General features: G+C 65.7%; 58 protein-coding genes. 33 read left to right on the forward strand and 25 right to left on the reverse strand.

The genetic code is table 11. The features are described from left to right. The 4 genes from FG95_RS10955 to mdh all read right to left on the reverse strand — a co-directional run. Window positions 1-440: biotin/lipoyl-containing protein (locus FG95_RS10955; protein WP_037555940.1), on the reverse strand; the 440-nt coding region annotated here is incomplete at its 3' end. A 33-nt stretch (window positions 441-473) separates the two neighbouring features. Continuing rightward, the gene (locus FG95_RS10960; protein WP_037555894.1) at window positions 474-3296 is read right to left on the reverse strand and encodes a 2-oxoglutarate dehydrogenase E1 component; all 2823 of its coding nucleotides are present in this window, start codon (window positions 3294-3296) and stop codon (window positions 474-476) included. An 85-nt stretch (window positions 3297-3381) separates the two neighbouring features. Then, a complete protein-coding gene (gene sucD, locus FG95_RS10965; RefSeq protein WP_037555896.1) occupies window positions 3382-4272 on the reverse strand; it encodes a succinate--CoA ligase subunit alpha in 891 nt (296 codons plus the stop codon). Window positions 4273-4336: 64 nt separating this feature from the next. Beyond that, complete coding sequence (gene mdh / locus FG95_RS10970) at window positions 4337-5299, reverse strand: malate dehydrogenase (RefSeq protein ID WP_037555897.1); 963 nt, start codon at window positions 5297-5299, stop codon at window positions 4337-4339. A gap of 334 nt (window positions 5300-5633) precedes the next feature. On the opposite strand from mdh, the gene FG95_RS10975 reads away from it, so the two are divergent. Further along, a complete protein-coding gene (locus FG95_RS10975; RefSeq protein WP_081933108.1) occupies window positions 5634-6680 on the forward strand; it encodes a polysaccharide deacetylase family protein in 1047 nt (348 codons plus the stop codon). Here the strand turns inward: FG95_RS10975 and zapE are convergent. Genes zapE through FG95_RS10995 form a run of 4 tightly spaced genes read right to left on the reverse strand, consistent with a single transcriptional unit; the run spans window position 6633 to window position 10016 of the window. Continuing rightward, window positions 6633-7772, reverse strand: a complete 1140-nt coding sequence (zapE, locus tag FG95_RS10980; protein WP_037555898.1) for a cell division protein ZapE — start codon at window positions 7770-7772, stop codon at window positions 6633-6635. The two genes, FG95_RS10975 and zapE, sit on opposite strands and share 48 nt — an antisense overlap. Further along, entirely contained in the window at window positions 7769-8260 is a 492-nt protein-coding gene (locus tag FG95_RS10985) for a PaaI family thioesterase (RefSeq protein ID WP_200880189.1), read from the reverse strand. The genes zapE and FG95_RS10985 overlap by 4 nt, the downstream gene beginning before the upstream one ends. Beyond that, on the reverse strand, window positions 8257-9234 hold the full coding sequence (locus FG95_RS10990; protein WP_037555900.1) for an MBL fold metallo-hydrolase: 978 nt from the start codon (window positions 9232-9234) through the stop codon (window positions 8257-8259). Before FG95_RS10990 ends, FG95_RS10985 begins: the two co-directional genes overlap by 4 nt. Beyond that, a complete protein-coding gene (locus FG95_RS10995) occupies window positions 9234-10016 on the reverse strand; it encodes a succinate dehydrogenase iron-sulfur subunit (RefSeq protein ID WP_037555901.1) in 783 nt (260 codons plus the stop codon). Before FG95_RS10995 ends, FG95_RS10990 begins: the two co-directional genes overlap by 1 nt. Before the next feature lie 114 nt (window positions 10017-10130). On the opposite strand from FG95_RS10995, the gene FG95_RS11000 reads away from it, so the two are divergent. From FG95_RS11000 to FG95_RS11020, 5 genes are read left to right on the forward strand one after another with little or no spacing between them, the layout of a single operon-like run. Beyond that, on the forward strand, window positions 10131-11678 hold the full coding sequence (locus FG95_RS11000) for a lipopolysaccharide biosynthesis protein (RefSeq protein WP_052182295.1): 1548 nt from the start codon (window positions 10131-10133) through the stop codon (window positions 11676-11678). Continuing rightward, on the forward strand, window positions 11675-12385 hold the full coding sequence (locus tag FG95_RS11005) for an HAD-IB family phosphatase (protein WP_037555902.1): 711 nt from the start codon (window positions 11675-11677) through the stop codon (window positions 12383-12385). The genes FG95_RS11000 and FG95_RS11005 overlap by 4 nt, the downstream gene beginning before the upstream one ends. Continuing rightward, the gene (locus FG95_RS11010) at window positions 12385-13524 is read left to right on the forward strand and encodes a hypothetical protein (protein WP_037555903.1); all 1140 of its coding nucleotides are present in this window, start codon (window positions 12385-12387) and stop codon (window positions 13522-13524) included. Before FG95_RS11005 ends, FG95_RS11010 begins: the two co-directional genes overlap by 1 nt. Then, the gene (locus FG95_RS11015) at window positions 13521-14618 is read left to right on the forward strand and encodes a CDP-alcohol phosphatidyltransferase family protein (protein ID WP_052182296.1); all 1098 of its coding nucleotides are present in this window, start codon (window positions 13521-13523) and stop codon (window positions 14616-14618) included. The genes FG95_RS11010 and FG95_RS11015 overlap by 4 nt, the downstream gene beginning before the upstream one ends. Continuing rightward, on the forward strand, window positions 14615-15043 hold the full coding sequence (locus FG95_RS11020; protein WP_037555904.1) for an HIT family protein: 429 nt from the start codon (window positions 14615-14617) through the stop codon (window positions 15041-15043). Before FG95_RS11015 ends, FG95_RS11020 begins: the two co-directional genes overlap by 4 nt. Here the strand turns inward: FG95_RS11020 and FG95_RS11025 are convergent. From FG95_RS11025 to FG95_RS11035, 3 genes are read right to left on the reverse strand one after another with little or no spacing between them, the layout of a single operon-like run. Further along, window positions 15031-15795 (reverse strand): phosphocholine cytidylyltransferase family protein, encoded by a 765-nt coding sequence (locus FG95_RS11025; protein WP_037555905.1) that lies wholly within the window; start codon window positions 15793-15795, stop codon window positions 15031-15033. The two genes, FG95_RS11020 and FG95_RS11025, sit on opposite strands and share 13 nt — an antisense overlap. Next, entirely contained in the window at window positions 15792-16586 is a 795-nt protein-coding gene (locus FG95_RS11030) for a nucleotidyltransferase family protein (protein ID WP_037555906.1), read from the reverse strand. The genes FG95_RS11025 and FG95_RS11030 overlap by 4 nt, the downstream gene beginning before the upstream one ends. Next, window positions 16583-17509, reverse strand: a complete 927-nt coding sequence (locus FG95_RS11035; protein ID WP_037555908.1) for an alpha/beta hydrolase — start codon at window positions 17507-17509, stop codon at window positions 16583-16585. The genes FG95_RS11030 and FG95_RS11035 overlap by 4 nt, the downstream gene beginning before the upstream one ends. Before the next feature lie 120 nt (window positions 17510-17629). On the opposite strand from FG95_RS11035, the gene FG95_RS11040 reads away from it, so the two are divergent. The 4 genes from FG95_RS11040 (at window position 17630) to FG95_RS11055 (ending at window position 21504) form a co-directional block, all read left to right on the forward strand. Then, a complete protein-coding gene (locus FG95_RS11040; RefSeq protein ID WP_037555910.1) occupies window positions 17630-18463 on the forward strand; it encodes a diacylglycerol/lipid kinase family protein in 834 nt (277 codons plus the stop codon). Then, window positions 18460-19308, forward strand: coding sequence for a metallophosphoesterase family protein (locus FG95_RS11045; protein WP_037555911.1), 849 nt, complete (start codon window positions 18460-18462; stop codon window positions 19306-19308). Before FG95_RS11040 ends, FG95_RS11045 begins: the two co-directional genes overlap by 4 nt. Before the next feature lie 64 nt (window positions 19309-19372). Further along, window positions 19373-20464 carry a hypothetical protein gene (locus FG95_RS11050; RefSeq protein WP_235211537.1) on the forward strand — a complete coding sequence of 364 codons (1092 nt, stop codon included), beginning with the start codon at window positions 19373-19375 and terminating at the stop codon, window positions 20462-20464. Continuing rightward, entirely contained in the window at window positions 20461-21504 is a 1044-nt protein-coding gene (locus FG95_RS11055; protein WP_037555912.1) for a phosphotransferase family protein, read from the forward strand. The genes FG95_RS11050 and FG95_RS11055 overlap by 4 nt, the downstream gene beginning before the upstream one ends. Before the next feature lie 61 nt (window positions 21505-21565). Here FG95_RS11055 and rpsI read toward each other — a convergent pair whose 3' ends face one another. The 4 genes from rpsI to FG95_RS11075 all read right to left on the reverse strand — a co-directional run bounded on the left by rpsI (window position 21566) and on the right by FG95_RS11075 (window position 24561). Further along, the gene (gene rpsI / locus FG95_RS11060) at window positions 21566-22063 is read right to left on the reverse strand and encodes a 30S ribosomal protein S9 (RefSeq protein ID WP_037555913.1); all 498 of its coding nucleotides are present in this window, start codon (window positions 22061-22063) and stop codon (window positions 21566-21568) included. Next, window positions 22063-22542 (reverse strand): 50S ribosomal protein L13, encoded by a 480-nt coding sequence (gene rplM, locus FG95_RS11065; protein WP_037555914.1) that lies wholly within the window; start codon window positions 22540-22542, stop codon window positions 22063-22065. The genes rpsI and rplM overlap by 1 nt, the downstream gene beginning before the upstream one ends. A 166-nt stretch (window positions 22543-22708) precedes the next feature. Continuing rightward, window positions 22709-23515 carry a hypothetical protein gene (locus FG95_RS11070; RefSeq protein ID WP_152567627.1) on the reverse strand — a complete coding sequence of 269 codons (807 nt, stop codon included), beginning with the start codon at window positions 23513-23515 and terminating at the stop codon, window positions 22709-22711. Continuing rightward, window positions 23512-24561, reverse strand: coding sequence for a COX15/CtaA family protein (locus FG95_RS11075; RefSeq protein ID WP_037555917.1), 1050 nt, complete (start codon window positions 24559-24561; stop codon window positions 23512-23514). Before FG95_RS11075 ends, FG95_RS11070 begins: the two co-directional genes overlap by 4 nt. Window positions 24562-24666: 105 nt before the next feature. Between FG95_RS11075 and FG95_RS11080 the strand changes: the two genes are divergently transcribed. The 6 genes from FG95_RS11080 (at window position 24667) to galU (ending at window position 29589) form a co-directional block, all read left to right on the forward strand. Next, on the forward strand, window positions 24667-25656 hold the full coding sequence (locus FG95_RS11080; protein WP_052182297.1) for a M48 family metallopeptidase: 990 nt from the start codon (window positions 24667-24669) through the stop codon (window positions 25654-25656). Between the two features lie 56 nt (window positions 25657-25712). Beyond that, window positions 25713-26249 carry a peptide-methionine (S)-S-oxide reductase MsrA gene (msrA, locus tag FG95_RS11085; protein ID WP_037555918.1) on the forward strand — a complete coding sequence of 179 codons (537 nt, stop codon included), beginning with the start codon at window positions 25713-25715 and terminating at the stop codon, window positions 26247-26249. A gap of 106 nt (window positions 26250-26355) precedes the next feature. Continuing rightward, on the forward strand, window positions 26356-26925 hold the full coding sequence (locus FG95_RS11090; RefSeq protein ID WP_235211538.1) for a YfiR family protein: 570 nt from the start codon (window positions 26356-26358) through the stop codon (window positions 26923-26925). Further along, complete coding sequence (locus tag FG95_RS11095; RefSeq protein ID WP_052182298.1) at window positions 26925-28151, forward strand: diguanylate cyclase; 1227 nt, start codon at window positions 26925-26927, stop codon at window positions 28149-28151. Before FG95_RS11090 ends, FG95_RS11095 begins: the two co-directional genes overlap by 1 nt. A 16-nt stretch (window positions 28152-28167) precedes the next feature. Beyond that, the gene (locus tag FG95_RS11100; protein ID WP_037555919.1) at window positions 28168-28668 is read left to right on the forward strand and encodes an OmpA family protein; all 501 of its coding nucleotides are present in this window, start codon (window positions 28168-28170) and stop codon (window positions 28666-28668) included. Window positions 28669-28725: 57 nt separating this feature from the next. Continuing rightward, entirely contained in the window at window positions 28726-29589 is an 864-nt protein-coding gene (galU, locus tag FG95_RS11105) for a UTP--glucose-1-phosphate uridylyltransferase GalU (protein WP_037555920.1), read from the forward strand. 36 nt (window positions 29590-29625) lie between these two features. Here galU and aqpZ read toward each other — a convergent pair whose 3' ends face one another. Then, window positions 29626-30351, reverse strand: a complete 726-nt coding sequence (aqpZ, locus tag FG95_RS11110; RefSeq protein WP_037555921.1) for an aquaporin Z — start codon at window positions 30349-30351, stop codon at window positions 29626-29628. A 99-nt stretch (window positions 30352-30450) separates the two neighbouring features. Continuing rightward, a complete protein-coding gene (locus FG95_RS21305; RefSeq protein WP_313911452.1) occupies window positions 30451-31737 on the reverse strand; it encodes a methyl-accepting chemotaxis protein in 1287 nt (428 codons plus the stop codon). 151 nt (window positions 31738-31888) lie between these two features. On the opposite strand from FG95_RS21305, the gene FG95_RS11120 reads away from it, so the two are divergent. Continuing rightward, the gene (locus tag FG95_RS11120) at window positions 31889-32224 is read left to right on the forward strand and encodes a hypothetical protein (protein ID WP_235211539.1); all 336 of its coding nucleotides are present in this window, start codon (window positions 31889-31891) and stop codon (window positions 32222-32224) included. A 3-nt stretch (window positions 32225-32227) separates the two neighbouring features. On the opposite strand, the gene FG95_RS11125 is transcribed toward FG95_RS11120, so the two are convergent. Then, window positions 32228-32896 carry a S24 family peptidase gene (locus FG95_RS11125; protein WP_037555922.1) on the reverse strand — a complete coding sequence of 223 codons (669 nt, stop codon included), beginning with the start codon at window positions 32894-32896 and terminating at the stop codon, window positions 32228-32230. Between the two features lie 122 nt (window positions 32897-33018). Between FG95_RS11125 and FG95_RS21105 the strand changes: the two genes are divergently transcribed. Both FG95_RS21105 and FG95_RS11135 read left to right on the forward strand, forming a co-directional pair. Beyond that, the gene (locus FG95_RS21105) at window positions 33019-33300 is read left to right on the forward strand and encodes a hypothetical protein (protein ID WP_037555923.1); all 282 of its coding nucleotides are present in this window, start codon (window positions 33019-33021) and stop codon (window positions 33298-33300) included. Next, the gene (locus FG95_RS11135; protein ID WP_235211540.1) at window positions 33297-33623 is read left to right on the forward strand and encodes a hypothetical protein; all 327 of its coding nucleotides are present in this window, start codon (window positions 33297-33299) and stop codon (window positions 33621-33623) included. Before FG95_RS21105 ends, FG95_RS11135 begins: the two co-directional genes overlap by 4 nt. 168 nt (window positions 33624-33791) lie before the next feature. Here FG95_RS11135 and FG95_RS11140 read toward each other — a convergent pair whose 3' ends face one another. Continuing rightward, window positions 33792-34628: a hypothetical protein gene (locus tag FG95_RS11140; RefSeq protein ID WP_037555924.1), complete on the reverse strand. Its 837-nt coding sequence runs from the start codon at window positions 34626-34628 to the stop codon at window positions 33792-33794. 58 nt (window positions 34629-34686) lie between these two features. After that, window positions 34687-35892: a TIGR04063 family PEP-CTERM/XrtA system glycosyltransferase gene (locus FG95_RS11145; protein WP_037555925.1), complete on the reverse strand. Its 1206-nt coding sequence runs from the start codon at window positions 35890-35892 to the stop codon at window positions 34687-34689. 65 nt (window positions 35893-35957) lie between these two features. Here FG95_RS11145 and FG95_RS20930 point away from each other — a divergent pair, with 65 nt between their 5' ends. The 8 genes from FG95_RS20930 (at window position 35958) to FG95_RS11180 (ending at window position 42488) form a co-directional block, all read left to right on the forward strand. After that, on the forward strand, window positions 35958-36122 hold the full coding sequence (locus FG95_RS20930) for a hypothetical protein (protein ID WP_200880190.1): 165 nt from the start codon (window positions 35958-35960) through the stop codon (window positions 36120-36122). Next, window positions 36115-37497, forward strand: coding sequence for a putative O-glycosylation ligase, exosortase A system-associated (locus FG95_RS11150; RefSeq protein ID WP_037555927.1), 1383 nt, complete (start codon window positions 36115-36117; stop codon window positions 37495-37497). The genes FG95_RS20930 and FG95_RS11150 overlap by 8 nt, the downstream gene beginning before the upstream one ends. Window positions 37498-37535: 38 nt before the next feature. Continuing rightward, window positions 37536-38546, forward strand: a complete 1011-nt coding sequence (locus tag FG95_RS11155; RefSeq protein ID WP_037555954.1) for a DNA topoisomerase IB — start codon at window positions 37536-37538, stop codon at window positions 38544-38546. Window positions 38547-38673: 127 nt separating this feature from the next. Beyond that, window positions 38674-39765 (forward strand): mechanosensitive ion channel family protein, encoded by a 1092-nt coding sequence (locus tag FG95_RS11160; RefSeq protein ID WP_409581479.1) that lies wholly within the window; start codon window positions 38674-38676, stop codon window positions 39763-39765. A gap of 95 nt (window positions 39766-39860) precedes the next feature. Continuing rightward, a complete protein-coding gene (locus tag FG95_RS11165; RefSeq protein WP_037555929.1) occupies window positions 39861-40319 on the forward strand; it encodes a MaoC family dehydratase in 459 nt (152 codons plus the stop codon). Between the two features lie 65 nt (window positions 40320-40384). Continuing rightward, the gene (locus FG95_RS11170; protein WP_037555930.1) at window positions 40385-41566 is read left to right on the forward strand and encodes an acetyl-CoA C-acyltransferase; all 1182 of its coding nucleotides are present in this window, start codon (window positions 40385-40387) and stop codon (window positions 41564-41566) included. A gap of 16 nt (window positions 41567-41582) precedes the next feature. Continuing rightward, window positions 41583-42179: a carboxymuconolactone decarboxylase family protein gene (locus FG95_RS11175; protein WP_037555931.1), complete on the forward strand. Its 597-nt coding sequence runs from the start codon at window positions 41583-41585 to the stop codon at window positions 42177-42179. Between the two features lie 18 nt (window positions 42180-42197). Continuing rightward, on the forward strand, window positions 42198-42488 hold the full coding sequence (locus tag FG95_RS11180) for a putative quinol monooxygenase (RefSeq protein ID WP_037555932.1): 291 nt from the start codon (window positions 42198-42200) through the stop codon (window positions 42486-42488). A 197-nt stretch (window positions 42489-42685) separates the two neighbouring features. Here FG95_RS11180 and soxR read toward each other — a convergent pair whose 3' ends face one another. After that, the gene (soxR, locus tag FG95_RS11185) at window positions 42686-43156 is read right to left on the reverse strand and encodes a redox-sensitive transcriptional activator SoxR (protein WP_037555933.1); all 471 of its coding nucleotides are present in this window, start codon (window positions 43154-43156) and stop codon (window positions 42686-42688) included. Between the two features lie 85 nt (window positions 43157-43241). On the opposite strand from soxR, the gene FG95_RS11190 reads away from it, so the two are divergent. Together FG95_RS11190 and FG95_RS11195 are read left to right on the forward strand one after the other, a co-directional pair. Beyond that, window positions 43242-43637 (forward strand): VOC family protein, encoded by a 396-nt coding sequence (locus FG95_RS11190; RefSeq protein ID WP_037555934.1) that lies wholly within the window; start codon window positions 43242-43244, stop codon window positions 43635-43637. Window positions 43638-43702: 65 nt separating this feature from the next. Further along, a complete protein-coding gene (locus tag FG95_RS11195) occupies window positions 43703-44167 on the forward strand; it encodes a pyridoxamine 5'-phosphate oxidase family protein (RefSeq protein WP_037555935.1) in 465 nt (154 codons plus the stop codon). Window positions 44168-44169: 2 nt separating this feature from the next. On the opposite strand, the gene FG95_RS11200 is transcribed toward FG95_RS11195, so the two are convergent. After that, a complete protein-coding gene (locus FG95_RS11200) occupies window positions 44170-45162 on the reverse strand; it encodes a dipeptide epimerase (protein ID WP_037555936.1) in 993 nt (330 codons plus the stop codon). Between the two features lie 24 nt (window positions 45163-45186). Here FG95_RS11200 and FG95_RS11205 point away from each other — a divergent pair, with 24 nt between their 5' ends. Continuing rightward, window positions 45187-45582 (forward strand): YkvA family protein, encoded by a 396-nt coding sequence (locus FG95_RS11205; RefSeq protein WP_081933109.1) that lies wholly within the window; start codon window positions 45187-45189, stop codon window positions 45580-45582. 68 nt (window positions 45583-45650) lie between these two features. Here FG95_RS11205 and FG95_RS11210 read toward each other — a convergent pair whose 3' ends face one another. After that, a complete protein-coding gene (locus FG95_RS11210) occupies window positions 45651-46871 on the reverse strand; it encodes a polyhydroxyalkanoate depolymerase (RefSeq protein ID WP_037555937.1) in 1221 nt (406 codons plus the stop codon). A 273-nt stretch (window positions 46872-47144) separates the two neighbouring features. Here FG95_RS11210 and FG95_RS11215 point away from each other — a divergent pair, with 273 nt between their 5' ends. The 3 genes from FG95_RS11215 (at window position 47145) to FG95_RS11225 (ending at window position 49881) form a co-directional block, all read left to right on the forward strand. Continuing rightward, window positions 47145-47402 carry a YjhX family toxin gene (locus FG95_RS11215; RefSeq protein ID WP_037555938.1) on the forward strand — a complete coding sequence of 86 codons (258 nt, stop codon included), beginning with the start codon at window positions 47145-47147 and terminating at the stop codon, window positions 47400-47402. Between the two features lie 123 nt (window positions 47403-47525). Further along, window positions 47526-49325 carry an ABC transporter transmembrane domain-containing protein gene (locus FG95_RS11220; RefSeq protein ID WP_052182299.1) on the forward strand — a complete coding sequence of 600 codons (1800 nt, stop codon included), beginning with the start codon at window positions 47526-47528 and terminating at the stop codon, window positions 49323-49325. Between the two features lie 19 nt (window positions 49326-49344). Further along, entirely contained in the window at window positions 49345-49881 is a 537-nt protein-coding gene (locus FG95_RS11225) for a DUF1993 domain-containing protein (RefSeq protein ID WP_037555939.1), read from the forward strand. A gap of 18 nt (window positions 49882-49899) precedes the next feature. Here FG95_RS11225 and FG95_RS11230 read toward each other — a convergent pair whose 3' ends face one another. Continuing rightward, a complete protein-coding gene (locus FG95_RS11230; RefSeq protein ID WP_052182300.1) occupies window positions 49900-50334 on the reverse strand; it encodes an ExbD/TolR family protein in 435 nt (144 codons plus the stop codon). Between the two features lie 238 nt (window positions 50335-50572). After that, window positions 50573-50935 (reverse strand): OmpA family protein (locus tag FG95_RS11235; protein WP_037555960.1); only part of this gene is annotated, 363 nt, incomplete at its 5' end.

Raw genomic sequence — 50935 nt, forward strand, 5'->3', positions numbered from 1 at the left:
CACCGACGAGCCCGTGCAGTGGCTCTGGGGCGGGCGGCCGCCGGGGCAACGCGGGGGGCGGGGGCGGGGGGGCGCGGGGGGGGTGCCGTGTCGACCGCTTCGCCGGCCGGAGCTGCGGTCGCGGGGGGCGCCGGGGGGGGGGCCGCGGCCCCCGCGGCGGGGGCGGGGGGGGCCGCGGGGGGCGCGGGGGCCGGGGCAGCCCCGCCCGCCTCAATCGTCGCAATCGCGGCGCCGACGTTCACCGTGTCGCCGACCGCGACGAGTTGCTGGCCCATCACGCCCGCGACCGGCGACGGCACTTCGACCGCGACCTTGTCGGTTTCGAGGCTCGCGATCGGCTCGTCGAGCGCGACCGCCTCGCCGGGCTTCTTCAGCCATTCGCCGATCGTCGCTTCGGTGACGCTTTCGCCCAGCGTGGGGACTTTGACTTCGGTGCTCATAGGTGCAGTTCCTTGGGGACTTGGGCTTTGGGCTCAGGCTTTTTTCTTGGTGCGGCGGATTTCGGCGCGAACCGAAAGGCCGAGCGCGTCGGCGACGAGCGCGGACTGTTCGGTCTGGTGACGGCTCATCAGGCCGGTCGCGGGCGAAGCCGCGGCGGCGCGGCCGGCGTAACGCGGGCGCATGCCCTTGTGGCCCGCCTCGATGAGCGATTCCTCGATCAGTTCGCCCACGAAGAACCACGCGCCGTTGTTGCGCGGCTCTTCCTGCGCCCAGACGACCTCTTCGAGCTTCGGCATCCGCTTCAGGCGAACCGCCAGCGCCTCGCCCGGGAAGGGATAGAGCTGCTCGATGCGAATCACCGTCGTATCGGTCAGGCCCGCGGCGTCGCGCGCTTCCATCAGGTCGTAACCGACCTTGCCCGAACACAGGACGACACGTTTGATGTCGGCATCGGCGGGCGGCGTGCGATCCGACATGATGCGGCGGAAATGCGCGTCGCCGATGAAGTCCGACCGCTGCGACACCGCCAGCTTGTGACGGAGCAGCGACTTGGGCGTCATGATGATCAGCGGCTTGCGGAACGAGCGCAGCATCTGGCGGCGCAGGACGTGGAAATAGTTCGACGGGGTCGAAATATTACACACCTGGATATTGTCGCCCGCGCAAAGCTGGAGGAAGCGTTCGAGGCGCGCCGAGCTATGCTCGGGGCCCTGCCCCTCATAACCGTGCGGCAACAGCATCACGAGGCCGTTGGCGCGCAGCCACTTGGCCTCGCCCGCGGCGATGAACTGATCGATCATGATCTGCGCGCCGTTGGCGAAATCGCCGAACTGCGCTTCCCAGAGCACGAGGCTCTTCGGATCGGCCATCGCATAGCCATATTCGAAGCCGAGCACGCCATATTCGGAGAGCGGGCTGTCGAGCACCTCGAACCGGCCGTGCGGCACGGTCGTCAGCGGGACATATTTCCGCTCGCTCCTCTGATCGACCCAGACCGCGTGACGCTGGCTGAAGGTGCCGCGACCCGAATCCTGACCCGACAGGCGGACCTGATAGCCTTCGCTCAGCAACGTGCCGAAGGCGAGGCTTTCGGCGGTCGCCCAGTCGAACACTTCGCCGTCCTTCTTGTCGGCGAACATCGCACCGCGCGCGTCGATCACGCGGCGCAGCGTCTTGTGAACCTCGACGTCGGCGGGGATCGTCGTCAGCGTGCGGCCGATCGAATCGAACAGCTTTTCCGACACCCCCGTCGCGATGTTGCGGCGCGCATGTTCGGAATCGGTCGGCGCATAGAGGCCCGACCAGCGGCCGGCGAACCAGTCGGCCTTGTTCGGTTTATAGGTCTTCGCCGCCTCGAAATCGCCTTCGAGCCGCGCAGTGAATTCGGCGCGGCGCGCGTCGGCCCAACCCGCGTCGATCACGCCTTCGTCCTGCAGCTTCGCCGCGCAAAGCTGCGACACCGGCGGATGCTTGCGGATGCGCTCGTACATCAGGGGCTGGGTGAACGACGGCTCGTCGCCCTCGTTATGGCCGAAGCGGCGATAGCACCACATGTCGATCACGACGTCGCGCTTGAACTGCTGGCGGAAATCGATCGCGAGCTTGCACGCGAAGGTCACGGCTTCGGGATCGTCGCCGTTGACGTGCAGGATCGGCGCCTGAACGCCCTTGGCGACGTCCGACGGATAGGGCGACGAGCGCGCGAACTGCGGGCTGGTCGTGAAACCGATCTGGTTGTTGACGATGAAATGGATGCAGCCGCCCGTATTGTAACCGCGGATGCCCGAGAAGCCGAGGCATTCCCAGACGATCCCCTGCCCCGCAAAGGCCGCGTCGCCGTGGATCAGCACCGGCAGCACCTGCGTATGTTCGGCGAGATCGTCGCGTACCACCTGCTGCGCGCGCACCTTGCCGAGAACGACCGGGTCGACCGCCTCGAGGTGCGAGGGGTTGGGGACGAGCGACATATGCACCGAAACCCCGTCGAACTCGCGGTCGGTCGAGGTGCCGAGGTGATATTTGACGTCGCCCGAACCGCCGATGTCGTCGGGGTTGGCGCTGCCGCCGGCGAATTCGTGGAAGATCACCTGATAGGGTTTGGCCATGACGTTCGCGAGCATGTTGAGCCGCCCGCGGTGCGCCATACCATAGACGATTTCCTTCACGCCATATTGGCCGCCATATTTGATGATCGATTCCATCGCGGGGATCATCGATTCGCCGCCGTCGAGGCCGAAGCGCTTGGTGCCGACATATTTGCGCGCGAGGAACTTTTCCCACTCCTCGGCTTCGATCACCTTGTTGAGAATCGCGCGCTTGCCTTCCTGGGTGAATTCGACGCTTTTGTCGGCACCCTCCATCCGGTCCTGCAGGAAGCGCCGCTCCTCGACGTCGGAGATGTGCATATATTCGAGGCCGACATGGCCGCAATAATTGGCGCGCAGGATTGCAACGATCTCGCGGATCGTCGCCTTTTCGAGCCCCAACGTTCCGCCGATATACACCGGCCGGTCCTGATCGGCGCCGACGAAGCCGTGATATTCGGGCGTCAGATCCGCCGGCAGCTCACGCTGGCTGAGCCCCAGCGGATCGAGCGTGGCGGCGAGGTGGCCGCGCACGCGATAGGTGCGGATCAGCATCATCGCGCGGATCGAATCGTCGGCGGCGCGCTCGACCTCAGCGGCGGGCAGCGAGGCGCCCGCTTTGGCAGCGGCGGCCTTCACCGCGACCTGCATCTGCTGCGGGTCGAGCGCGGCGGTCAGGTCGTCGCTGTCGATCCGGGGCCAGTTCTTCGGCGCCCAGCTCGGGCCGGCCTGCGGCTCGTCGATGTCGAAGCTTTGTCGTTCGAGGTTCATCTGCTTTTCCACGGGGAGGAAGGGGTGGGTATTCTCATATGGGGAGCGGAGGCCCGCCGGCAAAGGCGCCGGCGGGCCGCTAGGCTCAGACGCGTTCCTTGAGCACTTCGGCAAGCGTCGTGCCGAGTTCCGACGGGCTGGCCGACACCTTGATGCCGGCGGCTTCCATCGCCGCGATCTTGCTTTCGGCGTCGCCCTTGCCGCCCGACACGATCGCGCCGGCGTGGCCCATGCGGCGGCCCGGGGGCGCGGTGCGGCCCGCGATGAAGCCGGCCATCGGCTTCTTCCGGCCGCGCTTCGCTTCGTCGATCAGGAACTGCGCCGCCTGCTCCTCGGCGTCGCCGCCGATTTCGCCGATCATGATAATCGACTTGGTCGCCTCGTCGGCGAGGAAGAGTTCGAGCACGTCGATGAAGTTGGTGCCGTTGACCGGGTCGCCGCCGATGCCGACCGCGGTCGTCTGACCCAGGCCGACGTTCGTGGTCTGGAACACCGCTTCATAGGTCAAAGTGCCCGAGCGCGAGACGACGCCGACGCTGCCCTTTTTGAAGATGTTGCCGGGCATGATGCCAATCTTGCATTCGTCGGGGGTCAGGACGCCGGGGCAGTTCGGGCCGATCAGGCGCGACTTCGAACCCGAGAGCGCGCGCTTCACCTTGACCATGTCGAGCACCGGAATGCCTTCGGTGATCGCGACGATCAGCTCGATCTCGGCATCGATCGCCTCGAGGATCGAGTCGGCCGCGAACGGCGGCGGCACATAGATGACCGACGCAGTCGCGCCGGTCGCATGCTTCGCTTCTTCGACGGTGTTGAAAATCGGCAGGCCGATGTGCGTCGTGCCGCCCTTGCCCGGCGTCACGCCGCCGACCATCTGCGTGCCATAGGCGAGCGCCTGTTCGGTGTGGAAAGTGCCGGTGGCACCGGTCATCCCTTGCGTGATGACCTTGGTATTCTTGTCGATAAGGATGGACATATTCTAATTCTCCCGGGGAGAGCCGGCCCGCCCGGCGCGGAACGCCGGACGCGACCAAAAAGGGTCAGGCGAGGCTGGGATCCAGCGCCTTGCACGCGTCGAGCAGCTCCTTGACCGCGTCGACCGAGACCTGCAGGCCCGCCTTGTCGGCGTCGTCGAGTTCGATCTCGACGACCTTCTCGACGCCGTTCGCGCCGATCAGCACGGGCACGCCGACGTAGAGCCCGTCAAGGCCGTACTGGCCTTCGACATAGGCGGCGCACGGCAGGATGCGCTTCTGGTCGCCCAGATAGGCTTCGGCCATCGCGATGCCCGAGGCTGCGGGGGCGTAGAAAGCCGAACCGGTGCCGAGCAGCGCGACAATTTCGCCGCCGCCGCCGCGCGTGCGCTTGACGATCGCATCGATCTTGTCCTGCGACGACAGGCCCATCTTGACGAGGTCGGGAACGGGGATGCCGTTGACGGTCGAGTAACGCACAACGGGAACCATCGTGTCGCCGTGGCCGCCGAGCACGAAGGTGTTCACGTCCTTCACCGACACGTCGAATTCGTCGGCGATGAAGTGGCTGAAGCGCGCCGAGTCGAGCACGCCCGCCATGCCGACGACCTTATTGTGCGGCAGACCCGAGAATTCGCGCAGCGCCCAGACCATCGCGTCGAGCGGGTTGGTGATGCAGATGACGAAGGCGTCCGGAGCGTTGGCCTTGATGCCTTCGCCAACGGCCTTCATGACCTTCAAGTTGATCCCGAGCAGGTCGTCGCGGCTCATGCCCGGCTTGCGGGCGACACCGGCGGTGACGATGATGACGTCGGCGCCCGCGATATCCTTATAGTCGTTCGAGCCGGTGATCTTCGCGTCGAAGCCCGCGATCGGCCCGACCTGCGAGAGGTCGAGCGCCTTGCCCTGCGGCACGCCTTCGACCACGTCGAACAACACGACGTCGCCGAGTTCCTTTTGCGCGGCGAGCAGCGCCAGCGTTCCGCCGATATTCCCGGCTCCGATCAAAGCGATCTTCTTGCGTCCCATGGCGCGCGGCACTCCCTTCCTGGCAAGCCCGGCAATTGGTTCACAGACCGGCGGGAGCACGGGCTAAAGCTCCGCTCCGGTCCCAAGACTGGCGACGCCCCTACGCCGATTCCCTTAACGAAACAACCGCCAAAAGGACGAAAAACCGCCTTTCTTTGATAATAGTTCGCAATAACAATAGTGTTTTCAAAAATGGATTTCAGCGACAGGCTGGCGCGTGATATTGTGGGGACGCAACGGGTTCGCGGCAGAATGGAACAAAAATGCGTCGTCCGCATAGGGGATCGTCCCGGCACCGATTAACCCTGTCTTATCCCCGCTTTGTTACGCGCCTATGGTGACGCGCGCGATCATCAGCTTCGACACCGAATTGTCGGCCGGCCTCTATCAACGGGGCCATGACGCGCGCGCCAATTTCGAAAGCTCGATCCTCGGCCGCTGCCGCGACGGCGATTTCGGCATCCATTTCCAGATGGACATGCTGGAAAGATACGGCCTCAAGGGCGTGTTCTTCGTCGACCCGATGCCGGCGCTCGTCCACGGGCCGTCGATCGTCCGCGACATCGTCGACCCGATCGTCGCGCGCGGTCACGAAGTGCAACTCCATATCCACACCGAATGGCTCGCCTTCGCACGCTTCAGTCCGGTCGGGCGGCTGACCGGGCGCAACATCAGCGACTTCCCGCTTGGGGCGCAGAAAAAGCTGATCGGGCTGGCGGCGGACATGCTGATGCGCGGGGGCGCGCCCGATCCGGTCGCCTTCCGCGCGGGCAATTTCGGCGCCAACGACGATACGCTCCGCGCGCTCGCCGCGCTGGGTTTCGACTACGACAGCAGCTTCAACGGCGCTTATGCGGGCCAGGGCTGCGACATCGCGCTCGACCGCCGCAATATCGGGATGCGCCTGCACCATGGCGTCTGCGAAGTGCCGGTCAGTGGGCTGATGGACGGCGCCGACAGCTTTCGCCCGGCGCAATTGTGCGCGATGTCCGAAGAGGAGATGCGCGACGCGCTCGACCATGCGGCGGCGAGCGGAGCGATCCAGTTCTCGGCCTTCAGCCATAGCTTCGAACTCTTGAGCCGCGATCGCGCGGTGCCGAACCGGTTGGCGATCGCCCGCATGGAAGCGATGTGCCAGGCGGTGGCGGCCGACCGCCGCGTGACAAACGGGGGCTTTACCGACCTGCCCTTGCCACCGGCGCGACCGGGGCCAATCAGGCCGCCCGAACCGCGCCCGCTTCGGACGATGCGCCGCACCGCCGAACAGGCGGCGGGACATCTCGCGCACGAAATGCGTTACGTCCGCAGCCTCACCTATGTCGCCGCCAACACGTCACGCTGGGGGAAGATCGCCGGCGGCATCCTGTTGGCCATGGCCTAGCGCGAGGTAATCGTCCGATTGCATTTCGGCGAGGCGGCTCGCCGTGCGCTCGAACTCGAAAGCCCCGTCGCCGGCGACATACAGCTGATCGGGCATCGCCGCCGCGCTGGCGAGCAGCTTGACCTTATATTCGTAAAGCGCATCGATCAGCGTGACGAAGCGCGCCGCCTCGTTGCGGTTCTCGGGGCCCATGCGCGGGATGCCGACGATGATCACGGCGTGAAAATGGCGCGCGACGGCAAGATAGTCGGCCGCCCCCCGCGCCTCGCCGCAGAGCCGCTTGAACGAAAAGACGGCGACGCCCTTCAGCGCCTTGGGAACGTGCAGCGTTCGCCCGCCGCCGACATCGAGGTCGAGGCTCGGCACATGCGCGCGGTCCTCGGGCGGATAGTCGGTCAGGCGAAAGAAAGCGGCCGACAGCGCCGCGCTCGCGGCATCGCCCGCCGGAACGAACCAGCGCGCGCCGTCGCCGAGCCGGTCGCGGCGATAGTCGGTCGGGCCGTTCAGCCCCATGACGTCGAGCCGTTCCTCGACGAGCGCGATGAAGGGTAGGAAATGCTCGCGATTGAGCCCGTCCTTGTAGAGATCCTTCGGCGGCCGGTTCGACGTCGCCACCATCGTCACGCCATGATCGATCAGCGCGGTGAACAGGCGCGAGAGGATCATCGCGTCGGCGCTGTTGTTCACGACCATCTCGTCGAAGGCGAGGCAGCGGGTATTTTCGGCAAGCGCCTCGGCGACGATCGGAATCGGATCGCCGCTCTCGGTCTTCCTGACCTCGCGCATCCGCGCATGAACATCGAGCATGAAGGCGTGGAAATGGACGCGCCGCTTCCGCTGGATGGCGAGCTGGTCGTAGAAGAGATCCATCAGCATCGATTTGCCGCGCCCGACCGCGCCCCACAGATAGACGCCGCGCAGCGCATCGGGCTTGCGCCCCGCGAGGCGCCAGAGCAGGCTGCCGCGCTTCGGTACCGCTTCGAGTTCGGCCTGGAGTTGATTAAGCCGCGTCGCAGCCGCGCGCTGCTCGGGATCGGGGCGGAGCTCGCCCGCCGCGACAAGCGCGTCATAAGCCGCAAGGACGGTGGTCACTTGCGGCTCGCCTTGCGGATCGTTCCGGCGAAGCTCAGCACGATATGGCTGTCGCCCTCGCCCTGCACGACCAGCCCGCGCAGGAAGATCAGCCGGCCGGTTTCGCGCACCAACTCGACCACGGCATCGAGCGGCTCGCCGACGCGGCCCGCGCCGACGAACTGGGTCGACAGGTCGAGCGTCACCGAATGGCCGGCATCGAGCGATCCGAACTGGTGCGACGCGGCGAACAGCGCGATGTCGACGAGCGCGAGGCTGACCGCGCCGTGGACATTGTCGCCGAGGTTGCTGTGCTTGCGCTCGGGCAACATGCGAACCCGCGCGCGCGGGCGGCCGTCGTCGGTCGGGGGCTCGACCCGCACCGAAAGCGGCTCGATGAAGGCGTTGAACCGGCTCTGATCCTTGAGGTTCCAGCTGACCCAGCCGTCGGCCAATTGTTCGGCGCTGAAATTCTCGCGCCGTTTCGGCTCCTCGATCCCGTCGTTCATGCCCTGCAATATCCGTCCAGTTTTCCCGCGCGAACGCGTTCGCCATAATAATCGGCCATCGCCTTGGCGCGGATGCTGTCGCCGCCGATCCATTCGGCGGCGCCGGCAACCCATCCGGCCGAACAGGTCTCAAGCGCGCCCCGCCCGCGCGCGCAAGCGATAAAATCGCCAAAGGCGGCGCGCCAACGCGCAAAGGCGGGCATGTCCATGACCGGACCGTGGCCGGGTACGATCTGCCGGGCGCCCGACCGCGCGACGTCGCCAAGCGCCTCCAGCCAGCCTTCGGGACAGGCGGTATCGAGAAAGGGGGCGGGCAGCGCAACGAGGTCCCCGACGATCGCGCGTTCGGCATCGGCGTCGTATATCCATAGATCGCGTTCGGTCGCCGCACGGCGCGCGATCCGCAACGACAGCGGCCGGCCGGCGAAAACGGCATCGTGCGGCTCGTCGACGACGATGTCGGCGCGCAGTTTTCGCCCGCGCCCGATTGTCTTCAGATCGCCTTTCACGTCCGGAACCGCCGCGGCGGTAATCCGGCCCTCGGCGAGCGCCTTGCGCGACGCCGCCGCGCTGTCCGCGAGAAAGCCGGCGAGCGCGCCATCGATGGCGGAGGTTCCGTAGACGCGCACATCGCGCCGTCCCGCCTTGAGCGCCAGATTGCCGCTGACATGATCGAGATGCCAGTGCGTGTTGACGATCGCGGCGAGCGGTAGGCCAAGTTCGTCGAGAGCCTTTTCCACCGTTTCGGCGTGGCTCGCGTGACGGCCCGTATCGACGAGGATGGCACCCGCCGCTCCCTTCAGGATCACGCTGTTGCCGTCGGGCGAACGCTCCGGATCGAAGCGGCCGGGAACAAGCCAGGTCGTATCGCCAAGCGCGATCGCGCCGGGCAGTTCGGCAACGTTTCGCGGTTCGGTCGTCGATGCACAGGAAGCGAGCGCCAGCGCAGCGAATGCCGCGAGCGCGCCACGCATCAGACCTGCCGCTCGGCTTCCAGCTTCTTGATCTCGGCGATCGCGCGCGCCGGGCTCAGGCCTTTGGGGCAGGCGTTGGCGCAGTTCATGATCGTGTGGCAGCGATAAAGGCGGAAGGGATCCTCCAGCTCGTCGAGCCGTTCGCCGGTCAGCTCGTCGCGGCTGTCGGCGAGCCAGCGATAGGCCTGAAGCAGGATCGCCGGGCCGAGGAACTTGTCGCTGTTCCACCAATAGCTCGGGCAGCTCGTCGAACAGCAGGCGCAAAGGATGCACTCATACAGACCATCGAGCTTTTCGCGTTCCTCGGGCGACTGCAACCGCTCCTTGCCGCTCGGCGTCGTGGTCTTGGTCTTGAGCCAGGGCTCGATCGACGCATATTGCGCATAGAAATGGGTGAAGTCGGGGACGAGATCCTTGATCACGTCCATCGCCGGCAGCGGGGTGATCGTGATGTCGCCCTTCAGATCCTCGATCGCGGTCGTGCAGGCGAGGCCGTTCTTGCCGTTCATGTTCATCGAACAGCTGCCGCAGATGCCTTCGCGGCACGAGCGGCGGAAGGTCAGCGTCGAATCCTGCTCGCTCTTCATCTTGATCAGCGCGTCGAGCACCATCGGGCCGCATTTGTCGGTGTCGATCTCGAACGTGTCGAAATGCGGGTTCTGGCCCTTGTCGGGATCGTAGCGATAGACTTTGAATTTCTTGACGGCGGTCGCGCCCTCGGCCTTGTGGACCGTGCCCGTCTTTTGCGGGCGGCTGTTCTTGGGCAGGACAAATTGAGCCATATCGCGGTCTTCCCTATGCAATCGCGCGCTGCCTAGACCCGATTGGCAGAGTCGACAAGGGGGTGAACGCGCGAAAGCCGCTGGCAGGCGCGCGGGCAAGGCGCTAGGGCGGCGATGATGAGCGAAAGCGCCGCCCAGCCCGCCGTTACCAGCCGCAGCGTCGCGCGCGGGCTCGGCACGACCGTGCTGGCCCGGCTCGGCGCGGTGGTCGAAATCGTCGCGCAGCCACTCTACGTCCTGATGTTCGGGCTCGCAGGTTACGGCCTCTACGCCGTGCTGTGGGCGGCGGTGAACCTGCTCGAGAATATCTTCGATCTCGGTATGACCAGCGCGATGCAGCGCACCGTCCCGCAATCGGCGAGCGGCGCCGACGCCGCGGCGGCGCTGCGCACGGCGATGGTCTTCGGCGTCGGGCCGTGCATCCTCGTCGCGGCGCTCGTCGCCGTCTTCGCCGCCGACCTCGCGCCGTTGCTCAACGTCGCGGCGAAGGACCGGGAGCTTGTCACCCCCGCGATCCGCATTTTCGTCTGGGCGCTGCCGCTCTGGGCCTTTGTCGAGATCGCGACCTCGGCATTGCGCGCACGCATGCTATTCGGTGCCGAGATACGCCTGCGGATCGTGTGGGAACAGGTGATGCGGCTGGTGTTCGCGGGGCTGTTCTTCGCGGGCGGCCTCGGCCTCAAGGGGCTGTTCATTGCGCACCTCTGTTCGCTTGGCATCACCGCGGCGCTCAGCATCCGGCTGCTCGCGCGCCACTACAGCTTCGCCGACCTGTGGCGCGGGCCGTGGGCGGGAGAGACCGCGCGCAACACCTTTTTGGCGGGCCTCTCGATCCTGCCATCGAACATCATCGCACGGCTGTTCGGCGACGCCCCGGCGCTGATCCTCAACATGCTGCTTCCCGGTGCGGCGGGCGCCGCGGCCGCGGGCCTGTTCACGATCGCGCGCAAACTGTCGAGCGTCGTCCAGCTCGTCCGCATCGCCTTCACCTATGTGATGGCGCCGCTCGCCGCCAGCGCCGAGCGCGAGGACCGGCGCCAGGTCGCCGAGATCTATGCCTATGCGACGCGGCTGATCCTCGCGATCGCGCTGCCGCTCGCTGCCGTGCTCGCGGCGGGCAGCGCATCGCTGCTCGGTCTGTTCGGGCACGGCGCGCAGGCGGCGCAAGCGGCGCTGGTGGTCCTGCTCTTCGCCCGCGCCGCCGAAGCGGTGCTCGGCATTTCGGCACCGGTGCTGCAAGTCGTCGCCGCCTTTCGGCACCAGCTCACCGCCAGCATCTTCGGCGTCGCCGTCGCGATCGGCGCGGGCTGGCTGATCGTCGGCCATCTCGACCCGCTGACGGGGGTGACGCTCGCGACCGCCCTCGGCCTCGTCGTGATGGCGGCGATCCCGATGGTGCAGCTGGCAATCACCGAAAAGCTTCACCCCTTCGACGCCCAATTTCCGGCGGTGGCACTGCGCGGCCTTGCGATCACCCTCGCAGCCGGCACCGCCGCGGTGCTCGCCGACCTTTTGCCCGACGCGCTTTCGCTGCCGCTGCTCGGGCTGATCGCCGCTGCGTCGATATGGGCAGCGCTACGCTTCGCCCTGCCGCTCGCCGATCGCATGTCGCTGGGCAAGACCGGCCGCAAGCTCCGGCTGTTCGAACCGGAAGCCGCATGACCGGCACGCCATCCCTCCCCCGCGTCGCGATCTACGATCTCGACCGGACCGTGCTGCGCACGCCGACTTTCACGCTGTTCCTGCTGTGGGCGGCGTGGCGCGAGGCGCCTTGGCGCGTGCTGCTGCTGCCCGCGCTCGCCGCGCTGATGATCGGTCATGCGCTGCGCCTTTACGGGCGCGACCGGTTCAAGCCCGCCGCCATTCGCCTGATGCTGGGCAATAGCATCGCACCCGCGCGCGCCGAAACGCTCGCCGCCGCCTTCGCCGCGTGGCGCATTCCGCGCGACGTCCCGCCGGGCGCCGCCGCGTGCATCGCGCGCGACCGGGCCGAGGGCTATCGGCTGCTGATGGCCACAGCCGCCCCCGAATTCTACGCCGGTGCGATCGCCGAGGCACTCGGCTTCGACGCCATCGTCGCCTCGCGCCACCGGCGCGACGATGCGGGCCACTGGCTGCCCCTGCTGGACGGGTCCAATTGTTACGGCCAAGAAAAGGCGCGGCGCGTCAGTGAATGGCTTGCCGCGAACGCCCCGGGCGGCACGGCGCATATTCGCGCCTATTCGGACCATCTCAGCGACGCCCCGACCTTTGCGCTGGCCGGTGAGGCGTGGCTGATCGGGCGCGGCGACAAATATGTCCGGCTGGCCGCGAAGCATGGCTGGCGCGCCGCCGATTTCGAGGACGCCGCGGTGGCCGAGCCCCATTGATGCGCATCCTGTTCCTCTTCATCGGCGAGCCGCATCATGTGTTCCATGCGCTGCCCATCGCGGCGGAGATGGCGGCCGCGGGGCAAGCCATCGACGTCGCCGTCGCGAGCGCGGACCATCTGCGGATGGTCGAACAGGTCGCGCTTGCCTATCCGGGCTTCGCACCAAGCGTCACCCTGCTCGGCCAGAAGGGATTGGCCCGCTGGCTCCGCGACAAGGGGTTCTTCCGCAATCCGCGCCTGCCCATGCTGCTCGATGCCCTGCCCTTTCTGCGGCAGTTCGATGCGATCGTCGTGCCCGAGCGCACGACCACGTCGATCCGGCATTTCCTGCGGCGGGGGACGCGGCTGATCTTTACGCCGCACGGGGCGGGCGACCGGGCGATTACCTTCGATCTGCGCGACCGATATTTCGATTTTGCGCTCGTGGCCGGCGAAAAGAGCGAACGGCGGATGCTCGACGCCGGGACGATCCGGCCGGGTCGTTATGCGGTGAACGGCTATGTGAAGCTCGATCTGATGCCGGGGTTGCAGGCGGCGCGCGAGCCATTGTTCGCCAATGGCCGGCAGACGGTCCTTTACGCCCCCCATTTCAAGCGCGAGCTGTCGTCGTGGGAGCGCTTCGGCCGTGACATCATCGCCTGGTTCGCGGGTCAGGATCGCTACAATCTCGTCGTCGCGCCGCATGTGCGCCTGTTCGCCGAAGCGAGCGACGCCGAGCGCGCGGCGGTAACGAAGCTGGCGGTGCCGGGCGAGATCCTGATCGACCTCGCGTCCGACCGCCTGTTCGACATGAGCTATACGAGCGGCACCGACATCTACCTCGGCGATGTCAGCAGCCAGGTTTACGAGTTTCTCGCCACGCCGCGCCCGTGCGTCTTCCTCAACGCGCATGAGGTCGATTGGACCGGCGATCCCGATTATCTCTTCTGGACGCTCGGCGACGTCGTGGACGATCTCGCTGACTTGCCCGGCGCGCTCGAACGGGCGCCCGCGCGCCATCCGCTTTATGCCGATGCCCAGCGCGAAAGGCTGGCCGAATCGATCGGCGGCAATCCGGCGGGCGCGGCGCGGCGCGGCGCCGAAGCGATCCTCGGCTTTCTTGCAAAGAACGCCGGGCAGGATAAGAGCGGCGGATGACCGACGCCAACCCTCTGCCCGCGCTGACCCCGATCGGCGAAAATTCGACGCCGCTGTGGGGCATGACCAATGCCGAACGGCTGCGGCGGCTGGCGCGCGCGGAAGGCCTGCCCGAAACGTCGACGACGGCACGGCTTTACGTCAATCTCGACTATGTCTTCGATCCGGTGTGGCTCCGCCATATTCTGACGCTGCCCGGAACGGTGGTGATGGACGGCGGCGACCTCGTGATGGCGCATCTGACCGGCGGCATGACCCCGGCCGATATCGCGCAGCATCGCGGCGCACTGACCGTCATCGACTATCGGGACAATCCGCAAATCTACAACCGTCAGCTCCGCAAGCTCGACTGCCCCTTCATCCAGCGGCTGACGCCCGAAACGCGGCGCGCGATCGAACGGAAAAGCTATTTCGGCGCATACAAGGGCGTCACCGACGCGCTGACCAAATATCTGTGGCCCGAGCTCGCTTTATGGCTGACGCGCGGCGCCGCGAGCATCGGCATGACCCCGAATATGGTCACCGCGATCGGCGCGGCGCTCTGTGTCTATGCGACATATCTCTTCGCTTACGGCCATTATTGGGCGGGGATGCTCGCGGGCTTCATCTTCATGGTGCTCGACACCGTCGACGGAAAGCTCGCGCGCTGCACGATCACCTCGTCGAAATGGGGCAATGTCGCCGATCACGGCGTCGACCTGATCCATCCGCCCTTCTGGTGGTATTTCTGGGGCGTAGGCCTCGGCACCTGGGGCCTCGCGCTTTCGACGCAGACCTTCACCTGGGTGATGATCGCGGTCGTCGCGGGCTATGTCCTCCAGCGCGTGATCGAGGGGTTGTTCATCAAGGACTTCGGCATGGACATCCATGTCTGGCAAAGGTTCGACAGCCAGTTCCGCCTGATCACCGCGCGGCGTAACCCCAATTTCGCGATCCTCTTTTTCGCAACGCTGGCCGGGCGCCCCGACATCGGCCTGATCGCACTGGCCTGGTGGACGGTGATCTCGCTGGTCGTCCATGCGGTGCGGCTGGCGCAGGCCTATGCCGTCAAGCGCTCGGGCCGCCCGATCGTCAGCTGGATGGAAGCAGCATGAACGCAACGATCGAGAAATTCGGCCACCCCGCGACGCTGATCGCCGAATATGATCATTGGGTCGTGCTGCTCCGCCCCGCGCAGCCGACGCTTGGCGCATTGGTGCTGGCGGCAAAGTCCAACGCGACGGCGTTCGGCGACCTGCCTCCCGAAGCGCACGCCGAACTCAAGACCGCCACCGCCGCGATCGAGGCCGCGCTGAGCCACGCGGTCGGTTACGCGAAGATCAACTATCTGATGCTGATGATGGTCGACCCGCACGTCCATTTCCACGTCCTGCCGCGCTATGACGGCGAACGTTCGGGTGCGGGGCTGACGGTGGGGGACGCGGGCTGGCCCGGGCAACCCGACCTCGGACAAGCGATCAAGCTGGACGAAACGCAGATTGCCGCGCTCATCGGCTGGCTCAAACCCTATTTCGCGTAGCGGCCTTCTTCGGCCCATTTCGCGGTGAGCGCGTCGGCGGCTTCGACGTCCTGCGGGAAGTCGACTTCCTGCCATTCGAGACCCTCGATCGACACGGTGCCGACTCGATTGCCCTTCGCGATGATGTCGATCGCACGCAGATACCAGCGTTCGACCCCGTCGGGGGTGCGCATCATCTGGTCGACCTGATTGCGAAAGATCGAGGGGCCGTCGCCGACGAAGGCGAGCATCCCGATCGACTCCGCATTGGTGTCGGGGGGCAGCAGCCTTTTGCCGATGTGGTGCAGGCGCCCCTCGGCGTCGCGATTCACCTTCATGTCGTCGTCGTCATAGTCGGGTTTGACGTCGACGGTGACGTTGATCGGCTCGTTCGCGCCTTCGATGAGCTTCGCGACGATCTGGTCCGAGACGATGGTGTCGCCGTTGAGGATGATGAAGTCGCGGTCCATCTCCTCGCGCGCGATCCAGCAGGTGCCGAGATTGTCGGCGACCTGAAAGAAGGGGTTGAACAGGGTACGGATGCGCGCACCGGTGTCGCGATAGAGCTGGAGCGCATGGTCCTCGACGCGCTCGGTGCGGAAGCCCGTCACGACGACGATGTCCTTGATCCCGTTCGCGACGAGCGCCGCGACCTGCCAGCTGATGAGGCTGCGGCCGTTGAACTCTATCAGGCATTTGGGAATGTCGCGCGTCAGCGGCAGCAGGCGCGAACCTTGCCCGGCCGACAGGATGATGGCTTTGTCGATGCTCATAGGGGCCGCCCTATAGCGTCTTGCCGCCGCGCGGCAAATATCGCTTCGATCAGTTCGATGTCGGCCGGCTTGTCCGCGTCGATGCACGCCTCGGGTTCGGACATCGGCACGACCCGTGCTTTGAGCCCAAAACGCAGCCCGGCGCGCGCGATCCCCTGCTGGATCGTGAACAGGCGAAGCAGCGCGCCGAGCAGCAGCCAGGGGCCGAAAGCGGCGACGATCTTGAGTCCCTTCTTGCGGTCGCGCTCGATCCGCCCCCAAAAATCGAGCAAGGGCAGCACGCGGCGACCACGCAGGCGGAACATGTTCGCGCCCGACCACCAGCCGCCGCGGAATTTCAGCCAGGTGCGCTTCGACTGCGGATAGCGTGCGAGCAGCACCTCACGCTCGACCATCGCCACTGCAACATCGCTTTCCTCGGCATCACGGAGAAACTCGGCGATCATCGTTGGCGTGAGCAAAACATTGTCGGCGGTGGTGACGAGCAGCGGATCATCGCCTGGCGGCAATGCGGCGGCAAGCGAGCTGCTGATCCCCTGCCCCGAATCGGCGAAATGCAGGTCGGCGAAATCCGCAAGGTCCGGCTCGGCGGCCAGTTCGGCGCTATTCTGGGCCAAGATCGTGATCGGCCCGACGAACGGCGAGTTCCGGAGCGCGTCCACGACATGGACGAGCATCGGCCGGCCCGCGATCGACAGCAGCGCCTTGGTCGACACGCCGCTTCCCGAAAGCAACGGGTCGGGGCCGGGACGGCTGCCCGCGAGAACGATTGCGGGGATCGGCGCGCTCACTGCGCGGCCTCTGCCGCCGGCGCGATGCGGCGGCCCGTCACGCCGCGCAGGAAATCGGTGGCTTCGTCGAGCACCGGCCCGCGGCTCCTGAACGGCACGGCGAGCGCCATGACGATGCCGGTATGCCCCATCCCGGGATAGATGCGCAAAGTCGCCGAACCGCCAGCGCGTTCGATCGCAGCGGCAAGGTTCTGGCTGTTGCGCGGGCGCACTATATCATCCTCATCACCGGTCGCGAGCCACAAAGGCGGCGCGTCGCCGCGGGCGAAGTGAATCGGCTGCGTCTTCTCGATCGGCTTGACCTTTCCCATCGCCCTGTCACCGCGGCCGCCCTTTTCGAGCGGCAGGAAATCATAGGGCCCGGCAAGGCCCGCAACGCCGCGGATGATCGACGGGTCGCTCTTCGCGGCGCGCAGCCACGCCGGATCGAGCGCGAGCATCACGGCATTATAGGCCCCCGCCGAATGGCCCATCAGCGCGATCCGCTCGGGATCGCCGCCAAGCTTGGCGATATGTTCATGCGTCCACGCGACCGCCGCCGCGCTGTCCTCGATAAAGTCGGGCCAATGCGCCTTGGGCACCAGCCGGTAATCGGGGGTCACCACGACAAAGCCCTGCCGCGCCAATGCCCGCCCGGCGAAGCCATAGCTGCCGCGCTCGCCGCTGTCCCAGCCGCCGCCGTAGAAGAAAACGACCACGGGGAACCGGTCGCCCTCCTTGAGGCTTTCGGGAGCCCAGATGTCGAGCGACTGGCGGGGTCCGCTGCCATAGGGTTGGTCGGCGAGCAAAAGCCGCGCGCCGTCGCCCTGTCCGAGCAGCCGGTCCGCCATGTTGAGCGACTTCGCGCCGCCCGCGACGATCATCTTGGCGCCGCCGCCGAACAGCAGCACGAGCAGCAGGACCACGAAGAGAATCTTGATCAATCGCTGTCCTCTGGAAACCGGCGCGTCATCTTTGGCGCCCTACAGGGCAGCGGAGCGGCGAACAAGCCAGCGGCGCGATAGGCACGCGACCTTTTCCGCCCTCGCGCGTAGGAAAGTGCGATGACGACAGGAAACTTCACCCGCCCGGCTCTTGTCTGCAACAGCCAGAGCGGCAGTCATGATGACGCCGTCCTGGCCGAGATCGTCGAAAGCTGCCGCGCTGCGGGCGCACCGCTCGTCGCCGTCTTTGCGCTGCCCGACGACGAGATTCCCGATGCGGGCGAACTCGTCCGGCAAGGCATCGACCTGCTGCTCGTCTGGACCGGCGACGGGACGATCAACGCTGCGGCGACCGGGGCCGCAGGCTGGGATGGCGCTATCCTGCCGCTTCCCGGCGGGACGCTCAACCTTCTGTCGAAGAAACTGCACGGCGACCGGCCAGTGACCGAAATCCTGACGGACGCACTGCAGGGCAAGGCGCGGCGGCAACCGGTCCCCATGATCCGGTCCGATGACGGCGACGCCTTTATCACGATCGTCGCCGGCCCCGCGACGCAATGGGCCGAAGTGCGCGAAACGATGCGGCAGGACGGGTTGATCGAAGCAAGCCGGTCGGCGCCCGACGCGCTCGACGCGATGATCAACGCCCCGGGGGTTGCAGTGGCTGGACACGGCCGGACCTATCCGGCGATCATCCTTACCCCGACAGCGCAGGGCATCCGCGCCGACGGCATATTGACCGAGGGCACCGCCGACGTGCTGCGTCATGGCTTGGCCTGGCTCGGCGGCGATTTTCGCGACGGGCCGAGCGAGGCAATCATCAGCGGCGAAACGATCATCCTTGAAAGCGGTGTGCCGATCAGCCTCGAATATGACGGCGAGCTCGGCGAAACGCCCTCTCCCGCGCGCTTCGGGCTCGCCGCGAGCGCGGTGGACTTCGTCGCGACGGCATGACCCGGCTCTTCCATATCAGCGACCTGCATTTCGGGCTCGAAGACCAGGCCGCACTCGCCTGGTTCGCCGATTGCGTGCGGCACGAAGGCCCCGATGCGGTGTTGATCACCGGCGACCTCACGATGCGCGCGCGCAGCCGCGAATTCGCCGCGGCCTGCGACTGGATCGGCGCGCTCGACGTGCCGGTGACGGTCGAAGTCGGCAATCACGACCTGCCCTATTTCAACCCCGTCGAACGCTTCTTCTTCCCATATCGCCGCATTCGCGGGATCGAGCGGCTGGTCGAGCGTGAACTCGACCTTCCCGGTGTCGCCGTGGTGCCGTTGAAGACGACCGCGCGCGCCCAATGGCGGCTCGACTGGTCGAAGGGATGGGTGACCGACAAGGCGCTCGAAAAGACGCTCGCTGCCATCGAGACGCTGCCGCGCGGCACGACGGTGCTGGTCACCGCCCATCACCCGCTGGTCGAGGCCGGCACGAAGGGCCGCGCACTGACCCGCGGCGGCGAGCGCGCGCTCGCGGCCCTGGCGAAGCGCGGCGTGGCGGCTGTGCTGACCGGGCATGTTCACGATGCCTTCGACCTGAAAAAGACGACCGCTGCGGGTCCGATCCGCATGATCGGAGCGGGCACGCTGTCGCGGCGGATCCGATCGACCCCTCCTAGTTTCAACGACCTGACCGTCGAAGGCGCTTCAATCGACGTCCGCGTGCGCAATCTCGAGCATGTCCCGACCTGTGACATGCAGATCGGCGACGTGCCGCCCGACGCGCTGCCGCCGCGCGAACCCGGCGAACCGGTAGCCCCCGTCGCGGCGGTGCCGCCGGTCGATCCGCCAGTGCATTGACGCGACGCCCCATTGACGCACCCCGGCGGCCCGTTAAGTTGCAAGAAAAAACGGGATGAGGATCATGCTGACAAAAGGCGACGATTATCCGTTGCATCAGACCAGCGAGCCGATTGCGTTCGCAGGGACCGACCGCAATTTTTACGACCGCTATTTCTTCAACGGCTATTCGCCCGACGGATCGATCTTCTTTGCTGCTGCAATGGGGTTTTATCCGCAGCTCGGTATCGTCGACGCGAGTTTCTGCGTCATCGCCGACGGGGTTCAGCATAATCTTCGCGCCAGCCGGCGATCGGGCGGCGAGCGGCTCGAACTGTCGGTGGGGCCGATCGCGCTCAACATCGACGTGCCGCTCGAAATCGTCACGCTGCGGATCGCGCCTGGTGACTGGCCGCTCGCGGGCGAACTACGCTTCACCGGCCGCCATTTCCCGATCGAGGAACCGCGCTTCATCCGCCGCAACGGCACGCGGCTGTTCATGGATTATACGCGCATGACGCAGAACGGCCAGTGGTCGGGCTGGCTGTCGGTGAACGGGCAGCGCATCGATGCCGGCCCAGACTGGACCGGCACGCGCGATCGCAGCTGGGGCATCCGCCCCGTCGGCGCGAGCGAACCGCAGCCGCCGCCCGAAGGCAATTTCAGTCAATTTTTCTGGTTGTGGACGCCGTGCAATTTCGAAAACAGCTCGCTTTTCTTCCACAGCAACGACGACGGTGCGGGCAATCCGTGGAACCGCCGTGCCGTGATCGTCAGCGATGGCGGGACCGAGCGGCATTTCGACGCCGCGACCTTCAGCGCCGACTGGCAGCCGGGGTCGCGGCGGATCGCGCGGATGACCGCCGACCTGGGGTATGGGCAGTCGCTGACGCTAACCCCCATCGGACCCGTCTTCGCGATGAGCGGGCTCGGCTACACGCACCCCGTCTGGGGCCACGGCCTCGACCATGGCGCCGAACTCGCCGTCGCGCACGACAGTCTTTCGGAAGCCGATCGCGGCTGGGGCAATCCGCTTGCAATGCACATTCAGGCGCTCGTCACCGCCGAGCTTGTCGATGGCGGCAACAATCATCGCGGCGCCGGCGTGCTCGAACAATTGTTCGTCGGCCCGCACGAACCCACCGGTCTCTCCGGCGTGATGGACCCGGTGCGGTGAGCTTCCCTACCTGCCCCGAGGCGATGTCGCCCGCGTGGCTGGCCGGGACATTGGGACAGGACCCCGACACACTGCGCGGCTTCACCGTCGCCAAGGTCGGCACCGGTCAGATGTGCGACAGCTTTCGCCTGACGCTCGACTGGACGGGCGATGTCGGCACGCCGTCAACGGTCGTGGCCAAATGCCCGAGCCATGACGAGGCGAGCCGCCATATCGCAAAGCTGACCGGCACTTACGTCAAGGAAGTCAACTGGTACCGCGAACTGGCAGCGGAGAGCGGTGTCGCCGCACCCTTTTGCCATCATGCCGAGATCGCGGATAACGATGTCGATTTCGTCCTGATCCTGTCGGACCTCGCACCCGCGCGACAGGGCGACCAGCTTGCGGGACTGGGGCTGGATGGGCTCGTCCCGTGCATCGACGCCGCGGCCGGGCTCCACGCCCTGCTGTGGAACGACCCGCGACTCGACACGCTTCCCTGGCTGGCGCGCGACAATGGTGAAGTGATCCGAGCGCTGTTTCCCCAGCTCTATGCCGGCTTTCGCGAACGCTATGCAGAGCGACTCGACCCGGAGGTGCTCGACCTTGGCGCCGGGATCGTCGAGCGGCTCGACGCCTATCTCGGGCGGCAGACCGCGGCGCGCACGATCGTCCATGGCGACCTGCGCATCGACAACATCCTCTTTGCGCCCGATGGCGAAAGTTGCTGGCTTGTGGACTGGCAGACGCTCGGGCGCGGCAGCGGTGCGGCTGATCTTGCCTATCTCATCGGAACAAGCATCGCCGACCCGCTCGATCGCGCAGCGGCCGACCGGCCGGGTTTCGACCGCTGGATAGCAGCACTCCAACAGCGCGGCATTGCGCCCGACGCGGTCGCGCTGTGGGACGATTACCGCGCTGGTGCGCTCAGCGGCTATTTCATGGCGGTTTTCGCGTCGATGAGCGTCGAACGCACGGCGCGCGGCGACGAGATGTTCGCCGTGATGGCCGAGCGCCCCGCGCGGCAGGCGCTGATGCTGGGAAGTCTCGATCTGCTCTGACGAAAAAGGGCGGCCCGTTGCCGGACCGCCCTTTCCTTCTCCACCCGTCGGCGGAAAAAACTTAGCGCTTCGAGAACTGGAAGCTGCGGCGGGCCTTCGCCTTACCGTACTTCTTGCGCTCGACGGCGCGGCTGTCGCGGGTCAGGAAGCCGGCCGCCTTCACCGGGCTGCGCAGCGCCGGTTCGAAGCGGGTCAGCGCCTGCGCGATGCCGTGAAGAACGGCGCCAGCCTGGCCCGACAAACCGCCGCCCTTGACGGTCGCGACAACGTCATACTGGCCAACGCGCTCGGTCAGGCCGAAGGGCTGGTTGATGACGAGGCGCAGCGTCGGACGTGCAAAATAGACTTCCTGGTCGCGGCCGTTGATCGTGATCTTGCCCGTGCCGGGCTTGACCCACACGCGGGCGACTGCGTCCTTGCGGCGGCCGGTCGCATAGGCGCGGCCCTGCTTGTCGACGATCTTTTCGCGGAGCGGCGCGGTCGGCGTTGCCGGAGCGACGGTGCCTTCGACGGCGCCGCCGAGGTCCTTGAGATCGGTCATGGTCTGTTCCTCAGCCATTATGCACCCACCTTGTTCTTGCGGTTCATCGACGCGACGTCGATCACTTCGGGATTCTGCCCTTCGTGCGGATGTTCGGTACCGGCGAAGATGCGCAGGTTGCGCATCTGCTGGCGACCGAGCGGACCGCGCGGGATCATGCGTTCGACGGCCTTTTCGAGCACGCGCTCGGGGAAACGGCCTTCGAGGATCTTCGCCGGGCTCGTTTCCTTGATGCCGCCGGCATAGCCGGTGTGCTTGTAGTAACGCTTGTCCTGCAGCTTCTTGCCGGTGAACGCCACCTTCTCGGCATTGATGACGATGACATTGTCACCGCAATCGACGTGCGGGGTAAACGACGGCTTGTGCTTGCCGCGCAGGATGTTGGCGATGATCGTCGCGACGCGGCCCACAACAAGGCCCTCGGCGTCGATCAGCACCCATTTCTTTTCGACCGTCGCGGCGTTCGCCGACTGGGTCGTCTTGGTCAGCGCCTTCATGGCACGCTCCTTGACAGATATGGACCGGAGCAAGAGCGCCCCGAAACAAATGCGCCGCCTAATCCCATGGGACGATGCGGCGCTTCGGAGCGGGCCAATGGCGCCAGACAAGCGAAAAGTCAAGCGTAGCGCGGCTTTGCTGACGGGTATTATGATACCCCAAGCTTCAAGACACTGGTTCCAGCGCCCGCACGCGCTCTTCGATCAGCTTGCGGCCCTCGCCATCAGGCCCGGCAATCCAACTCTGGCGGTGCTCACGCATGACCAGCCCCGTACCGGTATCGACGGTCCACAAATTGTCGATCTCGAGCGACTGCGCTTTCCCGGCGATCAAGGTTGAATCCCGTTCGATCCTGGCAATGGTGCGCCGGGCGCCGTCGGTGTGGATAGATACGTCCGTATCGTCGGATACTGCGGCGGCAGAAATGGCGGCGTTCGCGGGCGCGATCAGCGCACGGATGTCGGCGGTCGCCAGCCGGTCGCGTTCGGCGGCGGGCAGCGCGGCGATCAGTTGCGCAAGTTGCCGGGCTTCGGCTCGCTCCGCTTCGGCACCCGCCCGCTCCACCCGTGTCGTCACCCGCTCCCATAATTGGTCAGGATCGACAAGATCGATGCGGCTGCCGTCAGACGGGACCAAATAGGCGATGTTTTCGCCGACGAGCGGGTCAAGCATAACCGTCACCATGCGCGTCACGTCGGGTTGCGCGCCTGATTCGATTCGTTGCAGCACCGTGTCGAGCCGATAGCCCCGCCCGGTCCGCTGCCATTCGAGCACATAGACGAGCGCGAAATCGATCAGCTTTCCGTCACGGCCGATACGGCGCGTCGTTACCTGATAGCGCAGCGGCACACCCACCGGCGGCGCGAACCGGACTTGCGCGGCTGTGGCGGGCGAGGCGTCGCCCGGCGCAGCCACCGCCTGCGATGGGGGCGTCAGCAGCAGCAAGGCACCGAGAGCGCCTGCCAGCATCATGCGCCGTCGCGGCCCAGTCGGTGGAGCGATGCCGCCGCCGCGGCGACAAGGATGGCGCCGACGACTTGGTGCAGCACGGCCACCCACATCGAAACCCCCGACACGACGGTCCAGATGCCAAGCAGCATCTGCGCCGCGACGGCCGCGACGAGCAGTCGGGCTTCGCGCCTCGCACCGCGCCGCGACAGCGTCCGCGCGAGAAGCAACAGCGCAAGCGCGGCGACCCACGACCACCAGCGATGGAGGAAGTGAATGAGGAAGGGATCGTTGGTTAGCGCGAGCCACGCGCCGCCCGTCCAGTCGATGCCTTCGGGCATGAAATGATCGTTCATCAGCGGCCAGCTGCTGGAAACATAGCCGGCGTTGAGTCCCGCGACCCATGCGCCGAGCAGCAGCTGGACGAAGAGGATGGTGATCACAGCCACCGCCGGGCGGGTCAGCCGCGCGGGGGGGCTGGCCGGATCGCGCGCCAGCCCGGTGAGGTCGCGCGCCGTCCAGACGAGCCCGGCGAGCAGGAACAGCGCGGTCAGCAGATGTGTCGCGAGACGAAAATGGCTGACGTCGGTGCGATATTCGAGGCCCGAAGCCACCATCCACCAGCCGATCGCGCCCTGCAGCCCGACGAGTGCCGCAAGCGCGAACAGGCGCCAGCCATAGCCCGCGGGAATGGCGCGACGCCAGGCGTACCAGATCAGCGGTACGAGCAGCGCCATGCCGACCAGCCGCCCGAGGATGCGGTGCAGCCATTCCCAGAAGAAGATCGCCTTGAAGCCCTCAAGCGTCATGCCGAGGTTGATCGCCTGATATTCGGGAATCCGCTTGTATTTTTCGAACTCCTCGACCCATCCGGCCTCGGTCAGCGGCGGGATCACACCCGAGACCGGCCGCCATTCGGTGATAGACAGTCCGGATTCGGTCAGCCGGGTGATGCCGCCGACGCCGACCACGATGATCACGAGCAGCGCGACGGCCCAGAGCCAGCGCGCCAGCGCCGCGGGGCGGGGTTGGCGCGCATCAGGCGCGGGTGAGGTGGAGATTTGCGTCATCGCCCGCCCTATCGACGCTTGCCGAACGATAGGCAAGAGGCCGGGAACACCGCCACAAGGTGAAATTCATGGTCGCGACAGGCGCGCCTTGATAGGGGAAGGCCGATGCTGCGCCGCGCCCGACGAATCCTGACTGCCCTGATGCTGCCGATAACCGCGCCGTCGATGGCGGCGTCCGCCGAGCCATCGCCCTATGCCACGCTGGCGGCGGCGGAGGCGCGCGTGGCGGCGATCGGTTTTCGCCTGACGACTGAAAACGCCGCCTGGTGCCCGATGCGCCAGCCGCAGTTCGGCTGGATCTGGGGCGACCCGCGTCTTTACGACGAGGACCGGCGCGACGAGGCGCTCGGCGTCTATGGCGCCGATGATCGGGCACATGCCTTCATCGCCGCGCTGGCGCCCGCGTCGCCGGCCGCATCGGCGGGGGTCGGCGTCGGTACATCGGTGACCGGAATTGGCGAAGCGCCCGTCCCCGACGGTGGCGGCAATCACCCCTTTGCGCGGATCACCGCAATCGAAACTTACCTCGCGGCGCTGCCCGCCGATGCCGCGCTGGCGCTTCGCACCGGCGCGGGGCGCACGGTCAGCGTCATGCCCAAACCCGGATGCGCCAGCGACTTTCGCGTCGAGGCGAACGAGAAACCCGGCGCCGTCGCCGACGGACGCATGGTGCTCGTCAACCAGGGACTCATCGAATTTTCGCCCGACGACGAAGAACTCGCAGCGGCGATCGCGCACGAACTGGCGCACAATATCCTGCGCCACCGCGCACGGCTCGACGCGGCGGGGGTCGATCGCGGGCTGGCGAAGCAATTCGGGCGCAACGCGCGCATGTTCAAGCAGACCGAGATCGAGGCCGACCGTCTGTCGGTGTGGCTGCTCGCCGGCGCGGGCTACGACCCTGCCGCAGCGGCGCGCTTCTGGTCGCGTTTCGGCCAACGCAAGGGCCGGCCGCTGTTCCAGGCGAGCACCCATCCCTCGTGGCGCGACCGCGTCGCCGCGCTCGAAGACGAAGCCGCCGCCATCGCCGCGGCGCGAATGCTCGGCCGGTCACTGTACCCACCGTTGATCGACGCGCCGCCGCCCTTGGAATAGGATGATCCACATCCTATTTGGGAAATATTCCCGCCTCCCCGATAAGGATCGCCATCATGACCCGTGAAACCGCCATTTTTGCCGGAGGCTGCTTCTGGTGCACCGAAGCCGTGTTCCAGTCGCTCGAAGGCGTCGATGGTGTCGAGAGCGGCTATATCGGAGGTCATGTCGCGAACCCGACCTACAAGCAGGTGTGCGGCGGCGACACCGGACACGCCGAAGCGATCCGCATCGGCTTCGACCCTTCGGTCATTTCCTATGCCGACCTGCTCGACGTCTTTTTCGCGACGCACGATCCGACGCAGCTCAACCGCCAAGGGGGCGACATCGGCACCCAGTATCGCAGCGCGATCTTCCCGCTCGACGCCGCGCAGGCCGACGCTGCGCGCGCCGGAATCGCGCGGGCCGCAGCCGACTGGCCCGCGCCGATCGTCACGACGGTCGAAAGCGCGTCCGACTGGTATCCGGCCGAGGATTATCATCAGGCCTATTGGGAAGGCGAAGGACAGCGCAACCCCTATTGCATGGCGGTCATTCCACCGAAACTGGCCAAATTGCGCAAGGGATTCAGCGAGCGCTTGCGAACGGCGTAGAAGCGCCCTGACATATGCGGCCATTGTTGCAATATGGCCGCATGACGTCACTTTTCATTGACTTTCCAATTGTTTTGACTAGCGGACGCGCCTTCGCTGGGGCAGGATGGCCCTGAAACACAGCTGGGGGCACAGCCAGGTGCTGGCATCACTGTTATTGATCGGCGCGTTGGTGACGACGCCGCATATGTCGGTTCAGGCGGCAAGCCAATCGGTTGTCGAGGAAAGCGCCGGCGGGATGACGCGGGCGGTCAACCGGATGATCGGCGGCATCGCGAGCTACGCCCGCTGGCCCGACGGGTCGACTGCAGCCAACCGCCAGATGTGCGTCGTCGGGACGCCGCGCCTCGCGCCGCGCATGGCGCCGGATACGCCGGGCCGGGGTTCGATCTCGGTCCGTCTGACCCCTGCGGCCGGCGTCACCCCCGATTGCGACATATTGTTCCTCGGCCGGATGCCGGTTGCCGACCGGCGGCAATTGATCGCATGGGTTCGCGGCCGCCCGGTTCTGACGATCACCGACGATGACGCGGCGTGCATCTATGGCGCGATGTTCTGCCTCAACAGCCGCGCCGCGAGCCTCAGCTTCTCGGTCAATCTCGACGCGATCGGCCGCGGCCCGCTGCGGATCGACCCGCGCGTGTTGCGCATCGGTTCCGGGCAGGGAGGCGCGTGATGAGCGGATCCGATCTGCCTCGCTCCGCCCCACGCATCGGTGCACGCACAACGCTGCAAAAACTGCTGTCGCGCTTCCATTTCGGCATCACGCTGTTCGCCGTCGCCTTGTCGGGGCTGACGATCCTGCTTGCGGGGGTGACGGCGCTGCGTGGTTATGCCGACCGCAACATGGAACTGGCTGCGCAGCTCGGCGCCTATGGCGTCGAGCCGGCGCTGGTGTTCAACGATCCGGTCGCGGCGCGCGAAGGGCTCGAACCGCTGACCCACATTCCCGGAATAGCGCGGTTGCGGGTACTCAACGATGTCGGACGACCCGTGATCGAGTGGACGTCGCCTACCGCCGATCCGGCCCCCATGCTCAGCCGTATCTTCTTCCCCCGCCCCTTCGCGGTGACGGTCGAGCGCAACGGATCGGCGATCGGGACGATCGAGGTCTGGGGCGACAGTTCGACGCTGGTCGACTATGTCCGGCTCGGTCTGCTCGCCGGGCTGACCTGTCTGCTCATTACCGCATTCGGCACGATCTTTCTCGCGCGGCGGTTCGAATATGAGCTCGTCAAGCCGCTCAATGAAATTGCCACCGTCGCGCACGACGTGCGGCTTCATCGCCGCTTCGACAAGCGGGTCCAGCCGCTTGGCATCGCCGAACTCGACCGGCTTGGCGGCGACATCAATGCCCTGCTTGACGAACTGCAGGGTTGGCAGGGCCATATGGAAAGCGAACGCGCGCTGCTCGCTCACCGCGCGTCGCACGACCCGCTCACCGCCATGCCGAACCGCGCCGCCTTCGATGAACAGCTCGCACGGCGCATCGAGGCGGCCGAGGGTCGTGGCGGCCGCTTTGCGCTGCTGTTCATCGATGCCGATAATTTCAAGGCGGCCAACGACAATTTCGGCCACGCCGCGGGCGACGCCGTGCTCGTCGCGCTGTCGGCCTGTATCAAGGAAACGCTGCGCAAGGGTGATTTCGCCGCCCGCATCGGCGGCGACGAATTCGTCGTCATCATCGATCCCTTCGACGCCGACGCGGTCGCTGAAGAACTCGCCGGCCGGATCCGGGCCTGTGTGTCGCAACCGATCGCCCTGCCCGAGGGACAGACCTATCGCGCATCGGTCAGCGTCGGCGTCGCCACCTTCCCGGACAGCGGCAATAACGCGACCGCGCTGCTTACCGCCGCCGACGCCGCAATGTATGCCGACAAATTGGCCAACCGTTCCCGATGATTAGCGGAGAAACGCCGTGAGTTACGCCTTCCCCCACCCCATCCGCGTCTTCGCGATCGCTCTTTTGACGGCATTGCTGGCAGCATGCCAGACCACGCCGACCGCCAGCGACTTCAGCGCCGCGCAGATCGCGACGCTGCAATCGGAGGGATTCGTCGATACCGGGCTCGGCTGGGAATTGAACATGCCCGAACGGCTTCTCTTTCCCTCCGACCAGAGCAGCATCCCGGCCGATCAGCAAAAGCGGATCACCGACATCGCCACCAAGCTCGTCTCGGTCGGGATCACGACCGCGCGGGTCGAAGGGCACACCGATTCGACCGGAGCTTCGGCCTATAATCTTTGGCTGTCGCAGGCGCGCGCCGAGGCGGTCGCGACACCGATGCAGGCGGGCGGGGTGCGGTTGACCGCCGATCAGGTCGTCGGCCGCGGCGAAACCCTGCCCTTGTCGAGCAACGCGACCCCCGAAGGGCGGCAGGACAACCGCCGCGTGGTCGTGATCGTCACGCCGCAATAGCGCGGCGAGCGACCTGCCGCCTTTCCTTGGCCGGCGTTCGCCGCTAGGCCTTCGTCCATGAAACCGATCCGCAAAGCCGTCTTTCCCGTCGCCGGCCTCGGCACGCGCTTCCTGCCCGCGACCAAGGCGATCCCGAAGGAAATGCTGCCGATCGTCGACCGGCCGCTGATCCAATATGCGGTCGACGAGGCGCGCGAGGCGGGGATCGAGCAGATGATCTTCGTCACCGGCCGCGGCAAGAGCGCGATCGAGGATCATTTCGACGTCGCCTTCGAACTCGAAAAGACGATGTCCGAACGCGGCAAGGATCTTTCCGTCCTCGCACCCACCCGGCTCGGCCCCGGCAATTGCGCTTACGTACGTCAGCAGGAGCCGTTGGGGCTGGGGCACGCGATCTGGTGCGCGCGCGACATCGTCGGCGACGAGCCCTTCGCGATCTTTCTGCCCGACGAATTCATGCACGGGTCGCCTGGCTGTATGAGGCAGATGGTCGATGCCTATGCCAGGGTCGGTGGCAACCTGATCTCGGTGCTCGAAGTGCCGCGCGAGCAGGTCTCTTCCTATGGCGTGATCGCGCCCGGCGCGCGCGACGGGTCACTGACCGAGGTCAGCGGCCTCGTCGAGAAACCCGCGATCGACGCCGCTCCGTCGAACCTGATCATCTCGGGCCGCTATATCCTCCAGCCCGAAGTGATGCGCGTGCTCGAAGGACAGGAAAAAGGCGCCGGGGGCGAAATCCAGCTTACCGACGCGATGGCGACGATGATCGGCAACCAGCCCTTCCACGCCGTCACCTTCGACGGCGCGCGGTACGATTGCGGATCGAAGGCCGGTTATATCCAGGCCAATCTGGCCGTCGCGCTCGAACGCCCAGATATGGCCGACGAGGTCCGCGCCTTTGCGATCGACCTGCTGAAATAGGACCGGCGGAGGCGGCCGCCCCCGCCGGAAAGATTGTTATTCGCCCTCGATATTCGGTTTCGGGAAGCTGTCGGCCCCGAGCAATTTGTAGAGCAAGCCCCCGATAGCGCCGCCGATCAGCGGCGCGACCCAAAAGAGCCAGAGCTGTTGGAGAGCAATGCCTCCGACGACGAGCGCGGGGCCGGTGCTGCGCGCCGGGTTGACCGAGGTGTTGGTCACCGGGATCGAGATGAGGTGGATCAGCGTCAGCGCAAGACCGATGGCGATCGGCGCGAAGCCCGCGGGCGCGCGGCCATCGGTCGACCCCATGATGATCCACAGGAAGAAAGCGGTCAGCACGATCTCGATCAGCAGCCCCGACCAGATGTCATAGCCGCCCGGCGAGCCATCGCCGAAGCCGTTCGCGGCAAGGCCGTTTGTCGCGAGATCATAGGCGGGACTGCCGCTCGCGATATAGAATAGCAGGAACGCCGCGACGATCGCGCCGAGCACCTGCGCTACGACATAGAGCGGAATGTCGCGCGCGTCGAAACGCCCGCCTGCCCACAAGCCGACGGTGACTGCGGGGTTGAGGTGACAGCCCGAAATATGGCCGATCGCATAGGCCATGGTGACGACCGTCAAACCGAAAGCGAGAGCGACGCCGAGCAATCCGATGCCGACATCGGGAAAGGCGGCGGCCAGAACCGCGCTACCGCAGCCGCCGAACACAAGCCAGAATGTGCCGATGAATTCGGCCAAACCCTTTTGGATATTCGTCATGATGACCCTCCTCCCCGCCGGCGGCCGTAGACGCCTCCGGCGCAGGGTCATCCTATCAATGTTGCGGAATCGGGCAAGCCCTTGTCCGAGCGCGCGGAATCAGGCGGCAGCGACCGCTTCGACGAAGTGCTGGGCACGCTGGTGGAGCGACTGCGCCGCCTCGGTCAGCCCCGCCGACAGCCGGCCGAGCGTCTGCGCGCCATCGCCCACCGCCGTGGCACCATGGCCGATCTCGCGAACGCGCGCGTCGATCTCGCGTCCCGCGAATACGGCTTGCTCTACATAGCTCGCGATCGTCAGCGTCGTCGCGCTCTGGCCGTCGACCGCGCGGTCGATCGCGTCGGAGAAGCCATTGTTCGCGTCGATCGCCTTCTCGACCTCGTCGAAGCCCGCGGCGACCTGCGCGACGATGTCGCGGATCCGGTCGATATATTGGGTAATGTCGCCCGCCGCGGCGCGCGTCTGGCTGGCGAGCGTCTTCACTTCGGAGGCGACCACGGCAAAGCCGCGGCCGGCGTCACCCGCCCGCGCCGCCTCAATCCCGGCATTGAGCGCAAGCATATTGGTGCGGCTCGCCATGTCGATGATCAGCGCGAGCATCTGCTCGATCGACTGGCTCGCCGCTTTCAGCGCCGCCGCGCGTTCGCTGGCCTGCTTGATCTTGCCATGTGCATCGCCGCGAACCGCCCGCGCCCGCGATCCATCATCGACGATTCTGGTCATGGTCGCGGCCAGCGCATGGCCGCGATCGCCAAGATCCTGCAGCCCCGCCAGCGTCTGGGCCGTCGCTCCCGCCACGGTCACCGCGTCGCGGCCCGTCTGCTGCGCGCGTTCGGACAGCGCGCCGGCCACCGCCTCGACCTTTTTCGCCGTTTCGGAGAGCTTCGCGGTGAGCGCGGCGATATCGTGCCGGAACTGCCGTCCGGCGTCGCCGATATGGGCCGCGCGCGCGGCGCGCTCCTGCGCCAGTTCGACCTCGCGCAGCATCGCAAGCTTGGCGAGCTGACCGCCGTCGAGCGTCTCGACGAACCGGCCCGCATCGACAAGGATCAGCTCCTGTTGCCCCGCCGACTGCGCGGCGATCCGCAGAAGGTCGGTCGTCGAGCGCGCGACGTCGGCGGTGGGGCAGGGCTCGATCATCGAGGCGATCGAGCCGCCGATCGTCGGGTTCTGCATCAGCGAAAACCAGAAGGGGCAGAACAGCAATTCGCGCACGCGCTGTTCGCGAATGATGCCGACGGGACGATCGTCCGCATCGACCACCGCGAGCGCGCGCAATTGCGGGTTGCCGCGAAACAGGTCGATGACCGCGGACATATGCGCGTCGGCGCCGATCGCGGACGCGTGGCCCGACGCCGGCTCAAGAGCATGTCCGATGGCGTTCATTCGATCCTCTTCAAGTTGCGACGCGGTGCCCGCCTCGACTAAAGCGAGAGGGTAAATAGCAAATTAACCATTTATTTCAGTGATGTGACACATGGACCGAACCGACCGTCGCTCCATCGCAATATCCTGTTCAGATCGCGGCGATTATGCGATGAGGCGCCCGATCGGCGAGGAGAAGAACATGCGCATTTTGATCGTTGCCGTTTTGGCGGCGCCCTTGCTCGCTGGCTGCGTCAGCGCGGTCAAGACGGTCGTCACGGCGCCGGTGAAAGCCGTCGGCCAGGTCGCCGACTGGTCGACCACCAGCCAGGACGAATCCGACCGCAACCGCGGCCGCGAGTTGCGCAAGCGCGAGGAGCGTGTCGGCAAGCTGTCGCGCCAGCGCGACAAGGCTCTCGCAAAATGCCGCGACGGCAATGAGGAAGAATGCCGACGCGCCGAAATACTCGACCATGAGATCGAAGCCGAGATGGCGGCACCGCGCTAGACGCTACCGCACCCGCCGTCCGGTCCACACGACGCGGCCGACGAGCTGAACCGCCGCCATCGGCAGGTCGTCCCAGCTGCGATAATGCGGGTTGTCGCTGATCACCGAAATGCGGCCCTGTCCCGGTGCGCGCGCGATACGCTTCACCATCAGCACGTCGTCCATGCGCAGCACATAGATGCCGTCGCGCAGCCGAGCCGCGGCGTCGCCGCCGTCGACCAATATGTCGTCGCCGTCGTCGAGCGTCGGCGCCATCGAATCGCCTTCGACGCGAATGATGCTGAGCGCGCGCGGATCGGCGCCGAGGTCGCGCAGCCATTTGGGATCGAAGGCGACCTCGCCCTCGACCGGTTCGCCGTCGACGCTGGCCCCCGCGCCCGCCGACGCGCCGATCGCCAGTTTCGGCACGAGGATCATCCCGGGCCCGCGCACGCGTGCCGGTGTCGCGACGCGCTGCACCGGCCCGCCGAGCATCGCTTCCGGCACTCCCAGATAGGCCGCGATGCGGGCGCGGTCCTGCTCGGCGAGCCGCCGCGGCGAGCCGCGCTTGATATATTGCTGGATATAGGCGGGGTTGCGCCCGATCACCTGCGACAAGCGTGCATAGTCGATACCTTTTTCGGCCAAAAGGCGATCAAGCGAGGCGCGGGGATCCTGAACGAATTCGGCCATAGGGTCGTACGGGGCTGGTCCTTCCTATTTCGTCTCTACCAAACGGAATTTTCCTAGACAAGTAGGAAATCTAGTTTCAGATAGGAAATATCCTATCGGGTGAGTCGCCCGATTTTGAAAGCGTGATCGAGGAGGACATGATGGAGCGCAGCTTGTTGCAGAGGATCGAGGCCTTTCTGAAGGAATCCGCGATGCCGCCGAGCGTATTCGGTCGCTACGCGGTGCGCGATCCCCGCCTCGTCAGCGATCTGCGGAGCGGCCGTCAACCGGGATGCGCGATCAGAGGTCGCGTGGAACATTTCATGAACAAATGGCGCGCCGACCACCGCGTCGGCCAAGTCGCTCCCTTGGGCGACCGCCGAACCCGTGCCTTCTGGCGCCTCGACGCGGGGAACGAAGCATGATGCGCTGGTCCCCCGCCCTGCCGCCGCGCCCCGGCTGCCCACATCGCCGGCTCCGTCATCTGCTGACGCGCGCATTGCCGCCCAGCCTCACTGCCGGAGCGTCGACCTTCCGCCCTTGGGCGAGCGCGAGCTTCGTCGGAGCACGCCACATCTTTCCCTGTGCGCTAGCGGCAGGAGAGGCAGACGCGACGGCGCGCGCGCTGCAGGACCAACTCGGCGCGGCCGAATGGATGCTGCCCGGACATATCGTTGCCGATGTCGTAGTCGAATGCGGAACAGACCCGCGCGCCTTGCGGATCGAGATCTTGACGGTCGAGGACTAGGGTCAGGACCCATTAATTCCACGTTCGAGGTTTGAAGCGATTTTGCTCAGGGCGAGGAGGCAAGGCGGAGGAATATGAATATATTTCAAGGCTTTTCGACGAAGCCATGGGCAAAATCGGTCAAATCCCGCAGGGACGTCGAAATCGCGGAATTAATGGGTCCTGACCCTAACCGACCGACTGGCGCGTCATCCGGTGCAAGGTGGAGAGCGCGGCTTCGAGCGCGAAGTCGACCTCGGGTTCTTCTTCGACTGCTACACCCGTCGCCGCCGGGGCCGTCGCCTGCGCGACCGCATCCTGACGCCGGCGCGCCAGCCCCGCTTCGAACCGCGCGACCATCGCGCCGAGCGATTTGTCGCCGGGATCGGACAATGGCGACGGCGAGGTCATCTCCGCGGGCTGCAACCAGGGCGCGTCGTCGCCGAAATCCTCTTCGGAAGCAACATCGGCGAGGACGAGTTCGTCTTCGGCTTCTTCGCGCGTCTCGACCGTCACTCCGCCTAGCCAGGGATCGAATTCTGCAGGTTCATAGGCGCCCGTCGTGCCGACCGCGCCCAGCCCGCCCGCGGGCAGGTCGCGGCCTGCGCGGATCGGCGGCCGCGGGGGATCGTCGGGATGCAGATCGACGCGGCGGCGCGTCAGAACGGGTTCGTCATCGTCGTCCTCTTCGGACCTGCGGCGAAAAACATTGCGCAGCGAGGTAAGGCCGGCGGCGTCGGGGCGCGCGATCAGCAGCGCGGCGAGACCGGCGATCGCGGCGGCGACCGCCGACATGGCGAGCGCGAGCGCGAGCCGTCCGCCATTGCCGATCGGCGGGACGAACAGGTCCGAAAGGCGGTCGAGGTAGAGGTTCCAGCTGATCGCCGCGACCCATGAAAAGGGCATCAGCGCGGCGAACAGGAAGGTCAGCGCCGCGGCGCCGATCACCGCCGGGATCGCGGGCTGGAGCGCGCGCAGTAACGCGGTCGCTATAGCCCTGGCCCGATTCTCGCTGGTTTCTTCCATATCGTCCCAAATCCGTCGGCCCGCGGGGCCACCTGTCCTGACATTAAACGCGTTACCCTCAGGCGCCGCGCAACAATCGCTGGTAAACTGGCTCGTAACGTAAAATGTTTGATGACCAGTTACGATGGCTTTCGACAAAAATACGTGCGGTTCGCCGGCGTTCGGGCCACATCGCGCGATTGCCCAGCATATCCGCAAGCGCTTCAGCGATCGCGGCCGGGTCATCGGGCGCGAACAGCGTTCCCGTCGCGCCGTCCTCGATCAGCTCGCGGTGCCCGCCGACGTCGGAGGCTGCGACCAGCTTGCCCTGCGCCATCGCCTCGAGCGGTTTGAGCGGTGTGACGAGATCGGTCAGCCGCATCTTCTTGCGCGGATAGGCGAGGATGTCGATCAGCGAATAATATCGCTCGACCTCGCCGTGCGGGACGCGGCCGACGAAATGGATTTGCGCCGCCACGGGTGACGCCGCCGCCTGCGCCGTCAGTGCCGCTTCCTTCGGCCCGCCGCCGACCAGCAGCAGCCGTGCCTTCGGCTGCGCGGCGACCAGCGCGGGCATCGCCGCTATCAGATCGTCGATGCCCTCATAGTCGTAGAAGCTGCCGATATAGCCGATCACGACATCGTCCGCGGCCAGGCCCAATGTTTCGGCGAGCGCATCGTCGCGCGGCGGGGGATCGCCGAACAGGTCGAGGTCGACGCCGTTCGGCGATACGATGATCTTGGCTGGATCGATGCCGCGCGCGATCAGGTCGCCGCGCAGGCCTTCGCAGATCACCGCGACGGCATCGGCGGCTTTCACCGCATGGGTTTCGAGCCTTTTTGTCAGCCGGTAGCGCAAGCTGCCTTCGCGCCCCGTGCCGTTGCCGACCGCCGCATCCTCCCAAAAGGCGCGGATTTCATAAATGACGGGGATACCGAGCTTCTCGCCGACGCGCAGCGCGGCAAGACCGTCGAGCACGGGGGAATGGGCGTGGAGCACATCGGGCTTCCACTCTTTCGCCAGCACCTCGACCCGTTTCGCCAACGCACCGATTTCGCGCCATTCGCGGATCGGCGCGCGTGCCGGCGCGATCGGCGCGGTGCGATAGAAAGTCAGCCCATCGACCGTCTCGCCGTCGGGCCCAGGCTCGGGATGGCGCACGCCGGTGACGCCCGCGACTTCCCATCCCTTGGCGAGCTGCGCCTTCATCAGCGCGCGGGTGCGAAAGGTGTAGCCGCTGTGCGCGGGCAGGCTATGGTCGAGGACGTGCAATATGCGTGTCATAGGCCAGCGCATTGACATACAAGCCTTAACGCGGCGTCAACCCAGATCGCGTAGCGGGAGCCAACATGGTCGACAATTTCTCCATTGGCCTGACGCACGTGCTGATGGCGATCGCGCTCTGGCGCCTGCTCTATCGCGACGATCTCGATCGCGAAGTGAGCCCGCGCATGCTGTGGCAACAGCGCCGCGACGCCGAGCGTGCCGAAGCGGACGCGCGCACCGATGCGTGACATCGCCTTCGTCGCCTTTCTCTTTGCCTTCATCGGGCTCGGCTTTCGCAAGCCGTTCCTGTTTGTGCTGTGCTTTTGCTATATCGACATCGTCGCGCCGCAACGCCTCAGCTATTTCCTCATCAACTCGATCCCGATCTCGCTGATCGTCTTCGGGCTGGCGATCGTCGGCTGGCTCGCAGTCGACGACAAGAAGGATGTGCGATGGTCGGGACGGCAACTCCTGCTGATCGCGCTGCTCCTCTATTGCTGGATGACGACGATCCAGGCCGATTTCCCGGTCGAGGCGGCCGAAAAATGGAGCTGGGTGTGGAAGGCGCTCGTCTGGGCGATCTTCCTGCCGCTCACGCTCCGGACCAAGCTGCGCATCGAATCGCTGGTTCTCGTCATGCTGCTGTCAGCGGCGGCGATCGCGATCGCGGGCGGGATCAAGACCGCGGCGGGCGGCGGCGGCTATGGCTCGCTGCAGTTGCTGCTCAACGAGAATTACGGCCTTTACGAAGGCTCGATCATGTCGGCGGTCGGCATTTCGATCATCCCGCTGATCCTCTGGTATCGGAGGTATGGCACGATCTTCCCGCCCGACTGGCGCGTGTCGATCTTCTGCTTCGCGCTCGTCTTCGCCTGCGCGCTGCTCCCGGTCGGTACGCAGGCGCGCACCGGGCTCGTCTGCCTCGTCATCCTCGCGATCCTGTCGCTGCGCGCGGTGAAGCATCGTTTCCTTTATATGGCGGGTGCGGGATTGCTTGCGCTCGCCGCTGTCCCCTTCCTGCCGCAAAGCTTTACCGAGCGGATGGAAACGATCCGCGACCACAAGTCCGACCAGTCGGCATCGACGCGCGTCGCGGTATGGGCGTGGACGTGGGAATATGCGAAGGAAAATCCCTTCGGCGGCGGCTTCAATGCCTATATCCAGAACCATGTCCGCGTCGAAAGAGCGGCGAGCGACTATGACCCCGACACTCCGCAAAATGACGAACCGACGGTTTATGAGGAACATTCGCGCGCCTATCATTCGAGCTATTTCGAGATGCTCGGCGAACAGGGTTATCCGGGGCTCGCACTGTGGCTGTTCCTGCACGCGGTCGGGCTGCTGCGAATGGAGCAACTCCGTCGCCGCTATCTCAAGACGCGGCGCGCCGAGGAGCAATGGATCGCGCCGCTCGCGACCGCGCTCCAGCACGGCCATATCGTCTATATGATCGGGTCGCTGTTCGTCGGCATCGCCTTTCAGCCCTTCATCTACATGATGCTCGCGCTCGAAATGGGGCTGTCGACCTATGTGCGCCGCCGCGAGCAGGAGGCGGGATGGCGCCCGCTGACGGCGCGCCCGGCGCAGGTTCCGGCGCGACATCCGGCGGCGCGCCCGGGCTGATCCCGGAACCATATGGCGCAGCAAGGCGCTATGGACGCATGGCCACAACCCGCCTTGTCCATGTCGACGACAGCCTGCCCGGCATCGGCCGCGAGCGTTCGGGGGTCGGCTGGCGCTACCGCGATGCCAAGGGCAAGATCATCCGCGACCGCGACGAAATCGACCGCCTCAACGCGATCGCACTGCCCCCGGCTTATGAGGACGCTTGGTTCTGTCCCGCGCCGAACGGCCATATCCTCGCGACCGGCTATGACGCGCGCGGACGCAAGCAATATCGCTATCACCCCGACTTCCGGATGGCGCGCGAGGCCGACAAATATGACCGCTGCGCCGCCTTCGGCCACGCGCTGCCGCTGCTCCGCGCGCGCCTTGCCGACGATCTCGCCCGCCGGACGCTGTGTTCGGAACGCGTCGTCGCGGCGGTCGTGCGCCTGCTCGACCTCGCCGCGCTGCGCATCGGCAACGAGCAATATGTCACCGCGAACAAAAGCTTCGGTGCAACGACGCTGCGCCAGCGCCATGCGAAGGCTTCAGGCAAGACGTTGCGCCTGCAATATGTGGCCAAGGGCGGCGCAAAACGCGACGTGACGATCAGCGACCGCAGCCTTTCGACGCTGGTGCGCCGGCTGCAGGACCTGCCGGGACAGAAGCTTTTTCAATATGAGGATGCGGACAGCCTCTGCGCGGTCGGATCGGACGATGTGAACGCCTATATCCGCGAGGCGATGGGCGATGAGTTCAGCGCCAAGCATTTCCGTACCTGGTCGGCCAGCGTGGAGGCCTTCGCCTTCCTTTACGACGCGCCCGAACCGCCGACGCTGAAGGCGATGCTCGAATATGTTGCAGACCGCCTCGGCAACACTCCCGCGATCGCGCGCAAGGCCTATGTTCATCCAGCGATGATCGCGGCGGCGCAGGAGCGCGCGGACTTCCCGGCGGCCGTCGGAACGCTGCCGCGCGCGACACGCTATCTTTCGCGTTACGAACGCGGATTTTTGACCTATCTGGAGCAGGCGCCCGCCGCCGCGGTGCTACTCCAATCCGCCTGATCCGATTTCAAGAGGACCTGACGTGACTTTCTCCCTGCTCGCCGCCGCGACGACTGCCGCTCCCAAAGCTGCGCCCGCAAAGACCGTGGCGACCAACCCGATCGAAGACCTGCAACGCTATTGGGACATGAGCGTCGCGTGGGTGAACGGCCATTGGCTGCAGATCGGCATCGCGATCGGCGCCGGTCTCGCCATCTATTTCATCCTCTCGATGCTTCGCCGCTTTGCGCTCAAATACGCGCAGTCGGCCGAGGGCGACATGTCGCTGACCCACATCGCCGGGCGCGTAATCCACAAGACCAAATCGGCCGTGCTCGCGATCATCGCGATCCGCCTGGTCGCGGGCTATGCGCAGCCGCCCGCGGTGATCATGCAGATCATCCAGTTGGTATTCACCGTCGCAGTGGTGCTGCAGGTCGCGATCTGGGTACGCGAGATCGTGCTCGGGCTGATCCAGCGCCGCGCCGCCGAAGGCCACAACGAAACGCTGTCGAACGCGATGGGCATCATCCGTCTGCTGATCAGCGTCGCTTTGTTCGCGATCGCGGGCATCGTCATCCTCGACAATATGGGGGTCAACGTCACCGGGCTGGTCGCCGGCCTCGGCATCGGCGGCATCGCGATCGGCCTCGCCGCGCAGGGCATCTTCTCCGACCTCTTCGCCTCGCTCTCGATCATTTTCGACCGGCCGTTCCGCGTCGGCGAGACGATCAAATATGACATGAGCACCGCGACGGTCGAGCGCATCGGGCTCAAGAGCACGCGGCTGCGCTCGGTCAACGGCGAGCTGCTCGTCATTTCGAACACCAATCTGCTCGCCAAGGAAATCACCAATTTCGCGCATCTCCATCGCCGCCGCGTGACCTTCATGATCGGCGTGGTCTATCAGACAACGCCCGCGATGCTGCGCGACCTGCCCGCGCTGCTCGAAGAACAGGTCAAGACGGCCGGACAGGAGTTCATCCGTTCGAGCTTCGTCACCTTCGGCCCGTCGAGTCTCGACTTCGAACTGCTCTTCGACGTGTTCAGCGACGATTATGACGTCGTCACCGCCGCGCGTACCGACGTCGCGATCCGGCTGTTCGAAGCGATGGCGGGCGCGGGCTATGAATTCGCCTATCCGACCCAGACCACCTTCACTGCGGCGCCCGACGGCACGATGATTCTTCCCTATGCCGAGAGCGTGACGATGAAGACGCCGAAGCCCGTCAAGACCTGACGCTACGGCGACGCGGCTGCGGGGCTTGGCCCTTGTGCAATGCGGCAAGAGAGGCCTAGAACGCGCCCCGAACCAGCAATTCGAGGGGATGAGATATGGCCACCATCACGCCGCAGGACCTGCAAGCCAGGGTCGGTGAGCATCTGGGCACATCCGAATGGGTGCTCGTCGATCAGGACATGATCAACAAGTTCGCCGATGCAACGGGCGATCATCAGTTCATCCATATCGACGAGGAAAAGGCGAAGCTCACGCCCTTCGGCGGCACGATCGCGCATGGCTTCCTGACGCTGTCGCTGATCCCGATGCTCGGCCAGAAGACCGACGGTCCGAAGATCGCGGGCGTGAAAATGGGCGTCAACTATGGCGGCAACAAGGTGCGCTTCCTCGCCCCCGTCCGTTCGGGCAAGCGCGTGCGCAGCCATGTGAAGCTGCTCGAACTCGAAGAAAAGCGCCCCGGTCAGTGGCAGCAGACCAATGAAGTGACGATCGAGATCGAAGGCGAGGAGAAGCCCGCGCTGATCGCCGAATGGATCAGCCAGTTCTTCGTTTAAAGCATAGTTATACCGGCTGACCTCCCCCGTTAAGACAACCGGAATCAGAAAGAAGGACCCCTATCATGCGTGACGCCGTTATCGTTTCCACCGCCCGCACCCCGCTGACCAAGGCGGCGCGCGGCTCGTTCAACAACACGCTCGCCCCGACGCTGGGCGCGCATGCGGTTCGCGCCGCGGTCGAGCGCGCCGGGGTCGAAGGCGGCGAGATCGACGACGTCGTCTTCGGCGCCGCGATGCAGCAGGGTTCGCAGACGATGAACGTCGCGCGCCTGATCGCGCTGCGTTCGGGCCTGCCCGTCACCGTCCCCGGCATGTCGATCGACCGCCAGTGCTCGTCGGGCCTGATGACTATCGCGACCGCCGCGAAGCAGATCATCGTCGATCGTCAGGATATCGCGGTCGCCGGCGGTATCGAGTCGATCTCGAAGGTCAGCGGAAGCGGGAAGGTGTTCATCGAGACCGACGCCGAGCTGATCGCGATGCACAAGGACACCTATATGCCGATGATCGGCACCGCCGAGGTCGTCGCGAAACGCTACAACATCAGCCGCGAAGCGCAGGACGAATATTCGCTCCAGTCGCAGCAGCGCACCGCCGCGGCGCAGGCCGCGGGCAAATATGACGACGAAATCGTCGCCTGCCCCGCCACCATGGCCGTGGTGAACAAGGAAACGAAGGAAGTCAGCTTCAAGGACGTCGTCGCCGACAAGGACGAGTGCAACCGTCCCGACACGACGCTCGAAGGGCTCGCGAGCCTGAAGCCGGTGATGGGCGAAGGCCATACGATCACCGCGGGCAACGCCAGCCAGCTCGCCGACGGCTCGTCGGCATGCGTCGTGATGGAAGCCAAGGTCGCCGAAAAGCGCGGCCTCCAGCCGCTCGGCCGTTATGTCGGCATGGCGGTCGCGGGCACCGAGCCCGACGAAATGGGCATCGGCCCCGTCTTCGCGATCCCCAAGCTGCTCGAACGCTTCGAGCTCAAGATGGACGACATCGGCCTTTGGGAACTCAACGAAGCCTTTGCCGTGCAGGTCCTCTACTGCCGCGACAAGCTCGGCATCCCGAACGAGCTGCTCAACGTCAACGGCGGCTCGATCTCGATCGGCCACCCCTTCGGCATGACCGGCGCGCGCTGCGTCGGCCACGCGCTGATCGAGGGCAAGCGCCGCGGCGTCAAATATGCCGTCGTCACCATGTGCATCGGCGGCGGCCAGGGCGCAGCGGGCCTGTTCGAGGTCTTCTGATTTGCGGCCGCGTTAAATGAGACTAAACGCTCCGCGTATCGAGCCGGTCGATCTCGACCGGCTCGATGCCGACCAGCGCGCCGCGCTCGAACCCTTCCTTGCTTCCGGCCCCAATGGTCAGGGAGGCAAGGTCGGGGGCGGCAAGATTCTCAATATCTTCCGCACGCTGGCGCATGCGCCAAAGGCGCTCACCGCCTTCCTCGGCTGGGGCAATTATATCCTGTCGCGGCGCAACGCGCTCACCCCGCGCGACCGCGAACTTGTCATCCTGCGCACCGGTTACAACTGCCGTTCGGGTTATGAGTGGACACAGCACAAGCGCATCGGCCTCGACTGCGGCCTTTCCGAGGACGAGATCGCGCGCATCAAGGCCGGTCCCGATGCAGAGGGCTGGAACGACCTCGACCGCGCGATGCTCCACGCGACCGACGAACTGACGGCCAATCATTTCGTGACCGACACGACCTGGGCCGCGCTCGCGCCGCTCGGCGACAAGGGACGCATGGACCTCGTCATGACCGTCGGTCAGTACACACAGGTATCGATGATATTGAACAGCTTTGGCATTCAAGTCGAGGACGGCTGGCATGTCGACCCCGATCTCAGAGCCTGATTGCAAGAGGAGAGAGATATGAGCAGCATCGGCATCATCGCAACCCTGCGCGTGCAACCCGGCAAGGAAGAGGCGTTTGAAGGCGTATTCGCCGAACTCGCCGCCGCCGTTCGAGCGAACGAAGCCGGCAACAGCTATTACAAGCTGTTCCGCACCGCGGAGGCGGGCGCCTACAAGGTCATGGAATGCTATGACGACGAAGCCGCAGTGGAAGCGCATCGCGCCTCGGACCACTTCCGCACCCTCGGCGCCAAGCTCGGCCCCTGCCTTGCGGGCGCGCCCGAGATCGAGACGTTAAGCGCAGCCTGAGGGGCGGTATCGACCTGTAACGGCCGTTTGCTCCTCCCTGTCGCGTAGCGATGGGGAGGTGGCAGCGCGAAGCGCTGACGGAGGGGCTAATGGCGCGACGTCGCGACCCCTCCACCATCGCCTTCGCGGACGGTCCCCCTTCCCCATGGCTTCGCCACAGGGAGGATCGGAAACCTCCCCTCCCCATCCCTATGCCGTCAGCCGATCTCGGCAATCTCCCCCGCCCGGTCGCCGATCACATAGCGCGGCCCCGCTCCGCGCTGCGCCGCCTTGTCCCCGCGGTTGTAGAGCCCGCATTTCTTGAGCGACAGGCAACCGCAGCCGATGCACTGGTCGAGCAGCCCGCGCGTTCGCGTCAGCGCCGCGATCTGCGCGTCGATCCGCGCGCGCAATCCGGTGCTGATCCGCGTCCAGTCGGCGCCGTTGGGCGTTCGCCCCGCAGGCAATCGAGCCAGCTCGTCGCCGACCTCCTCGAGGCTCAACCCCATCTGCTGCGCGATCAGGATGAAGGAGACGCGGCGGATATCGGCCCGCAGGAAGCGACGCTGTCCGCCGCCGGTGCGCAGCGCCTCGATCAGCCCCTTCGCCTCGTAAAATCGGATCGCCGACACCGCGACGCCGGTGCGCGCGGCGAGTTCGCCGATCGCGATCAGATCGGTTCGGTGCATGATCCGCGCTCCTCGCTTTTCGCTTGATCTAAACCTCACTTGAGCTTTCATAAGCCGCTGCGTCAACCCGAATCAGGAGTTCCCCGTGACGCATCCCTTCATCGAGCACGTCAATCTGACCGTCAGCGATCCCGACCGCACTGCGGGCATCCTGTCGGCGATCTTCGGCTGGCACGAACGCTGGCGCGGCCCCGCGCGCGACGGCGGGCGGACGATCCACCTCGGCAGCGACGCCGCCTATATCGCGCTCTACACCGGCCCCGACGGCCAGCACGCGGATGCGCGCTATCCCAAGGGCGAGCCGCTCAACCATATCGGGGTGCAGGTCGACGATCTCGACACGATCGAGATGCGGGTGAAGGCGGTGGGGCTCACGCCGTTCAACCACGGCGATTACGAACCCGGCCGCCGCTTCTATTTCTTCGATCCCGACGGCATCGAATATGAAGTCGTCAGCTATGCCGAGCCGCGGCGGCGCTGAACCGGGCAACAAGTGCACCGCTGCCGCGTTGATCGGTCATCGGGGGACAGAAATGGAGCCTTTCGATGAGCGACGATATCAAACAGCAGTTTTGGAAAGCCTTGGCCGACAGCCCCTACGTCATGCTCGGCGCGACCGGCGAACGCGAACATCATATCCCGATGAACGCGCAGCTCGACAAGGACGCGAACAGCGCTTTCTGGTTCTTCACCGCGACCGACAATCGCTTGGCGGCCGGCGGACCGGCCATGGCGCAATTTGCGGCCAAGGGTCACGACCTGTTCGCCTGCATTTCGGGAACGCTGGTGCACGAAAATAATCGCGCGGTGCTCGACAAATTGTGGAACAACAGCATCGCGGCCTGGTATCCGGGCGGCAAGGACGATCCCAAGCTCGTCCTGCTGCGTTTCGATCTCGACGATGCCGAAATCTGGACCGCCGATCCCGGAATCAAGGGCATGTTCAAGCTCGCGACCGGAATGACGATGAGGGACGGCGACCTTGGCAAGCACGCCGAAGTCGCGCTCTAGGGTCAGATCGCCGGCGGCCCGATCCGCCCCTCGCGAAATTCGAACCCCCCTTCGCGGTCCCGCGCCAGCAATGCGGGACCGTCGAGGTCGACCCATTTCGCGCGCTGCGCCAGCACGAAGGCCGGCGCGATCGCGAGACTGGTCGAGAGCATGCACCCGGCCATGATCGACAGTCCCGCCGCGTCGGCGGCGTCGGCGATCCTGAGCGCTTCGGTCAGCCCGCCCGCCTTGTCGAGCTTGATGTTCACCCCGTCATAGAAAGGCCCGATCCGCGCCACGTCGGCGGCGGTCTGGCAGCTTTCGTCGGCGATAAAGGGCAGCGGCGCATAAATCGGATCGAGCAGCGCATCGGCGCCCACCGGCACGGGCTGCTCGATCATTTCGACTCCCATGTCGGCGAGCGCCTCGGCCTCGCTCAAAATATCGATCTCGCCCCAGCTTTCGTTCGCATCGACGATCAGCCGCGCTTCGGGTGCGCCCTTGCGGACCCCCGCGACGCGCAGCCGGTCGCCTTCGCCGGTGAGCTTGATCTTGAGCAGCCGATAGCCGTCGGCGGCCGCCGTCGCCGCCTGTTCGGCCATCGCCCCCGGCGTGCCGAGCGAGATCGTATAGGCCGTGACGCGCGCAGTGGGCGCCCCGTCGCAGCCGGCAAGCTGCCAGAGCCGGAGCCCGCGTTGCCGCGCTTCCAGATCCCATAGCGCACAATCGAGCGCGTTGCGCGCCGCGCCCGGCGCCATCAGCTCCTGCACCGCTGCGCGCGCCTCGGCAGCGCCCATATCGCCGATATGCGGCGCAGCGAGCAATATCTGATCGCGGCAACCCGCCGCATCCTCACCGAGATAATAGACGGGCGTGCCCTCGCCGCGCCCGATCTCGCCTCTTCCCTCGATTTCGGCGACGACGACGTCGACGTGCGTCTTGGCGCCGCGGCTGATGACGAACTCGCCGGCGACGGCCCAGCGTTCGACGCGCGCGCTTTTCAGTTGGATAGCCATACAGGAAGGCTAGTGTAGATCGCTATGACCGGCAAATCCCTTTCCCAGCGCATCGGCGATCTCGGCCACCGCCTCGCGATCGAGGGGCATGCCGCCTGGCTTGCTGCGCGCGACCCGCGGGTGCCTTTGATCGCGCGCGCCCTCGCAGTCGCGGTAGCCGCCTATGCGCTGTCGCCGATCGATCTCATTCCCGACTTCATCCCGCTACTCGGCTGGCTCGACGATCTCGTTATCGTCCCGCTCGGCCTGCTCGCGGTTCGGCGGCTGATCCCCGCACCGCTATGGACCGAACTGCACGCCGCCGCCGAGGCCGCAAGCGAGCGCCCGTCGAGCCGAGCCGGCATGGCGTTCATCCTGCTGCTATGGGCAGGGCTCCTCTATATCGTCTATTGGGCCGTGCGGACTTCGCCTTGGCATTGACCGGGCATTTAACGGCGGCGACGGTCCTCCCCCTCCCCGTGCCGGGGAGGAGCGGCCGCAACCGACCGTTAACCGCCGTGTGTCCGGATCCATTTCTCGACTACGGGCGCGATCTCCTCGCGCCATTTGCGGCCGTTGAAGATGCCGTAATGGCCGACGCCCTTCGCCATCAGATATTTCTTCCGGTTCGCGGGTAGTGCCTTCGCGAGCGTCAGCGCCGCTTTGGTCTGGCCGATCCCCGAAATATCGTCGCGCTCGCCCTCGATCGCGAGGATCGCAATGTCCTCGATCGCCCCGATATCGACCGTCTGGCCGCGATGCGTCATCTCGCCCTTCGGTAGCAGGTGGCGCTGGAATACCATGTCGACCGTCTGGAGATAGAATTCGGCCGTCATGTCGCACACCGCGCGATATTCGTCGTAAAATTCCTTGGTCTTGTCGGCGCTCTCGCCGTCGCCATCGACCAGATGTTTGAACATCTCCCAATGGCTCATCATATGATTGCCGAGATTCATCGACATGAAGCCGGCGAGTTGCAGAAAGCCCGGATAGACGCGGCGGCCCGCCCCCGGATAATAGGCCGGCACGGTCGCAATCACATTTTCCTGGAACCAGGCGTGCGGCCGAGTCATCGCATGGTCGTTCACCGCGGTCGGCGCCTTGCGCGTGTCGATCGGCCCGCCCATCATCGTCAGCGTCCTGGGCCGGCATTTATGCCCGTTCGCCGCCATGACCGCCGCGGCAGCCAGGCTCGGAACCGACGGCTGACACACCGCCAGCACGTGCGCGCCGGGGCCGATATGTTCGAGCCACGAGATCAGATAATCGACATAATCGTCGAGATCGAACCGGCCCGCCTCCAGCGGTACGTTCCGCGCATCGCGCCAGTCGGTGATCCACACATCGTGCCCCGGCAGCATCCGTTCGACCGTACCGCGCAGCAGCGTCGCATAATGGCCCGACATAGGGGCGACGATCAACAGCTTGGGCGCATCCTTCGTGCCCTTATGCTTGAAATGCTTGAGCTGGCCGAAAGGCTTGCGTGCCTCGATCGCTTCGGCGACACGCACGGTCTCGCCGTTGACGACGGTGTCATAGAGTTCGAAACCCGGCTTGCCGCGCGGCGCCGCAGCGTGCGCGAACACCTCGAGCGCGGAGGCGAACATGGGGCTTCCGCCGAAATAGCCGAGCGGATTCGCAGGATGCTGCATCACCTGCGCCCCCGCGGTCGCGAGCGCACTCGCCCCGGCAAGCCAATTCTTCTGCATGTCAAACGCGTGATACAGCATATCCAGATCATTCCTTGCGTAGCCCGGCGGCGCTCTTCGGCGCCTGCTCTTTGATGAGCAGTCTAGGGGCTCCGTCTCATTGTGCAATGCGTCAAAGCCATTGCGACGGGCACCGATTGCGAATATCTGCATGGCAAGGCGCATGATGCGCCGGTGGAGTGATTATGTCTGAGATTGCGGGCAACCGCTAACATCCCGGCGAAAACGGGATGTGCGCTACGTGCCGACCAGCGTCGGCGCGCCGTTGTTGCATGCAATTTCCGGACATATCCCATGAATATCTCGAAAGCGGAGCAGCGCGTGCTCCATGTGCTGGCGCAAGGCGGCATGATCCGCCATCGGCGAAACGAAACCGGCCATATCGTCGAGGCGCTGTGCTTCACCCGCGACGGCTACGTCCTCGCGAACACCGGCCTGTCGCTGTTCAACCGGCTACGGCGCCGCGGTTTCATCGCCTCGCACGGCGGCGCGCCGTATCGCATCACGCAGCCGGGACTTCGCGCCGTGCGTGCGCAGCTCGACAATCGCTGACAAAAGAGGAGGAGCGCGGCGCCATCGCCGCGCTCCTCCTTGCAGCGCGACTTCAAAGCATCTGAAGCGCAGCATCATTCTGTATCGTTGAGCCCGGTCCCCGCCGCTGCTAGGGCCGGTGCGATGGCCAGCCAGTCCGACCTTTCCGCCGCGAACGCTTCCGCCGAACCCCGCCGCAAGCTCGGCAGTCTGCGCATGGTGTGGCAACACGCCAGTCGCTACCCGCTGCAACTGATCGTCGCCGCGATCGCGCTTGGGGTTGCTGCGCTAGCGACGCTCGCAATCCCTTATCAATTCAAGGAAATGATCGACAGCGGCTTTATCGCCGGCGGCGGTGACGTTGCGCCGCATTTCCGCCTCTTCTACGCGATCGTCGTTGCGCTCGCCGTGGCTACCGCGCTGCGCTTCTATTTCGTCAGCTGGCTCGGCGAGCGCACCGTCGCCGACATCCGCCAAGCGGTGCAGCGCAACTTGCTGCGCCTCGCGCCCGGCTTCTTCGAAGAAAACCGCCCGTCCGAAATTGCCTCGCGCATGACGTCGGATACCGCGATCATCGAGCAGGTGGTCGGGACAACTGTATCGGTCGCGTTGCGGAACATGGTGATGGGCGTCGGCGGCATCGTCTATCTGTTCAGCCTCTCGCCGAAACTCACCGCGGGCATCCTTCTCGGCATCCCGGTGATCATCCTGCCGATCATGCTGCTCGGCCGGCGGCTTCAGAAAGTCTCGCGGACCAGTCAGGATCGCGTCGCCGACATCGGCGCGACCACCGCCGAACAGATGGGGGCGATGAAAATCGTCCAGGCGTTCGGTCAGGAAGCGCGCGAGGCTGATCGTTTCTCTGCCGCGGTCGAAGCCAATTTCGCGACCGCGAAGCGCCGCATCCGTCTGCGCGCGATCATCACCGCGACGGTCATCGGCCTGCTTTTCGGTGCGATCACGACCCTGCTCTGGTACGGCGCCGAAGGCGTGGCGCAAGGGACGATTACGGGCGGCACCATCGCCGCCTTCGTCCTGACAGGCGGGCTCGTCGCGGGAGCGTTCGGCGCGCTTACCGAAGTCTATGGCGATCTGCTCCGCGCTGCCGGCGCCGCCGAGCGACTCAGCGAACTCCTAAACGCCGAAGCGACGATCGCGCCGCCCGCAAAGCCGCTCCCCTTCCCCGTGCCGGCACTGGGTACGCTCGAATTCGCGACGGTCGAATTTCACTATCCGACCCGTCCCGATGCGCCGGCGCTCCACGATTTCACGCTCGCGATCCGCCCGCGCGAGACGGTCGCGATCGTCGGCCCCTCGGGCGCCGGCAAGTCGACGCTCTTCCAGCTTGCCGAACGTTTCTATGATCCGCAGGCGGGGCAGATCCTGCTCGACGGCGTGCCGCTGACCGAGGCCGACCCCGCCGACATCCGCGCGCGCATAGCGATGGTGCCACAGGAAACGGTGATCTTCGCTGCCTCAGCGCGCGACAACCTGCGCTACGGCAACTGGACCGCACGCGACGAGGAATTGTGGGACGCCGCGCGCGCCGCCAATGCCGAGGAATTCCTCCGCAAATTGCCGCAAGGACTCGACACCTTCATGGGCGAAGGCGGCGCGCGCCTTTCGGGCGGCCAGCGCCAGCGCATCGCAATCGCGCGTGCACTGCTGCGCCGAGCGCCGTTGCTGCTGCTCGATGAAGCGACCTCGGCGCTCGACGCCGAATCCGAGAAGCTCGTGCAGGACGCGCTCGAAACGCTGATGGCCGATCGCACCACAATCGTCATCGCCCACCGCCTCGCGACCGTGCGCGCCGCCGACCGCATCATCGTGATGGACGATGGCCGCATCGTCGAGGAAGGCCGCCATGATGAACTCGTCGCGGCCGACGGCCTCTACGCTCGCCTTGCGCGGCTTCAGTTCCAGGACAATCTCGCCGCGGCCTGACAATCGGAGGAAAAGGACGATGCTTTACGATTTGACCGTACCGGCCTACCAAAATGGCCTGAAGGCTCTGTCCGGAGAGCTGTCGAAAGCAAGCCTGTGGGGCACGGCTAACGGCATCGGCGAGCTGCAGTTCGCGGTCGCGCGGCTGGCGCCCGACATGTTCCCGCTCGCCTCGCAGATCCGCTTTACCTGCAGCCAGGCCTTGCAGCCCCTGAGCCGGCTTGGAGGCATTGCCGTGCCGGAGCTTCCCGACGATGCGACAGACTTCGCCGGAATGCAGGAGCAGATCGCCGCGACGCTGGCGGTCCTCGATGGCGTCGATCGCACCGCACTCGGTGACGACATGGCGCGGGCGGTCAGCTTCGACCTGCCGAACGGCATGGTCTTCGATCTCAGCGCCGCGGACTATGTCCGCGACTGGGCGCAGCCGCAATTCTACTTCCACCGCGTCGCCGCCTATGCCGTGCTGCGCCACATGGGCGCCCCGCTCGGCAAGGCCGATTATGTCGCCTATATGATGCGCCATCTCCGCCCCGGAACGGCGCCCGTCGCCTGAGCGAGGACGCGCCGGATCTCAGATCAGCCCGGCGTAACCCTCGATACCTGGAAAGGCGAGCTTGGTCCCGCCATTGCGCCGGATTGCTCCGATTGCTTCGTCAACGCGCAGATAACGCGCCCGTGCATCGGGTTCGAGCAGGATCGCCGCCGGCTCTGCACGCTCCGACGCCTGCCTTACCAGAACCCCCAGCTCGGCGAGGTCGATCGCTTCGTCGTTCCAGCGGATCACGTCGCTTGTATCGATCGTCACGCGATTTTGGTCGAGTATCTTGCCGGTGACCTCATCGGGCGACAACGTCACATCGATGCTGTGCGTCGGCGGCGGAATGGTAATGATGAACATCACCAGCATTACCAGCATCACATCGATCAGCGGCGTCGTGTTGATGTCGGGATCACCATTGGGGTCGGCGCGAAAAATGCTGCGATGGAACATGCTGCGTTTGCGCATCGTCTCTCTCCCGCTTGGGAATGAGCGCCATAACCGGTGAGCGCTCCGCCCCGCTTCAAGGGCTTGAGATCATCCCGAGCCCATAACGTAATGGTATATCATTATACCTAATCGGCAAGAAGAATCGCAAACGGTCGTTCAAAACAACTCCCTCGCGCAAGTCGCGCACAAAGAAAGGGCGGCACCTTTCGGTACCGCCCCTCTTTTTTCCAATCCCCGTCGGGGATGGAAATCGGTCTTACATGCCCGAGTTCGGACCGTAAGTGATTTCCACGCGACGGTTCTGGTCGTTGCGGACGCCGTCGGCGGTCGCAACGGCCGGGCGGGTTTCGCCGAAGCCCTGCGCGCTGATCGAGCCATCCGAGATACCACGAGCGGTCAGATAGCTGCGAACCGCGTCGTTGCGGCGGTTCGACAGGCCGACGTTGTACGTGGCCGAACCCGAACGGTCGGCGTGACCGGCGAGCATGACCTGCGTACCCGTGCAACCACGGTTGTAGGCGCTGATCGCGTTGTCCAGCGTCGAAGCCGCTTCCGGCGTGATGTTCGACTGATCCCAGTCGAAATACACGATGTACGGCCCAGGTGCGCATTCCACGAC

It is taken from the genome of Sphingopyxis sp. LC363 (assembly GCF_000756385.1).
Taxonomy (GTDB): Bacteria; Pseudomonadota; Alphaproteobacteria; order Sphingomonadales; family Sphingomonadaceae; genus Sphingopyxis.

Coding starts and splice junctions, on each gene's coding strand:
- FG95_RS10960 (WP_037555894.1), bottom strand. CDS start 3,296: ATGAACCTCGAACGACAAAGCTTCGACATCGACGAGCCGCAGGCCGGC.
- sucD (WP_037555896.1), bottom strand. CDS start 4,272: ATGTCCATCCTTATCGACAAGAATACCAAGGTCATCACGCAAGGGATG.
- mdh (WP_037555897.1), bottom strand. CDS start 5,299: ATGGGACGCAAGAAGATCGCTTTGATCGGAGCCGGGAATATCGGCGGA.
- FG95_RS10975 (WP_081933108.1), top strand. CDS start 5,634: ATGGTGACGCGCGCGATCATCAGCTTCGACACCGAATTGTCGGCCGGC.
- FG95_RS10985 (WP_200880189.1), bottom strand. CDS start 8,260: ATGAACGACGGGATCGAGGAGCCGAAACGGCGCGAGAATTTCAGCGCC.
- FG95_RS10990 (WP_037555900.1), bottom strand. CDS start 9,234: ATGCGTGGCGCGCTCGCGGCATTCGCTGCGCTGGCGCTCGCTTCCTGT.
- FG95_RS10995 (WP_037555901.1), bottom strand. CDS start 10,016: ATGGCTCAATTTGTCCTGCCCAAGAACAGCCGCCCGCAAAAGACGGGC.
- FG95_RS11000 (WP_052182295.1), top strand. CDS start 10,131: ATGATGAGCGAAAGCGCCGCCCAGCCCGCCGTTACCAGCCGCAGCGTC.
- FG95_RS11005 (WP_037555902.1), top strand. CDS start 11,675: ATGACCGGCACGCCATCCCTCCCCCGCGTCGCGATCTACGATCTCGAC.
- FG95_RS11010 (WP_037555903.1), top strand. CDS start 12,385: ATGCGCATCCTGTTCCTCTTCATCGGCGAGCCGCATCATGTGTTCCAT.
- FG95_RS11015 (WP_052182296.1), top strand. CDS start 13,521: ATGACCGACGCCAACCCTCTGCCCGCGCTGACCCCGATCGGCGAAAAT.
- FG95_RS11020 (WP_037555904.1), top strand. CDS start 14,615: ATGAACGCAACGATCGAGAAATTCGGCCACCCCGCGACGCTGATCGCC.
- FG95_RS11025 (WP_037555905.1), bottom strand. CDS start 15,795: ATGAGCATCGACAAAGCCATCATCCTGTCGGCCGGGCAAGGTTCGCGC.
- FG95_RS11040 (WP_037555910.1), top strand. CDS start 17,630: ATGACGACAGGAAACTTCACCCGCCCGGCTCTTGTCTGCAACAGCCAG.
- FG95_RS11045 (WP_037555911.1), top strand. CDS start 18,460: ATGACCCGGCTCTTCCATATCAGCGACCTGCATTTCGGGCTCGAAGAC.
- FG95_RS11050 (WP_235211537.1), top strand. CDS start 19,373: ATGCTGACAAAAGGCGACGATTATCCGTTGCATCAGACCAGCGAGCCG.
- rpsI (WP_037555913.1), bottom strand. CDS start 22,063: ATGGCTGAGGAACAGACCATGACCGATCTCAAGGACCTCGGCGGCGCC.
- rplM (WP_037555914.1), bottom strand. CDS start 22,542: ATGAAGGCGCTGACCAAGACGACCCAGTCGGCGAACGCCGCGACGGTC.
- FG95_RS11070 (WP_152567627.1), bottom strand. CDS start 23,515: ATGATGCTGGCAGGCGCTCTCGGTGCCTTGCTGCTGCTGACGCCCCCA.
- FG95_RS11075 (WP_037555917.1), bottom strand. CDS start 24,561: ATGACGCAAATCTCCACCTCACCCGCGCCTGATGCGCGCCAACCCCGC.
- FG95_RS11080 (WP_052182297.1), top strand. CDS start 24,667: ATGCTGCGCCGCGCCCGACGAATCCTGACTGCCCTGATGCTGCCGATA.
- msrA (WP_037555918.1), top strand. CDS start 25,713: ATGACCCGTGAAACCGCCATTTTTGCCGGAGGCTGCTTCTGGTGCACC.
- FG95_RS11090 (WP_235211538.1), top strand. CDS start 26,356: ATGGCCCTGAAACACAGCTGGGGGCACAGCCAGGTGCTGGCATCACTG.
- FG95_RS11095 (WP_052182298.1), top strand. CDS start 26,925: ATGAGCGGATCCGATCTGCCTCGCTCCGCCCCACGCATCGGTGCACGC.
- galU (WP_037555920.1), top strand. CDS start 28,726: ATGAAACCGATCCGCAAAGCCGTCTTTCCCGTCGCCGGCCTCGGCACG.
- aqpZ (WP_037555921.1), bottom strand. CDS start 30,351: ATGACGAATATCCAAAAGGGTTTGGCCGAATTCATCGGCACATTCTGG.
- FG95_RS21305 (WP_313911452.1), bottom strand. CDS start 31,737: ATGAACGCCATCGGACATGCTCTTGAGCCGGCGTCGGGCCACGCGTCC.
- FG95_RS11120 (WP_235211539.1), top strand. CDS start 31,889: ATGAGGCGCCCGATCGGCGAGGAGAAGAACATGCGCATTTTGATCGTT.
- FG95_RS11125 (WP_037555922.1), bottom strand. CDS start 32,896: ATGGCCGAATTCGTTCAGGATCCCCGCGCCTCGCTTGATCGCCTTTTG.
- FG95_RS11135 (WP_235211540.1), top strand. CDS start 33,297: ATGATGCGCTGGTCCCCCGCCCTGCCGCCGCGCCCCGGCTGCCCACAT.
- FG95_RS11140 (WP_037555924.1), bottom strand. CDS start 34,628: ATGGAAGAAACCAGCGAGAATCGGGCCAGGGCTATAGCGACCGCGTTA.
- FG95_RS11145 (WP_037555925.1), bottom strand. CDS start 35,892: ATGACACGCATATTGCACGTCCTCGACCATAGCCTGCCCGCGCACAGC.
- FG95_RS20930 (WP_200880190.1), top strand. CDS start 35,958: ATGGTCGACAATTTCTCCATTGGCCTGACGCACGTGCTGATGGCGATC.
- FG95_RS11150 (WP_037555927.1), top strand. CDS start 36,115: ATGCGTGACATCGCCTTCGTCGCCTTTCTCTTTGCCTTCATCGGGCTC.
- FG95_RS11155 (WP_037555954.1), top strand. CDS start 37,536: ATGGCCACAACCCGCCTTGTCCATGTCGACGACAGCCTGCCCGGCATC.
- FG95_RS11160 (WP_409581479.1), top strand. CDS start 38,674: ATGAGCGTCGCGTGGGTGAACGGCCATTGGCTGCAGATCGGCATCGCG.
- FG95_RS11165 (WP_037555929.1), top strand. CDS start 39,861: ATGGCCACCATCACGCCGCAGGACCTGCAAGCCAGGGTCGGTGAGCAT.
- FG95_RS11170 (WP_037555930.1), top strand. CDS start 40,385: ATGCGTGACGCCGTTATCGTTTCCACCGCCCGCACCCCGCTGACCAAG.
- FG95_RS11175 (WP_037555931.1), top strand. CDS start 41,583: ATGAGACTAAACGCTCCGCGTATCGAGCCGGTCGATCTCGACCGGCTC.
- FG95_RS11180 (WP_037555932.1), top strand. CDS start 42,198: ATGAGCAGCATCGGCATCATCGCAACCCTGCGCGTGCAACCCGGCAAG.
- soxR (WP_037555933.1), bottom strand. CDS start 43,156: ATGCACCGAACCGATCTGATCGCGATCGGCGAACTCGCCGCGCGCACC.
- FG95_RS11195 (WP_037555935.1), top strand. CDS start 43,703: ATGAGCGACGATATCAAACAGCAGTTTTGGAAAGCCTTGGCCGACAGC.
- FG95_RS11200 (WP_037555936.1), bottom strand. CDS start 45,162: ATGGCTATCCAACTGAAAAGCGCGCGCGTCGAACGCTGGGCCGTCGCC.
- FG95_RS11205 (WP_081933109.1), top strand. CDS start 45,187: ATGACCGGCAAATCCCTTTCCCAGCGCATCGGCGATCTCGGCCACCGC.
- FG95_RS11210 (WP_037555937.1), bottom strand. CDS start 46,871: ATGCTGTATCACGCGTTTGACATGCAGAAGAATTGGCTTGCCGGGGCG.
- FG95_RS11215 (WP_037555938.1), top strand. CDS start 47,145: ATGAATATCTCGAAAGCGGAGCAGCGCGTGCTCCATGTGCTGGCGCAA.
- FG95_RS11220 (WP_052182299.1), top strand. CDS start 47,526: ATGGCCAGCCAGTCCGACCTTTCCGCCGCGAACGCTTCCGCCGAACCC.
- FG95_RS11225 (WP_037555939.1), top strand. CDS start 49,345: ATGCTTTACGATTTGACCGTACCGGCCTACCAAAATGGCCTGAAGGCT.
- FG95_RS11230 (WP_052182300.1), bottom strand. CDS start 50,334: ATGCGCAAACGCAGCATGTTCCATCGCAGCATTTTTCGCGCCGACCCC.